This is a genomic window from Micromonospora sp. NPDC023869 (assembly GCF_055559695.1).
The window spans coordinates 1-55,278 of record NZ_JBVHKD010000016.1 but is presented as its reverse complement, the minus strand read 5'-3'; the positions used below and the strand labels follow the sequence as shown (position 1 = coordinate 55,278).

Genomic DNA, 55,278 nt, shown 5'->3' with positions numbered 1-55,278 from the left:
ACCGAGGTGCCCATCCGCACGTCGACCCCGCGTCGGCGCAGCACCCGGTCGGCGGTACGCGACATCCGCCGGTCCAGCTCGGGCAGCACCCGGGGCGCGACGTCCAGCAGCATCCACTTCGGGCGGATCGGCAACCGGGGACGCTGGGCGGTCAACTCGTCGGTGAAGAGCTGCCCGTGCGCGGCCACCTCGGTCCCGGTGTAGCCGGCGCCCACCACCACGAACGTGGCCCGCGCCTGCTGCTCGGCCGGATCCTCGGCCTGCTCGGCCAACTCGATCTGGCGGACCACGTGGTCGTGCAGGTAGAGCGCCTCCGGCAGACCCCGGAAACCGTGCGCGTACTCGGTCACCCCGGGGATGGGCAGCAGCTTGTTGACGCTGCCGACGGCGAGGATCAGCCGGTCGTATGCCAGCCGGTTGCGCTCCCCCTCGGGCTGGGTGAATCCGACCCAGCGGTTCTGCAGGTCGACGTGGTCGGCCTCGCCGATGACCACCCGGACCCCGTTCAGCGTGCCGGTCAGCGGCACCGCGATCCGACCCGGCTCCACCACACCGGCGGCCACCTCGGGCAGCAGCGGCAGATAGAGGAAGTAGTCGGTCGAGTTCAGCAGGACGATCTCGGCCCGGTCGCGGGCCAGCCGGCTCAACGTCTTCGCCGCGTGGTACCCGGCGAAACCGGCCCCCACGATCACCACACGAGGCTTCGTCATTCCGGGCCCGTTCCCACCCCGCGGGCCGACAAACGTCGCCCCGGCGACCTACCGACCCACGGGTCGGTCCGGCGGCATCGGGAACCGGAGGAAGGTGGCGCCCCGCAGGTCCAGCCAGGCCCGGTCCGGCGCGCGGACCAGCCGCAGCATCACGTCCGCGCAGGCCGGACAGCGGGCCACCAGCCCCGGCGCGTGCGAGTAGACCCGCAGTCCGGCCATCGGGCCGGCCGTGCCGCAGTGGGCGCAGCGGCCGGTGGCCGTGCTCAGGTCCACCGCGAACACCTCCCCCAGCGGGCCGTCGAGCATGTTCCCGTCCACGTACGGCAGCGCGGTCATCCGCGGCTCCTCTCAGCCGGTCGGGCCGAAACGTTCGGTGCGTACCCGTCGGGCCGGGTGACCCAGGCCGACGAGCAGGTCGGAGACGGTCTCCACGAAACCGGTCGGTCCGCAGACGTAGACCAGCGGCGTCAGCTCCGGCGGCCAACCGTGCGTGTTGACGTCGGCGAGGCCGAGCCGGTGCGGTTCGCCCGTCCAGCCGTCCGGCGCCTCGCGGGTGTAGACGTACGCGACGTCCAGGCCGGCGTCGTCGCGTACCCGCCGCCGCAGCTCGTCGGCGTAGAACACGTCGGTCGGGGTGCGGACGGAGTAGATCAGCCGGAACGGGGTGCGGCTGCCGGCGGCCCGACGGGCGCGGATCATCGCCATCAGGGGTACCAGCCCCGAGCCACCGGCGACCAGCAGCACCGGGTCGGTCTGCGTCGGCCGCCAGACGAACCAGCCGCCGATCGGGCCGCGCACCTCGATCGGGTCACCCTCGCGGTAGCCGTCGACCAGGAACGGCGACACCTCGCCGTCGGGCACCCGCTGGACGGTCACCTCGATCCGGTCGCCGTCGGCCGGCGCGGCCAGCGAGTACGACCGGGCGGCCTGGTATCCGTCGGATGCGGTGAGCCGCAGGTCCACGTGCTGCCCGGGTACGTGGGCGGGCCAGCCCGGCACCTGGAGCACCAGCGTGTGCGCGGTGGGCGTCTCGACCCGGCGGTGCACCAGCCGGGCCGGCTGCCACCGCATCCGCCCGCTCAATCGCCCTGGTACCGCTGCTCACGCCACGGATCCCCGTAGTCGTGATAGCCGGCGGTCTCCCAGAAACCGGGGGTGTCCTCCAGGCCCAGCCGGATGCCGCGCACCCACTTGGCGGACTTCCAGAAGTACAGGTGCGGCACCAGCAGCCGGGCCGGCCCGCCGTGCTCGGCGGGCAGCTCCGCGTCGTCGTAGGTGTGCACCAGCCAGGCCCGACCGTCCGTCAGGTCCTCCAGCGGCAGGTTGGTGCTATAGCCGCCGTAGGAGTGGGCGAGGGCGTAGTCCGCTGCGGTGTCCACCCCGTCCAGCAGGGTGTCCAGCGAGACGCCCTGCCAGGTGGTGCCGAGCTTCGACCAGCGGGTGACGCAGTGGATGTCGACCGTCGGGGTCTCCTGCGGCAGCGCCATCATCTCGGCCCAGGACCAGCGGTATTCCGTGCCGGTCTCGGTGGTGATGACGAACTCCCAGCTCTCGCGCGGCACCTTCGGTGTGGGGCCGGCGGAGAGCACGGGGAAGTCGGGTGTCAGGTACTGACCGGGTGGCAGGTCCGGTGCGTCGGCGCGTGGCCGACCCTGGAAGCCGGGCGTGACGATACCCACCGCACAGTCGTACCACGCCCGGCCCCGCCGCGGGGCCGGTCACTTCCGTTCGGTGACGACCTCCTTGGAGCCCGGCACCACGTTGCGGGTGGCGCGCAGGCTGGTGATCGTCACGACCGTCAGCACACCGATGATGACCAGCAGGGACGCCACGGTCGGGATCTCCGGCACGCCCTCCCAGATGCCGTGCGCCCAGTGCAGGCCGAGCTTGACGCCGATGAACGCCAGGATGATCGCCAGGCCGTAGGTGAGGTGGACCAGGCGGCTGAGTGCGGCGTGCAGCACGAAGTAGAGCGCCCGCAGGCCCAGCAGCGCGAAGGCGTTGGTGGCGAAGACCAGGTACGGGTCCTCGGTGATGCCGTAGACCGCCGGCACCGAGTCCACCGCGAAGACCACGTCGGTGGCGAAGACGGCCACCACCACCAGCGCCAGCGGAGTGAGAGCGCGGCGGCCGTCGACCCGCACGGTCATCTTGGTGCCGTGGTACTCCTGCACCACCGGCATGAACCGGCGCAGCAGCCGTACCGAGCGCATGTTGCCGATGTCGACCGACTGCTCGTGCCCGGTGAACGCGTCGCGCAGCAGCTTCGCGGCGGTGAACAACAGGATCAACGCGAAGATCAGGAACGCGAAGTCCAGCGTCTGCAACGCCGCCGCACCCAACGCGATGAAGATGCCTCGCAGCACCAACGCCCCGGTGATACCGAAGAGCAGCACCCGCTGCGCCAACTCGGTCGGCACCGCGAACGCCGCCAGCAGCAACATGAACACGAACAGGTTGTCCACCGACAGCGACTTCTCGACCAGGTAACCGGTCAGGTACTCGAAGCCCCGTTCCGAGCCGAACTCGGACCACACCCAGGCACCGAAGGCCAGCGGCAGCGCGATGTAGAAGGTCGACCAGCCCAGTGCCTCCCGCAGGGACACCTCGTGGGGTTTGCGCGTCACCACGAAGTCGAGCACCAGCAGGGCCAGCACGCCCGCGATCGTCACCGCCCAGAGGGTGGGTGTACCCACCGACTGCAAACCGGCAGCAGCGTAGGACAATTCGGACATGGGGCCTCCTCGAACACCGTGTCATGTTCGAGGTCTCCTTCACCCACGTTTCGGTGGGCAACCACCCGAGGCACACCCGGGGTGCGCCGTACTGACCGGTATGGTTCGTGGGAAGTACTCCCCTCGTACCGCCAAGATTAGGACAGCCCGATCCGACCCGCCAGACGGGGGCACCTATCGGCGTCGACCTCATCCGACCAGGTCGGAACGCGCAGTGACGATGCCGGTACCGGACTCGGACACGAGCGCCTATCGTGATGACGGTGACCGCAGAGCAGGCGGCCGGCCCGCTGACCGGAGTACGCGTGGTCGAGTTGGCCGGGATCGGGCCCGGCCCCTTCGCCGCGATGATGCTTGCCGACCTCGGCGCGGACGTGGTCCGGGTGGACCGGGCCACCGACGTGGACCCCTCGGCCTTCGGCACCGCCCATCCCGACCTGCTCAACCGGGGACGACGCTCCGTCGGCGTGGACCTCAAGTCCGCCGGTGGACGCGAGGTGGTGCTGGCCCTGGTCGACGGCGCGGACGCGCTGATCGAGGGATTCCGGCCCGGGGTGACCGAGCGTCTCGGTCTCGGTCCGGCCGACTGCCACGCGGTCAACCCGAAGCTGGTGTACGGCCGGATGACCGGCTGGGGACAGGACGGACCGAGCGCCCCGTACGCCGGGCACGACATCGACTACCTCGCGTTGACCGGCGCGCTGCACGGCATCGGACGGGCCGACGATCGGCCGGTGCCCCCGCTCAACCTGCTCGGCGACTTCGGCGGCGGCGGGATGATGCTGGCCGTGGGCCTGGTCTCCGCGCTCTACGCGGTACGCGGCGGCGCCACCGGCCAGGTGATCGACGCGGCCATCGTGGACGGGGTGGCGGTGCTCGGCACGCAGATCCACGCGTTGCGCGGGCTCGGCCTCTGGCAGGACCCGCGCGGAGTGAACCTGCTCGACGGTGGCGCGCCGTTCTACGACACCTACGAGTGCGCGGACGGGCGGCATGTCGCGGTCGGCGCGTTGGAGCCGCGCTTCTACGAGGAACTGGTCCGCCGCACCGGGTTCCCGCTGCCGGGCGACGAGGCACCGGACCGGACCGACCCGGCGAACTGGCCGGCGTTGCGCGACGCCTGGGCGCGGCTGTTCCGGACGCGTACCCGGGACGAGTGGGCGGCCCTGCTCACCGCCTCCGACGCCTGCGTGGCCCCGGTGCTGGACTGGGCCGAGGCGGCGGAGCATCCGCACCTGGTCGCGCGGGACACGTTCGTGGTCCGGGACGGGGTGGTGCAACCGGCCCCGGCACCCCGCTTCTCCGGCACCCCCACCTCGGTACGCCGCCCGCCGCCCTGGCCGGGCGAGCACACCGACGAGGTCCTCGCCGAGGTCGGCTACGCCCCGGAGCGGGTGGCCGCGCTGCGGGCCGACGGCGCGGTGGGCTGAGTCACCGGCGTCGCAGTGTCGCGCCGGGGGCCAGCGCGGGTTCGACCATGTCGCGGTAGTCGCGGGGCAGTTGGACCATCAGCGTGTCGAACTCGCCGGCCAGCGCCTCGCGCAGCGCGGTGAAGACCGCGCGGACCCCGCCTCGGGCCGCCGACGTCTGCACCCCGAGGCGGAACGCCACCCGGGCGGTGAACTCGTCGGCGTCGAACCGCTGCGCCGCCTCGCCGTCCGGTGTCGCCCGCATCGACTGCCGCAGCGGCACGGGCAGTTGCAGGGCCAGGTCCAGGGCCTCCCCGCCGGTCAACCGCTCGGCCAACGTCGTCAACGTCGCCCGGGTCAGGTCCACCGCCCGCTCGGGCGTGGTGCCGGCCCGCCGGGCGACCTGGTCGACGAACGTGTCGTAGTCCATCGCGTACCCCCTCGGGCGGCGGTTACCCGGCGCGGCGGGCCGGAAACGGCGGCCGATTTTCCCCCGAGGCGGGCGTGACGGCGGCCTCGGCGGGTAACCGCGGCCGGTCGTGGCCCGATCGAAGCCGGGAGGAGCCGAACCCATGGCGAGTTACGCCGACGTCCTGCAGTACCTGTCCGGCCTGGACTACCCCGCCGGCAAGGACGACGTGGTCCGCGAGGCCGAACGCGAGGGTGCGCCGCCGGACGTGGTGCAGGCCCTGCGCGCGCTGCCGCCGGTGGACTACGCGAACATCACCGAGGTGGCCCGTTCCGCGCACATCGACGCGAGCGAGGACGCCGACGACGCGCAGCGCGGCGCGGTCGGACGCGACAAGCGTCACCAACGGGTGTCGCAGCACCTGCGCAGCATCTGATCCGACGGCCGGTCGACGGGCGAACCGCCCGGACCGGCTGTCGGCGTGTCGAGGTCGGTGCCCCCGACAGGACTCCGACAGGCGGGCGCCCCGGCCGCGAACCGCGACCGGGAGCGCCGCTACGTAATCGCCTGCCCTGGTGGCACGGCGAACCCGAACCGGGTCGCCATGACCAGACGGCGACAACCACCCGAACCGGGCGGCTGCTACTGCGACCACCTTACCGCACGCCATCAGCCGAACGGACAGGGGGTGCCGACAAAGGTATTCATCCGGTCGGTTCGGCATACCGTCGCTCCAGATCGACCCGCGCCAGCGCCCCCACGAGCCAGGCGAAGCGCTCCGATTCGCGACTACCGGACAGCGCGGCGAGGTCCTCGGTGGACCGGCCCAGTCCGAGGCGACGGGCCGCGGTCAGGGCACGCCGATCAGCCACCGGCCCGACCTCCCGCCACAGCGCCTGCGCCTCGCGGAGAAACAGGTCCACCGCCTCGCCGTCCACGCCGGGCAGTGCGGCCAGCAGGGCACGCTGCCGAGCCGGGTCGTAACCGGCGGCGGAGCGCAGCCGGCGCAGGTCACCGGCGTACTCGTCGCGCACCGCCCGGGCCAGATCGCCGAGCAGCGCGGCCACCGCGTCCACGTCACCGCGCCGGCCGCGCTCGCGCAGCACCCGGACCAGGTCGGCGTGGGGCGCGCGAGCCAGCCGGGCCGCGCTGTCCCACCCGGCGTCGGGCAGCGCGTGCGCGCTGTCCAGCGCACGCCGGAAGTCGCCCCGGCGGGCCAGCAGGACCGCCAGGCAGAGCACCTGGAACAGGCTGGCGGGGTTGTTGGTGACCCGGAAGCCGTACTGCTCGGCGAAACCCCGGCCGCTGCCGGCGAGCCGCCGGGCCAGACGTCTACGGTCCTCGACGGTGGAGACGGTGCTGGTCATGCCGGCTGTTACCCGCGCCGACGGCGGCCACGCCTACGACGCGGTCAGTGGAAGCCGCCCGAACGGTCCCTGGCCTTGAGCCGGACCGTGGGCAGGGCTGGGGCGGGCAGCGGCGGGTCGGGGTCGTCGGCGACCACCCCGAACCGTCGACCGGCCATCCAGTCCTCCCGGGCGGTGGCGATCTCCTCGTGGCTGCGGCCGACGAAGTTCCACCACATCACCAGCGGCTCCTCGAACGGCGTCCCGCCGAGCAACATCAGCCGGGCACCCGGCCCACCGCACACGGTCAGGGTGTCCCGGCCGGTGCCGAGCCAGAGCAGCGCCCCGGGCTCCAACGCCACGTCGTCCACCTCGGCGGCGCCGTCGAGCACCAGCAGCGCGTACTCGAAGTCGCGGCGCAACGGCACCGCGACCGGACCCGCACCGCGCAGGTCGAGCTGCGCGCCGAGCAGCGGGGTGTGCACCCGGGCCGGCGAGACCTCGCCGCCGAGGTCACCGACCAGCAGGGTGACGTCCAGGTCGCCGTCGCGCCACCGGGGCAGCTCGGCGTGGTGGGCGAAGTCGGCCGCGCCGGCCCGGGCCGGGTCCGGCAGGGCCACCCAGAGCTGCACGCCGTGCATCAGCGGCGGATGGGCGGCCGGTGACCGCTCGGAGTGGGCTATCCCGTGACCGGAGGTCATCACGTTGAGCTGGCCGGGCCGGATCGGTTGCACGTTGCCGAGGCTGTCCCGGTGCAGGATCTCGCCGTCGAGCAGCCAGGTCACGGTCTGCAGGCCGGTGTGCGGGTGCGGGGGCACCTCCATGCCCGGCCGCTGTGCCACGTCGTCGGGACCGAAGTGGTCCACGAAGCACCAGGCGCCGACCATCCGGCGGGTGCGTTGCGGCAGCAGCCGACGCACCGTGGTGTAGCGCCCCAACGGCACGTCGTGGCCGGGCAACAGGACGCTGCCGGGGTCGACGGTGGCCACACCGGGTGGTCGGGTCTGCGCGGGCATCGACTCGGCACGTTCCACCATCCGACTGTACGCCCGTGCGCCGGGCCCGCTCAGCCTCCGCGCACGGTCACCCGGTTCGCGCCCGCCACCAGGTCCAGGAAGATCCGGTCGCCGGCCCGGTCCCACCCCGGCGACCCGAGTACCGTCTGCGGGGCGACGCCGTCGAGGCGCTCGTCGTAGACGGCGATCGCGCCGGCACCGGCGACCGACCGGACGCGGACCGGGACGCTGCCGACCACGGTGACGTCGAACCGGTTGACCCCGCCGGTCACCCGCACCACGACCAGCCCCTCCACGGCGGGCAGCCGCAGCGTGGTCCGGGTCGCCCCACCGGCCAGTTCCAGGCCGCTCAACCGGGCGGCGGCGAGGTCCAGCCGCCGTTCGGTGCTGCCACCGTTGAGCGACACCTGCCAGCGCACCCGGGCGTTGAGCAGCACCTCGACCTCGCCCGGCCCGGTACCGTCCTGGGTCAGCCGCAGCCGCACCCGGTCGCCGGCCAGTTCCGGGCGGAGCCGGGTCACCGACTCGGCCGGTGTGATGATCCGGTACAGCTCCTCCCCCAGGTCCGTCATCCGCAGGTCGAACCGGGACACCCCGTCGACCAGCTCGAAGCTGGCCCGCTGGCGACCCGCAAGCGGCGCGGTCTCGACCTGCTCGGGGCGCTGCGCCGCCGCCCGGGCCGCACCGCCCAGTCCGCTGGTGCCGTCGGGCGCGGCGGTGACCTCCGGCAGGTCGCCGGAGAAGACCCGACCGAGTCGGTGCGGGTCGGAGAGGATCACCACCACGGCGGTCGCGCCCAGCCCGAGCATCAGCACCGCCGCAGCGGCGAGCAGCCGTGCCCCGGCCGACCAGGTCGGCCGTCCGTCCCCGGGCTCGTCCTGGCTCCCGGGCGCCTCCCGGACCCCGGGCTCGTCCTCACCCACGGTCGCGTCGTCACCCACGGTCACGCCGTCGGTGACCCGCATGTCGTCACCGACGGTGGCCGGCGGTGCCGGCACCTCGTCTCCCGACCCCCGTCCCGAGGGTGTCGGACGGTACGCCTCGTGCTCCGACTCGGCCATGCCACGTCCCCTTCCACGGTCCCCTACCAGCAGGTACGCGCCAGGGGGCGGGTCGGATCAGTCAACTCGGCGACGAACCTCGCCCTCGGCCGGCGACTCCAGCCGCCCGGCGACCTTGCCGGCGCAGTCGCCGAGAACCTCCCGGGCGTCCAGGCCCAGGCTCTCGATGGCGACCAGCGCGGTGAACGCCACATCGGCCAGCTCCGCCGCCACGTCCGCCCGGGTGTGCGTGACCCCCTTGCGGGGGTTCTGGCCGAGGAACCCGATCCAGGCGCCCGCCACCTCACCGGCCTCCTCGGTGAGCTTGAGCATCCGGCAGGTCAGCTCCGCCTCACCGGTGCCGTTTGTCACGTCCAGCCAGTCACGCGCAGTGCGTACAGTCGTCCAGATCGTCTCGTCCACGCTGCCAGTGAACCGGACAGTGGTCACCATCCGTATCCGGGGGCACCGCGTAACGGGGCGACAAGGCACGGCACCACGCCGTGCCCGGACCGGAAGGACGTGTCGGTGATGCCGGAGACGGTCGAGTCGGTGTTCGCCAGTGTGGTCAACCGCAACCCGGGTGAGCCCGAGTTCCACCAGGCCGTACGGGAGGTGTTGGAGAGCATCGGCCCAGCGCTCGCGCGCCACCCCGAGTACGCCGACGCCCGGATCATCGAACGGATCTGCGAGCCGGAGCGGCAGGTCATCTTCCGGGTGCCGTGGGAGGACGACCGGGGTCAGGTCCGGGTGAACCGGGGATTCCGGGTGGAGTTCAACAGCGCCCTCGGCCCGTTCAAGGGCGGCCTGCGCTTCCACCCCTCGGTCTACCTGGGCATCGTCAAGTTCCTCGGCTTCGAGCAGATCTTCAAGAACGCGCTGACCGGGCTGCCGATCGGGGCCGGCAAGGGCGGTGCCGACTTCGACCCCAAGGGCTGCTCGGACCGCGAGGTGATGCGGTTCTGCCAGAGCTACATGACCGAGCTGTACCGCCACATCGGCGCGCAGACCGACGTGCCCGCCGGTGACATCGGGGTGGGCGGCCGGGAGATCGGCTACCTGTTCGGCCAGTACAAGCGGATCACCAACCGGTACGAGTCGGGCGTACTCACCGGCAAGGGCCTGTCGTACGGCGGCGCGCAGGCGCGTACCGAGGCCACCGGGTACGGCGCGGCGTTCTTCGCCGAGGAGATGCTCACCCAGAGCGGGGACAGCATGGACGGCAAGCGGGTGGTGGTCTCCGGCGCCGGCAACGTGGCGATCTACGCGATCCAGAAGGTGCACCAGCTCGGCGGCAGGGTGGTCGCCTGCTCCGACTCGTCCGGGTACGTCCTGGACGAGAAGGGCATCGACCTCGACGTGCTGCGGGACCTGAAGGAACGCCGCCGGGACCGGCTCGCCGACTACGTCCGCGAGGTGCCGCACGCGGTCGCCGTCGCGGGGCGTACGCCCTGGGAGGTGCCCTGCGACCTGGCCCTGCCGTGCGCGACGCAGAACGAGATCGGCGGCGCCGAGGCCGCGCAGCTCGTCGCCGGCGGCTGCGTCGCGGTGGTGGAGGGGGCGAACATGCCGACCACCCCGGAGGCGGTCCGCATCCTGGGCCGGGCCGGGGTCCGGTTCGCGCCCGGCAAGGCGGCCAACGCCGGTGGGGTGGCGGTCAGCGCCCTGGAGATGCAGCAGAACGCCGCCCGGGAGTCCTGGACGTTCGCCGAGTCGGAGCAGCGGCTGCGCGAGACCATGCGCGACATCCACACCCGCTGCTGGGCCACCGCCGAGGAGTACGGCCTGCCCGGCGACTACGTGGCCGGCGCCAACATCAACGGCTTCCGCCGAGTAGCCGAAGCCATGCTCGCCCAGGGCCTGATCTAACCCACCCCAGCCCACCCCAGCCCACCCCAGCCCACCCACCCCCACCCCTCCACCCCTCCGCCTCCGCCTCCGCCTCCGCCGCCGTCCCGCACGGTTGATCAAGGAGTTTTGGTGCTCGATGAGCCCTGAAAGCACCGAAACCTCTTGATCAACGGCGCGGGGTGGCGGCGCGGCGCAGGACGGCGGCGCGGGACGGCGGGACGGCGGCGCGGGACGGTCTACATCGGGTGGATGGCGGTGATGGTGGGGAGGACCGCGACGACGTCGAAGCTGTGCCGGGGTGAGGGCAGCTCGTGGTAGTGCTCCTCGTCGCGCTCGGGGTCGTACATCCCGGAGATCACCCGGGTCCGCGCGGGCCGACCGAGCAGCGGGGTGACCTCGGTCGGCTGCGGCGAGTGCAGGGCCACCACAGTGACGTCGTCGTCCTCGCCGGTCAGCAGCACCGCCTCCAGCGAGTCCGGGCTCGCCGGAGGAAGGTCGCGGCCGGGAATCCGGCCGTGGCCGAAGGTGAGATGGACGGCGGCGTACCCGTCTCCGAGCGCCGCCCGGAGATGGCCGCCGGTCATGACCTCGTGCGCCGCGACGCGCGCGCTGCCCTCCCAGAAGACGATGCGGTCACCGGTTCGCCGCTGGTGTGCGAGGAGCCGATCGGCAGCGGCCCGTTCCTCCCGCGCCAGGTCGTGTCCCACGCCGATGGCATTGGCATGGTGCGCCACGATCGCATCGAGCACCGACAGCGCTTCGTCACGTTCCGGGCCCGGGTCGAGCCCGGCGACCAGGTCCTGGGCGGTGCGGGCGAGGTCGACGAAGGGCGTGCCGGGATGGGTGCCGCGCGCACGGCGGACGTGCTCGCCGTCGTCGTGGGCGGTGCGGATGACGTCGAACACGTCCTTGACGCGGGTGGCCGTCGTCGCGTCCCGCCGCGCGAGCAGCCCCACGACACGGTCGTAGTCGGCGGGCAACACGCGCGAACCACCGATCGCGATGATCCGCACCGGATCCGCCGGGTGCCGCTCGTTGTCCCGGCGCAGCCGACCGAGTGCCTCGCGCATCTCGGTCGTCCGCCACGGCCCCCACGCCTGGCCGAACGTCGCATCGAGATCGATCTCCTTCCCCTGGACGAACTCGTCGTACCGCTCACCGATCCGCGGGTTGTCGAGCACCGCGATGACGCGGAATCCGGATTCGATCAGCGCGTGGGTGGTCTGCTCGACGAGGCCGAAGAGTTCGTGCGCCTCGCGGGTGGAGGTGCCCAGACCGACGATCGTGGCGTGGTCGACGAGGGATGAGATGCGGTGCCCGGTCTGCCGGAGGTCGTACGTTCGTCCGCTCATACGACGCACGATCACGGTTCAACATATGGTGAAGTCAAGGCCGTGCGGGTGCTCATCGGACCGGTTCGGCGCGCCCGATGTCGCAGAGCCTGGTGCCCGATTCCAGGGCGGCGAGGTGCGTGCGGAGGTCGGCCAGTCGTTCCTCGGCCTCGCTGACCAGCCGGTGGGCGACCTGACCCCACTCCTCGGGCGTCGGGTTCGCCGTCAGGCCGCCGAAGAGGGCGGCGATCTCGCGCACGGTCATGCCGACCCGCTGGGCGACCCGGGCGATCTCGATGCGGCACACGGCCGACTCCTCGAAGCGGCGTTGGTTGCCTGCGGTGCGGACTGCGGTGATCACGCCATGGCTCTCGTAGAACCGTACGGCGGACGGGGCGACGCGGCTGCGGACGGCGACGTCGCCGACGGTGAGCGTCATCGAGGAAGCCAGCTTCACGGTCATGTCCGCACCGTAGTCACGCCCCGACTTGACTTCAACCAATGTTCAACATGGAACCTCGCTGCCATGACCGCTTCGCATGAACAGCACGACGGCACCCCACCCGGCTTACGCGTGGCGGTGATCTCCGCGAGCGTGCGCAAGGACCGGATGGGGCCGACGATCGCCGACTGGGTCGTCGCCGCGCTGGGGAGTTCCGCCGACGTCGATCTGATCGACCTGGCCGACACGCCCCTGCCCGACGACAGTCTCCTGTATCCGGGCGGTGGGACGAAGAGCGCCGTGGCCGACCGGATCGACGCGGCCGACGCCTTCGTCTTCGTGATGCCGGAGTACAACCACAGCTACCCGGCCTCACTCAAGCGCCTGATCGACTGGCACTACGCGGAGTGGCGCCTGAAGCCCGCGACGATCGTGGCGTACGGCGTGCACGGCGGATACGCCGCTATCGAGCAGCTCCGCGGCGTGCTGGCCGAACTCAACGTCGTGACCACCCGCCGGGTCATCGGCCTGCCCTCGCCGTGGAACTGCCTGAACGACCAGCAGCGGTACGCGCCGGACGACCGCCTCTGCCGCGGCCTGGCCGGCTGTCTCGACGAGCTGCGGTGGTGGGCCGACGTGCTGGCCGACGCCCGCCGCACCCGCCCCTTCCCGGCGTAGCACCGGCGGGGGCGAGGCGCGGGGTGGTACGAGACGGTGCCGGTGCCCGCCGGAGGGATCGGCAGGCACCGGCACCGGTGCTCACTGCGGGACGGACCCGCGGTGTCGGATCAGTTCACGCTGCCGAAGCGGCGGCGGCGCCAGAGCACCGTGCCGAGCAGCATGACCGCGCCCGCGGCGACGAGACCGCCACCGACCTTCATCGGCGTGCTCGTGCTGCTGCCGGTGACCGGCAGGTGCGGCTTCTTCTTGTGCAGCACCCGGAGTTCGGTCGACGCGGTCCGGCCGGACTCCCGGCCGACGGCGGTGAAGGTGAGCAGACCGGTCACCGACGGGGTGTACCGGCGGCTGAACTCGCCACGCGCGTTGGTCCGGGCCGTGAAGGTCAGCGGCGCGCTGGCCTGGAAGGCGACCGGGGCCATCGCGACGGTGCTGCCGTCGCTGCGGCGGGCGGTGCCGGCGGCGGGTGCCGCCAGCGGCTGGGTGGTGACGGTGATGTCGACCGTCTCGTTCGGGCCGAAGTTGCGGCCGGTCAGGATGACCGTCTCACCGAGGAAGATGGTGGGTCGGTTCACCGTGAGCGAGGCCAGCACCGGCGGGTAGGGCGGTGGCTGGGGTGTTCCACTCACGGATGGCGTCGGCTGCGGCTGCGCCGCCCCCGCCGCGGTCGGCACGGCTACCACGGCCAAACCGACCGTGAGCGCCATGATGATGCGGGATAGCCGCATTGTTGGTTCCCTCCTACTGAGTACAGCTTGGTGCGGTAACAACATGGGTGGTCCATGGGGTGGCGGTGGGCGTGAGCCACAGCTCGGCCGTGCCGCTGCCCGTCTTGCCGGTCAGCAACGAGACCTGCAGCGTCCGGGTGTCACCGGGTCCTGTCTCGACGTTCACCGTGGCCACCTGGCGGCGGCGCTCGGTCCCGTTGCCCACCGACGTCTCGGCACCGTCGAGGTGGGTGTCGAGCACCGCCCCGCCGGCCGGGCTGTAGACCGAGACCAGGGTCCGAACCGTGTACGGGTCTCCTGCCTGGGCCAGTCCGAGCACCGACTCGGTGAGCCCCGAGGCGGGCGCGGTGGATCGCAACGTCACCCGGAGGTGCAGTTCGCGACGGCCGTCGGCGTGGCAGTCGCCGACGGTGAGGTCGGCGGTCTGCCGGAGGTAGTAGCCGAGCTTCGCGCCACTGCCGTCGTTGAGGAACACGCCGACAGTGGGCACGGTGTCCTGTTCCGGAAGCGTCCCGGCCATCCGGCTCTCGCCGAACACCCGCTGTTCCTCCGGATGGGCACTCCAGAACAGTATCCGACGTTCTTGTATAGAGCGGCTGAAAGCGGACAATAGCCCGTTCGGGTGTGTGTTACGGGCGAAAAGGGTGTCGAACACGGTTGCGGCGGCGGAGGCGAAGAAGGTGTCCTGCTCCTTGGGGGCCATCTTCTGATAGGTGTCGCTGAGCAGGGTCCGCACCGCGTTCTCCGCGCTGAGCGACACGCCGCCCGGCACCCGGACCGGCCCGGCGGCCTGCAACAGGTACGACAGCACCACCGGGTCGACGGCGAGCACCCCGTCCACGGTGTCGCCGCTGTGCCGCCGGTACATCTCCCGATAGAGCGCGGCGGCGGTCGGGAAGTGCGGGCTGAGGTTGACGTCGGCCGGGTACATGCCGGGCAGTTCGCCCCAGAGGGCGCGCTGCTCGGCCGGGATCTTCAACGGCTTGGCGAACATGCCCATGCCACTGCTGGCACCCTGGTCGCCCATCTCGATACGGCCCTTGTTGGCCCGGATCACCGCGTACGCGCCGAACATGCCGCCGGTGGAGCGCAGCTCGGCGGAGTTCTGCGAGACCAGCAGGTACCGCCGGGCGCCGTCCACTCCGAGCAGCGGCGGCAGCAGTCGGGTGGCCTTACCGGCCGCCGAGGTCATGGCGGCCAGCCGGTCGATCTCGCCGCGCAGTTCCTGGAGGGCCTCGCGTACCTGCCCGACCAGCTTGTCGGCGGGCACCACGGACAGTTCGGCGCGGATCCGCTGGACGGTGGCGTCGACCTCGACCAGCTCGTCACCGACGCCCCGAAGCCCGCTCAGGTCCAACCGCCCCTCGCGCGGCACCAGACCGCCGAGGTCGACCCGCAGCAGTGCCGGGAACGCCTGGCGGGCCAGGTCGTCGACGGCGACGGAGATCTGCCGGACGGCCGCGAGGTTGGCGCCCGCGTACGGCGTGTGCTGGGCCGTCCACCAGCCAGGATCGGCGGTGGCCTGACGGGCGGCGCCGGACTGCACCTGCAACGCGGCGAGGGTCCGCTGCGCCCGGTCGGTGTCGCCACCGACCAGGTGCGCGCTCAGCTCACCGGCCAGCCCGGCGGCGTTGACCAGGTGCGCGCGGGCCTGCCAGCCCCGGAACCCTACCCATCCGACGACGCCCGCCAGCAGCGAGCCGACCACCAGCGTGACGAGCAGGGCACGGCGCAGTCGGGCCCGCCGTCGCCGGCGGGACCGGCTGCGGGTACGGCGCGGGCTCTCGCGTTCCGTCACACCACTCTCCACTCCGAAATTCGGACAGAAGCCACCATTGTTCCTAACAGGTAACGATCCTGTTGGTGCTTTAATGACGCTCTTGGGCCATATGTGAGTTTCGGTCGCGACTCGTGTTCCGCCGCGCGTCGCCGGCCGCCGCCCGCAGCAGCGCCTCGATGCGGTCCACCCCGGCCGGCAACGCCATCTCCCGCAGGTACGCCTCACGGCCGCGTCGGCCCATCTCGGCACGCGCCGGTGCAGGGATGTGCGCGGCCAGCCAGAACCGGTCCGCCAGGGTGGCCCAGTCCTCCGGCGGGCAGGAGAGCCCGGCACGGGTGCGTTCGACCAGGGCCGCCGTGTCGCCGCCGGTCGAGGCCACGACCGGCGCACCGCAGGAGAGCGCCGCCTGGAGCTTGTCCGGCACGGCACTGCGCAGCGCCGGCAGATCCCGGGACATGACCAGTTGGTAGTCGGCGGCGGCGTACAGCTCCGGCATGTCCAACGGCGAGCGCCGGTCGACGAACCGGACGTTGTCGGCGCGCAGTTCGGCGGCGAGCCCCCGCACCCGCCGCTCGTCCGCCCCCGAGCCCACCAGGACCAGGTCCACGGTCTTGTCCAGCGCGGCCGCCGCCCGTACCGCGGTCTCCAGACCCTGCCGCGCCCCGATGGTGCCGGCGTGCATCACCACGCACCGGTCGTCACGGCGCACCAGGCGACGCGCGGCCGGACCGGCCGTGGCGGGTTGGAAGATCCGCTCGTCGGTCCAGTTCAGCACCGTCCGGACCTTGGCCGGATCCCCTCCGACCCCGACGACCGCGTCCTGCAACGAGGGCGCGGTCACCGCCACCACGGTGGCAGCCCGGTAGGTAAGGGTCATCGCCGCCCGCACCCGGGCCGCCCATCGCCCGTCGCCGCCGTCCGGCAGGTCCTCGGCCCACACGTCCGGCACGTGCAGCACCAGCGGGACCGGGCCGAGCAGGCGCAGCAGGGCCGCCGTGGCGAACGCGGTGGCCGGCGGCTGGTGCACGTAGAGCACGTCGACCCCGGCGAGGAACCGGCGTCCGACCAGCGCGGCGCTGCCGGCGAAGGAGAGCCAGGAGGCGATCCGGCCGCGCGGCGTGAGGTCACCGGTGCTGTACCGGGGCACCCGCCGCACGGTCAGACCCCGGCTGCGCGTCTCGTGACGCCAGCGCTGGTGCCACCCCGGGTAGACGTGCCCGCCCGGGTAGTCCGGGAAGCCGGTCAGCACCCGTACCTCGTGGCCACGCGCGGTCAGCTCCTCGGCCAGGCTGCCGGGGATGAAGGCCGGTTCCGGCGGGAAGTGGTACGTCAGCAGGCCGATCCGCATCCCGCCACCTCCCTGGCCGGGCGTCCGTCCGGCGCGGCGGCCGGGCACCACGGCGGCCCGGCTGCGTACGATCTCGGCAACCCCTCACCGGACGGTCGCCACCGGCGGTCGTCCCCCGTCGCGGCGCTGCCGCCGGCGGCCACGTCGTCGAAGGGGTCACCCATGCTCACCGGGGTGCTGTTCGTCTGCCACGCCAACCTGTGCCGGTCGCCGATGGCCGAGTACACCGCGCGTCGCCTGCTCGCCGGGCGCCCGCTGACCGTCGCGAGCGCCGGCACCGACGCCGTCGAGGGCCTGGAGATGCACCCACACGCCGCCGAGATCGCCGCCGAGGCCGGCGCGGATCCGGCGGCGTTCCGCAGTCGGCGGCTCACCTCGGCGCACCTGACCGAGGCGGTGCTGGTGCTGACCGCCACCCGGCGCCAGCGCAGCATCTGCACCTCGCTGGCGCCGGCGGCGCTGCACCGGACGTTCACGTTGCGCCAGTTCGGCCGGCTCGCCGCGGCGGCCGAGCCCGCGACGGACGAGCCGGACGACTCGCTGGAGGCCGCGGTGGCCGCCGCCGCCCTGGCCCGGGGACGGCTGCAACCCGCCCCGGCCGACGCCGACAACCTGCGCGACCCGGTCGCCGGTACGCCCGCCGACTTCCGCGCCTGCGCGGAGGAGATCGAGCGGTCGCTGCGCCCCCTGGCGGCGCTCATCGGGGCAGCCGGGTGAGTTCCTGGGTGTGATCGGGCAGGTCGGCCACCGGCTTACGCTCGGCGTGCCGACCGGCACCGGCCCGCTCGCCCGTCGCGGTCGTGGTCTCCGGTGTCTCGGCGACCACCCGGTACGCCTCGTACTGGTATGCCTCCGCCTTGGGCACCCGGGCCATGTTCAGCACGCAGCCGAGCAGCCGTACCGAGACCGAGTGCAGCGCCCGCGCCGCGGCGGCCACCTGCGCCCGTGAGGTACGCCCCTGCTGGGTGACCAGCAATGCGCCGTCGGCCTGCACCGCGACCACCACACCGTCGGTGACCGCCAGCAGCGGCGCGGTGTCGATGACGACGATGTCGGCGGACTCACGCAGGGCGATCAGCAGGTCGGACATGGCCTTGGAGCCGAGCAGCTCGCTCGGGTTCGGCGGGGCCGAGCCGCTGGGCAGCACCAGCAGGGACTTGTCGCCCCAGCGCTGGACCACGTCGCCGACCTGCACGTCGCCGACGAGCACGTCGGTCAGCCCGACGCCGGAGTCGATGCCGAGGTAGTCGCCGACCTTCGGCCGGCGCAGGTCGGCGTCGACCAGCAGGACCCGCCAGCCCGCCTCGGCCAGGGCGATGGCCAGGTTGCACGACATGGTGGTCTTGCCCTCGCCCTGCAACGCGCTGGTGACGGCGATGACCCGGGCGGGTTCGTGCACGTCGACGAAGCGCAGGTTGGTGCGGAGCTTGCGGACCGCCTCGGCCCGCGCGGAGGTGGCGGCGTCGCCGACGATCAGCGGGGCGGTGCGGGCGCTGGTGTCGATCGGGATCTCGCCGAGCAGCGGGCTGCCGGTGACCCGTTGCAGACCGGCGGCGTCCCGCAGGCGTACGTCGGCCATGCCGCGCAGGATCGCCAGGGCCACACCGGCCAGCAGGCCGATCAGGGTGCCGATGGCGGTGTTGCGCAGTGGCTGCGGCGAGACCGGGGTGGGGGTGACCCGGGGGCCGCTGACCACTTCGATCTTGATGGGTCCGGCACTGCCGTCCGGCCGGGCCTCGACCTTCTGCACGAGTTCGACGAACTTCGCCGAGAGCGCCTCGGTCACGCGCAGCGCGCGGGTCTGGTCGGTGTCGGTCACCGACGCCCGCAGCAGGACGGTGCCGGTCTCGGTCGAGGTGCTGACCCGCTGCTGGACCTCCTCGGCGGTCAGCCCGAGCTGGTTGTCCGCGACCGCCGCCTGCGCCAGCCGGTCGCTGGTCAGCAACTCGGCATAGGACTTGACGCGCTGTTGCAGGAAGAGACCACCCTGGTAGGCGTCGGTGACGCCCTGGCTCGGGGTGGTGACGAAGAAGGTGACCGAGGCGACGTAGCGAGGCTGCGCCCGAACGGTGACCAGAGCGGTCAGCCCGAGGGCCACCACGAGGGTGACCAGGACGATCCACCAGCGCTGGCGTACGAGACGCAGTTGGCGGTACAGGTCCATCAGGCGCGCCTCCGTACCGGGCCGGTAACGCCAAAGAAACTCACGAAAACCCCCAAGGTCTCTTCAATCTCGTGAACCATTAAAGCCGCTCATAAGCGTTATGTCCGGAGTTAGGGGTTTTCCTCGGTCGAGGACCGCGCCCGCAATGCCCAACCGGACCGACCGTCCGTCGGAATCGCCTCTCCACCGGGAAAAATGCGATTTCTCCGTCGGGCCGCATAAGAGCTGAGGGGTCCGCCCCGGTGGTCAGCCTTCGGACGGCCGGCCGACCCGTTCGGCCGGGCGCGCCGACCAGCGGAAGTTCTCCGTCAACGCGCTGCTGAGCATCCGCCGCAGCAGCACGATCACCACGACGGCGGCGAGTTCCCGCCAGGTCTGCTCCCCGGTCAACCGCAGCAGACCGGCGGCGACGAGCATGTCCAGCAGTACCCGCAGCGCGGTCGACCGGGACCCGGTGGTGACCAGCACGACCCCGGCACCGAGTACGCCGAGCGCCGCGACGACCGTCGCCAACGCCTGGATCACGAGGCCCGCCCCGGCCGACCGACCTGCTCCTGCTCGTGCTCGATCTCCCGGCCGAGCACGTGGTTCAGCACGGTCCGGATGGCGGCGATCGCGGCGAGCTGGCCGATCTGGGTGAAGGTCGGCGACAGCGCGGTCCGCAGGATGTCCGCCGCCAACTGGAACTCCAGCCCGAGCACCAGGAACCGGCCGAGGGTCAGCCGGATCCGAGTGAACACGGTGGCGTCGCGGTAGCGGATCCCGTCGACCACGAACCGCAGCGCGGCCCAGGCCGCCCCGATGACGATCACCGCCGCGCCGACCAGCTCCACCCCGATCACCAGCATGTGGTGACCGCGTTCCAGGAGCACGTCGACGTTCACGCGGGCGACTACCCGGCGAGACTCCGGGTAGTCGCCCGCCGGATCAGGTCAGCTCCGCGACCGCCTCCACGAGCAGCCAGATGCCGCTGATCGCGAACAGGGCGGCGGCACCGTACTTGATGGTCCGCTCCGGCAGCTTGCGGCCGAGCAGCCGGCCGACGACGATGGCGAGCGCGTCGGCGGCGACCATGCCGATGGTCGAGCCGATCCAGGTGCCGAACCAGCCGTACTGGGTGGCCAACGTGATCGTGGCGAGCATGGTCTTGTCGCCCAGCTCGGCGAGGAAGAACGCGACGCCGACGGCGAAGACGGCCGACTTGCCGCCCTTGGCCGCCTTACGCTTCTCCTCCTCGGTGAGCGTGTCCCCGCGCAGGGTCCAGAGACCGAAACCGATGAAGGCCAGACCCGCCAGGAGCGAGATCCAGCCGGTGGGCAGGGCGGCACCCAGCCCGACACCGATCGCCACCGAGGCCAGGTGCACCACGGCGGTGGCGACGGTGATGCCGATCAGGATCGGCACGGTGCGGTATCTGGTGGCGAATGCCAGGGCCATGAGCTGGGACTTGTCTCCCAGCTCGGCAACGAAAATCACGCCGAAGCTGACCGCCAGCGCGACGAGGAACCCCTCCATGACGTCCTTCCGGATCAGGCCGGGAGGAGGATACGGGGTGCCCTCGACCCGGCTGTTAAGCCTGGGTCGAAGGTCTCGCCCGCCCCGTCATGACGAGGCCGCGTGGCCGGATGCGGAACGCACCAGTATGTCGACCACGGCGTTGCGGGCTACTCCCCTTCGCTGCGGCTCAGCCTAGCCGATCGTCGGCCGGCCGGGCCGCCGGGTCACCCGGCACACCCCCATGAGTGCGCTTGCCGGCCTCTCAGTCGGCGCGGGCCAGGGTCACGCCGAACAGGTCGTCGGGGTCGGTCCAGAAGCGCTCGGCGTGGAACCCGGCCGAGGCAAGCTCCTCGGCGATCCCCTCCGGGCGGAACTTCGCCGACACCTCGGTCCGCAGTTCCTCCCCCTCGGCGAAGGCGACGTCCAGGTCGAGTACGCGTACCCGGACCGGCCGCTGCGCCCGCAGCCGCATCTCGATCCACTCCTGCTCCGGGTCCCAGAGCGCGACGTGGGCGAAGTCCGCCGGGTCGAAGTCGGCGTCCAGTTCGCGGTTGAGCACCCGCAGCACGTTGCGGTTGAACTCCGCGGTCACCCCCGCCGCGTCGTCGTACGCGGGCACGATCACCGCCGGGTCCTTCACCAGGTCGGTACCGACCAGCAGCCAGTCCCCCACCTCCAGCGCGGCCCGCATCCGGGCGAGGAAGTCGGCCCGCTCTGCCGGCAGCAGGTTGCCGACGGTGCCGCCGAGGAAGATCACCAGTCGCCGGCCCCCGGCGGGCAGCCGGTCCAGGTGCCGGGTGAAGTCCCCGACGATGCCGCGTACCCGCAGCCCGGGGTAGTCGGTGGCGAGTGCGGCGGTGGACGCGGCGAGCGCGCTGGCCGACACGTCCAGGGGCACGAACGTGCCCAGACCGCGTCGCCGGGTGAAGGCGTCCAGCAGCAGCCGGGTCTTCTCCGAGGACCCCGACCCGAGCTCGATGAGCGTCTTCGCGCCGGTCAGCTCCGCGATCTCGGTCGCGTGCGCGGCCAGCACGGCGCGTTCGGCCCGGGTCGGGTAGTACTCCGGCAGCCGGGTGATCTCCTCGAAGAGTTCACTGCCCCGCGCGTCGTAGAACCACTTCGGCGGCAGCCACTTCGGCTCGGCGGTCAGCCCGACCCGGACGTCGTGCCGGAGGCTGCGGCCGATGTCCCGGTCGTCGAGGTGGATCTCCAGCGGCTCGGTGCTCATCCGTCTTCCCTTCCGTGGAGCGGTCGGTGGTGGTTCTCGGGCCGGGTCAGGGGGCGCAGGTGCATCCCGGTGGCGGTGGCGGTGACCAGGTGGTCGTCCGGCACCTCCCGCCAGGCCGGGTCGTCGTCGTGCGGTTCCGAGGACAGCAGCACCGAGTCCGGCGTGGTGCGGACCGACAGGGCGTGCCCGGCCACGCTGGCGACCACCGTGCGGCCGTCGGTGAGCAGCAGGTTGAGCCGCGATCCCGGGGCCGCCGCGGCGACCGAGGTGACCGTCTCGGCGACCGCCTGCCCGGGCGGCAGGCCGGCGCGCAGCCGGTGCCGGACCAGCGCCCACAGCAGCGCCGAGTCGGTGGTGGCGTCGAGGGTGAGCAGGTCGCGGACGGGCAGGGTGGCGGCCAGCGGCACCACCGTGTCCGGCCAGCCACGCACCACGCCGTTGTGACTGAACAGCCACCGGCCCTCGGCGAAGGGCGCGGCGGCGGCATCCACCACCGCCATGCCGACCGTGGCCGAGCGCACTGCGGCCAGCACCGCGCCGGTCGAGGTGGCCGCCGCCAGGTCGGCGATGGTCGGGTCGCTCCAGATCGGCTGCGCCCGCCGGTACCGCACCGGGTCGCCGCCGGTCGGCGGGTACCAGCCGACGCCGAACCCGTCCGCGTTGATCGTCCCGCCGCCCCGCATGTCGCGAGGCGCCCAGGACTGGCGTACCAGCGAGTGCGGCGGGTCGAACAGCAGCTCCCGCAGGGTCAGCGGCGGCCCGAGGTAGGCCAGGTGGCGGCACATCAGGCCACCCCGGGCACGACCGTCACCGGTCGGCCTCCTCGGGTCGGGCGTCGCGGGCGCAGCGGAAGCCGCTGAAGATCTGCCGACGGATCGGGTAGTCCCAGTTACGGAAGGTGCCCCGACAGGCGGCCCGGTCGGTGCCGAACGACCCGCCGCGCAGCACCTGGTAGTCGTCGCCGAAGAAGACCTCGGAGTACTCCCGGTACGGGAAGGCGGCGAAGCCGGGATAGCCGCGCAACGGCGTCGACACCCACTCCCACACGTCGCCGACGAGCTGGTGCACGCCGAGCGGCGACGCCCCGGCCGGGTACGCGCCGACCGGCGCCGGCCAGAGGTGTCGCTGGCCCAGGTTGGCGTGTGCCGAGGTGGGGTCGTCGTCGCCCCACGGGTAACGGCGGGACCGACCGGTGGCCGGGTCCCACCGGGCCGCCTTCTCCCATTCCGCCTCGGTGGGCAGCCGCTTCCCGGCCCAGGCGGCGTACGCCCGCGCCTCGTGGAAGCAGACGTGCACCACCGGCTCGTCGTCGCGGACCCGGTCCCACCGGCCGAACCGCCGGTACGCCCAGCCGTCGCCGTCACGCCGCCAGTGCATCGGCGCGCCCAGTCCGGCCTCCTGCCGGTGCCGCCAGCCCGCCTCGCTCCACCAGCGCGGGTCGTCGTACCCGCCGTCGGCGATGAACTCGCGGTACGCCCCGTTGGTCACCGGGGCGGCGTCGATGACGTACGCGGGCAGCTCCACCCGGTGGGCCGGACGTTCGTTGTCCAGCGCCCACGGGTCGGTGTCGGTGCCCATGGTGAACGGGCCGGCCGGCACCAGCACCTCCCCGGCCACCCGGGCGGTCGGTTCCGGCGGCGGCGGCGCGTGCAGCACCACGGGACCGGAGCGCAGTTGGTGGGTGGCGAGCATCGTCTCGTCGTGCTGCTGCTCGTGCTGCACGATCATCCCGAACGCGAACCCGTCGGTGACCAGTCGACGCTCCTCGAAGGAGACGGTGTCGAGCAGGTCGTACACCTTCTCGCGGACGGTCGACACGTATGCCCGGGCCTCGGTCGGCGGCAGCAACGGCAGCGACGGGCGGTCCTTGCGGGGCTGCTTGAAGGCGTCGTAGAGCTCGTCGATGTCGCACCGGACCGGTTCGCGTCCGCCGACGTCCCGGACCAGCCAGAGTTCCTCCTGGTTGCCGATGTGGGCGAAATCCCAGACCAGCGGGGACATCAGCGGCGAGTGCTGGCGGGTCAGGTCGCCGTCGTCGACCGCCTCGGTCAGCCCGACGGTGCGGGCCCGGGTGCGGTCCAGCTCCGAGGCGATCCGGGCGCGCAGCTCCTCCGCGCCGAGGCCGGTGGTGGTGTCGGTCATCGCTGCCTCCTCCGGGCGGCGTCGCGCCGTCGTCGTATTCCCTGGTCGATCTCGTCGTGCAGGGCACCCGGCAGGTCGAGCCGGGGCAACGCCGTCAGGGCCAGGTCGAGCAGGCCCACGGCGACGGCGGCCAGGCACGGGTCGTGCAGTCCGTGCCGGGCGGCGATGAGCCAGCGGTCGGCCACCGGGGTGGCCAGCGCCATCGCAGTCTCGGTGGTGTCGGTGGCGCCGAGCAGGGCGGCGAGCACCGCCAGCGGCAGCGTCCAGTCGCGCCCGGGTTGGGCGTCGACGTAACGCAGTTCCAGATAGCCACGGGGCCGTACCGGCGGGAACAGCGTGCTGACGTGGTATTCCAGGTCGTCGGTGGTGGGCGGGCGGGGCAACGCCCCGTCGACCCAGTCGGCGAACGTCACGTCCGGTGGCGGGGTCCAGTCGCCGCTGTCGTCCCGTACGCAGAGCAGCGGGGCGGCCAGCGCGTACCGGACCCAGGCGGCGACCGGGTCGACACCGGCCACGTCGGGCGTCCAGACCGGCGCGGTGCGGGCCGGGTCGATGCGCGCCCAGGCGCCCATCCGGGCCGACGCCCACCCGGTGTTCCGGCCGGCGTGCCGGTCGGCGGTGGCGAAGGCGGCCAGCAGCGGTGGCCCGACCGCGTGCACCAGCGCCCAGCGGGCGGCGACCTGCTCGGGCCGACCCGCGTCAAGGCAGACCTGCAGGCCGGCGGTGCTGTACATCATCGTCCGGCCGTCCGGTCCGTGCCGGTCGAAGACCCGGCGCATGGCCCGGTAGCGGGGTGTGTCGATCACCGGTCGCGGTGGCCGGTACGCGTCGATGCCGGCGCGGCCCAGGCGCAGGCCGGCGGCGTCGAGCAGGCGGGTGACCTGGTCGATGTCGGACTGGGTGGCGTCGATCAGAGCGGTGACGGAGGCTTGCGGCGGGGTGGAGATCTCCACCTGCCCGCCGGGCTCGACGGTCACCGTGCCGCCCCGCAGCAGTCTGCGGGCGGGGCTGGTCCGATCCAACGTGATGGGGCTGTAGGGCCCCAGTGCCGCTCTCAGCCGGGCGGCGTCGACGGGACGTGTGGGGTCGACGGCCTCGTGGACCGTCCATTCGAGCTCGACGCCGGTGTAGGTCGGTGGGCCGGTCTTGAAGCAGATCCGGGCGAGATGTCGGGCGGCTGCGGCACGGTCCCGCAGCACGGGGATGTGATCGACGTCTGGTGAGGTGACCACGCAACGGCTCCCTTGTCCGATGCCGGCTCGGTAATCGTCACCGTAACGCGTCGCAGTGACATCTTCACGCTGTCGGCGCTTCCGTCGAACCGAATTCACGTTCCCGTCGCAATCGGTGCGCGGGTCGCCGGTCGCCCCCGCCGCTATCCGGTGGCGGGTGTGTCGTCCGGGTCGGTGCCGTGCTTGGCCAGCCAGTCCGGGTCGACCTCGGCGAGCAGCGCCCGGCAGTACGCCGCCACGTTCTCGGCACCGCCGGCCGCGTCCCGCAGATCGGCGAAACCGGGGCTGTCCATCGCCTTCTCCCGCTGCCGCTCGGACTTCGACAGGTACGACCGGCAGTGGCCGGTGTGGCCGGAGTCGAGCGGTCCGCCGTACGCCGACGCCTCGGGGGTGCCCGTCTCGGACGGGCTGGGCGAGCCGGTGGGCGACGCGGTGGGTGAGGGCGACACGGAGGTGGACGTACTCCCGGTCGGGTCGGCGGTGGTGTCCGGCCGGGTCTCGGACGGGGTCGGGGTGGCAGGCGCGGAGGTCTCGGCCGGGGCGGAGGTGGCCGGGGGCACCGGCGGCGGCTCCGGGCGGTCGAGGTTGACCGCGGCGAGGGCGGCCCCGGCGGTGGCGGTCGCCGCGACACCGGCGATCCAGGCCACCGCACCGGCGGTGAGGCGACGACGGCGCGGCCGGACCGACCGCGACGGGACCGGCGCAGCCCCCTGCCGGGCGGCCCGGAACGCGGCGAGAGCGGCCTGCTCCCCGGCGAGTTCGTGGTCGCGCGGCGGGGCGGCGGCGGCCCGCAGCAGCCCGGCGAGCGGATCGTCCGGCCCGGACGCCGAGGGTGGGGCGGCGGTGTCGAGCAGCCGGTCGGACTCGGCCCGGGAGACGGCCGTGCCCGACCGACGCCACCTCATCCACAGTCCTTCCACGTCAGCCGTCCACCGGCTCGGCGTGCGGCGCCTGCGCGGGGCCGGTACGCGGACGCGGCGGGACGTCGCCCTGGACGGCCTGCCGGTCCAGCATCAGCGCCAACCGCCGCAGTCCCCGGTGCGCGGCGGTACGGACCGCTCCGGCGCGGCGACCCAGCACGCGTCCGGCGGTCGCGGCGTCGAGGCCGACGACCGCACGCAGCAGGACCGCCTCGGCCTCGCGGGGTGGCAGGCTGGCGATCATGGCGAGGGCGGCCTCCGTGCCGATGGTCTCCCCGGCGCGTTCGGCGGTGTCGGCGTCACCGGCCAACTCGCTGAGTTCCTGCACCGGCACCGGGAGTGCCGGTCGACGGCGCTGCCGCCGCAGGTGGTCCATGGCCCGGTTGCGGGCGATGGTGACGACCCAGGCACGGAACTCTCCACCCGTGAAGTTGGGCAGGTCGCGGGCGACCTGCAACCACGTCTCCGAGGCGACGTCCTCGGCGTCCGCGCCGACCAGCGCGGTCAGGTACCGCAACAGCCCCGGCTGCAGGCTGCGATAGAGGAAGCGGAAGGCTTCCTCGTCCCCACTCTTGGCCGCCTCGACCGCCTGGCTCAGTTCACCGGTCATGGCACTGCCGCTTCCGTCCACCGGTTCTCTCGCGGGACGTGGGCCGGGCGGACGATCCGGTGCCGGCCCGGTCCACGACCCGGACCTCTTCCCGCACCCCGCCCCCGTGACCTGTTCGCCTACGGACCGCCCTGGCCCGGAAGCGGATTTTTCCCGACAGCGTCGCGATCCACAACCACACCGGCGGAACTTTCACGAGCTCTCCGGATCGGGCTGACGTTAGAGCGTCCGCCCAGGTCGGACAAGCTACTGGAGGCCGGTCGACACAGTGACAATTCTCAACCGGCCCGGACGGTGTTTCGCCGTAACGAACCGCGGTCCGCCGACGCTACCTTCGGCGGGCCCGGCCGCCTGACCTCGACGGGTCGGCGGGCCACTCACACGCCGTGACTCACGGTACACGTCACATCACGACACGCCCCGTGTCGGACACGGTCGGCGGTAAGATGCGTCGCCATGCCGGCGCGCCTCTCGGCCCCCCAGTGGGTACGGTGGTGCCGTGTTGTCTTCGGAGGTCGTACTCAGCGGTCGGTACCGCCTGGACGAACGCGTCGCCACCGGCGGCATGGGTGACGTCTGGCGCGCGTCCGACCTGATCCTCGGCCGGCAGGTCGCGGTGAAGGTGCTGCTGCCCTCGCTGGTCTCCGACCCCGACTTCATCGCCCGTTTCCGCGCCGAGGCCCGGATCATGGCGGCGCTGCGCCACCCCGGCATCGTCCAGGTCTACGACTGCGGCGAGGACGACCTGCCCGACGGCGGCCGGGCCGACTACCTGGTCATGGAGTACGTCACCGGCCAGCCGCTGTCCAAGCGGATCGAGGCCGAGGGTCGCCTGGACGTGGGTCTGGCGATGTCGGTGGTGGCGCAGGCCGCGCAGGCGCTGCACGCCGCACACCTCGGCGGCATCGTGCACCGCGACGTGAAGCCGAGCAACCTGCTGGTGCAGGAGGACGGCACGGTCGTCCTGGTCGACTTCGGGGTGGCCCGGTCCGCCAACGTGACCAGCATCACCAGCACCAACGCGGTGCCCGGCACCGCGCTCTACATGGCGCCCGAACAGGCCGCCGGACGCCCGGTCTCCGGCGCGACCGACCTGTACGCGCTCGGCGCCGTCGCCTACTGCTGCCTGACCGGCAGCCCGCCGTTCACCGGGGACAACCCGCTCCAGGTCGCCGTCCGGCACCTCGACGACCCGCCGCCGGACCTGCCGCCCGACATCCCAGAGGCGGTACGCGTCCTGGTCGCCCGCGCGCTCGCCAAGGACCCGGCCGACCGGTTCAGCAGCGGCGCGGCGATGGCCGAGGCGGCACGGGCCGCGGTCTCCGACGGGTCACTGCCGACCGCGCTGGTCCCGGCTGCCGCCGGGGCACTGCGCGAGGCCGGCCCGGACACCCGCACGGACGTCCCGGCGGGCGGTGCCGCCCCGGCCGGTCGGCGTCGACGCGGCGCACTGGTCGGCGCGCTCACCGCCGTACTGGTCGGCTTCGTGGCCCTCGGCGCCGCGCTCGGCGCGACCAGCGAGGCCGACACCCCGGCGGTGAAGTTGCCGACCAGTTCGCCGAGCCCCGACGCCACCGGGCCCGCCGAGACGTCGGCGAGCACCGAGGAGAGCAGCCCGGCCCGGGTTCCGCCGCTGCGCCCGGCCGGTTCCACGGCCAGCCCGACCGAGTCGCCGTCGGCGCAGCCGAGCAGCCCGCAGCCCAGCGAGCCGAGCGGGTCCGCGTCGCCGACGCCCAGCGCGACCAGCCCCGAGCCGACCACGCCCAGCCCCACGCCGTCGCAGACGCCCGGCAGCACGCCGACCACCACCACGGCACCGCCGCCGGTCGACCCGCCGGACAACGGCGAGGCGAGCTGAGTCCCACCAGCCCCTATATCACCGAAACGGACGTACGGGGTCACACTCCGCTCTAGGCTCCTGACCAGCAGGTATTTTCTACCGGTCAGGAGCTCGGGTGAGCCTGGAGAAGTTGGTCGTCATCGGGCAGGGGTACGTCGGCCTGCCGCTGGCCATGCGCGCCGTCGAAGCCGGCCTGGACGTGGTGGGTCTCGACGTCGACACCGACCGGGTCAAGCGGCTCGCCTCGGGTGAGTCGTTCGTGGCGGACATCCCCGCCGACCGGCTCGGCCGGGCCCTGTCCAGCGGCCGGTACCGGCCCAGCAGCGAGTACGCCGACGCGCGCGACTTCGACATCTGCGTCATCACGGTGCCCACTCCCCTGCGGGACGGCACCCCGGATCTGAGCTACGTGGAGCAGGCCGGCAGCGGCATCGCACCGTACCTGCGGCCCGGCTGCACGGTGATCCTCGAGTCCACCACCTACCCGGGCACCACCGAGGAGCTGCTGCGTCCGCTCCTGGAGTCGGTCAGCGGGCTGCGCAGCCCCGGCGACTACCACCTCGGGTACAGCCCGGAGCGGATCGACCCGGGTAACCCGAGCTGGCGGCTGGAGAACACGCCGAAGGTGGTCTCCGGGGTCGACGAGGTGTCCCTGGCCCGGGTCGACGAGTTCTACCGACGGCTGGTGGAGCGGACCGTCCCGGTCGACTCGACCCGGGTGGCCGAGTTGACCAAGCTGATCGAGAACACCTTCCGCCAGGTCAACATCGCCCTGGTCAACGAGCTGACGATGCTGTCGCACCAGCTCGACATCGACGTCTGGCAGGCCATCGACGCGGCCGAGACCAAGCCGTTCGGTTTCATGCCGTTCCGGCCCGGCCCCGGCGTGGGCGGGCACTGCCTGCCGATCGACCCGTGCTATCTGTCCTGGCAGGTCAAGCGACGCCTGGGCCGGCAGTTCCGGTTCATCGAGCTGGCCAACGACATCAACCACGAGATGCCCGAGCACGTGGCGCAGCGGGTGATGGCGGGGCTGAACCGCTCCGGCCGGGCGGTCAGCGGCGCGCGGCTGCTGCTGCTCGGGCTGGCGTACAAGCGCAACACCGGCGACATGCGCGACTCCCCGGCGGTGGACGTGGCCCGCCGGCTGCGGGACCTCGGTGCCGAGGTCCGCGCGGTCGAGCCGTACGCCGAGGCGCACCACCTGCCCGACGGGGTGCTGATCGTGGACCTGACCGAACGCGAGCTGCGCGAGGCCGACGGTGTGGTGGTGGTGACCGACCACGACGCGTTCGACTACGACCTGGTGGCCCGTCAGTCCCGCTACGTCTTCGACACCCGCAACCGCTGCACCGGCCCCACCGTCGAACGCCTCTGACCGCCCGCTTCATCACCGGGGCGATCCGCAGGCGGTGGAGCAGTTCGCCGGACACCATCGTGGCGGTCTAGCTGTTCCCGCGTCGGCGTGTCGAGCAGCCACACTGCCACGATCAGCGCTGTCAGGGTCCGGCGAACAGAGACGACCGAGGTGGTGTGGCCCTGCCGTGCCCCGGGCACGGATCAAACCAGACCCCCCCGCGCCGGGCCCGGCAGGGCCACACCACCCACACCCCACCACAGTCACTGGTCAGCGAGCGCCTCGACGACCGGCCGGGACAGTGCGCGCCGCGCCGGCAGCACCGACGCCAGCAGCGCGGCCAGCACCGCGACGGCCAGCACCCCGCCCAGCCGTGCCCAGGGCACGACCAGGGTGAACTCCCCGGCGAGCCGGGCCAGCAGCGCCATCGCCCCGGCGGTGACGCCGGTGCCGAGCGCAACTCCGAGCACCGCGCCGACCAGCGCGGTGAGGACCGCCTCGACGGCCAGCATGGCGCGCATCCGCCCACCGGTCAGCCCGACGGCACGCAGCACCGCGTTCTCCCGGGTCCGTTCCACCACCGACAGGCTCAACGTGTTCGCCACCCCGACCAGGGCGATCACCACCGCCAGCCCGAGCAGCGCGACCACGAACGCGAGCAGCATGTCCACCGTGGAGGTGAGCATCCGCTTGTACGCCGCCTGATCGAGCAGGTTGACCGTCGGGTAGTCGACCAGTACCGCCTCGATGGCGGCGCGTGCCGTGCCGACCGGGACGCCCTGGGCCGGGTCGACCTCGGCCTGGAAGCCGCGCTCGCCGGGGAAGAGCCGGGTGTGGTCGGCGTCGACCAGACCCACGGCGTGTCCGGGTGGCACCGTCGCCCCGGTGCCGCCGGAGGCCAGTCCGTCGACCACCGCCGCCACCTCGAACGGCTGGGACCGCAGGGTCACCCGGTCCCCCGCCGACCAGCCGCGTCGCTGGGCCAGCTCGCGGTCCACCAGGATCCGTCCCGGACCGAGCCGGTCGAGTTGCCCGGTCACCACCTGCTCGATCCGGTCGCCGACCAGTGCCGGGTGGACCGTCCGGTACTCGACGTCGTCGGCGGTCCGGGTCCGTGCCTCGTGCACCACGCCCAGCTCCGGCCGGGCGGCCAACGCGCCGGTCAGCCCGGCGGGCAGGTCCACACCGATGCCGGTGACCAGGAAGTCCACCCCGACCTCGGCGTCCACGGTCCGTTCGATGGCCACCTTGGTGCTCTGCGCACCGACCAGGAACGACGAGACCAGACCGATGCCGATCACCAGCGCGGTGGCGGTCGCGGCCACCCGTCGGGGGTTGCGCACCGCGTTGGCCACGGCCAACGCGCCGGTGACGCCGAGGACCCGCCGCACCGGTGCCCCGAACAGGCGGACCAGCGCCGGCACCAGCACCGGGCCGAACAGCACGATGCCGAGAAAGCTCAGCACCCCGCCCAGGGCGACCAGCACGATCTGTCCGGCGGAGGCCGCACCGGCCAGGGCGGCGATCCCGGCGGCGAGGACCACCGCGCCACCGGCCAGCCGTACCCGGCCGGCGGGACGGGTGACCTGCACGGCGGCGTCGGTGAGGGCCGCCACCGGGGCGACCCGGGTGCCCTGCCAGGCCGGTACGCACGCGGCGGCGACGGTGAGCGCGGTGCCGGCGACCAGGCAGCCCAGCACGGTGCCGGCGGTCACGGTCAGCTCACCGCTCAGCGGCATGTCCAGTCGGGACACCAGGGCGGTCAGCGCGGCGGCGAGTCCGGCCCCGACCAGCACGCCGAGCGCCGAGGCGGCCAGGCCCACCACCGCCGACTCCAGCACGGCGGCCCGGAACACCTGCCCCCGGGTGGCCCCGACCAGGCGCAGCAGCGCGGTCCGGCGGGTGCGCTGGGCCAGCACGATGGTGAAGGTGTTGCCGATGACGAAGGCCGCCACCACCACCGCCACCCCGGCGAAGGTGAGCAGCACCAGGTGGAACTGGTCCACGTCGCGGACCGCGTCGGCGACGGCGGCGTCCAGGATCTCCGCGCGGGTCCGCACGGTGGTGCCCGCCCCGGCGACGTCGGCGAGCCGGGCGGCCAGCTCGGTGTCGGTGATCCCGGGCTCGGCCGCGACCATAATCCGCCCGTACCCGGACCAGCCGGTGACGGCGAGCGCGTCGGCGCCGACCAGCCCGACGAACGGCCCGCCGATGTCGCGCGGGGTGTCGGCCACGTCGACCACGCCGACCAGCGTGTACGGCTGGGCCGCCCCGGCGGCGCCGCCGACGCGTACCGTGCCGCCGAGGCGGAACGACTGGTCGTCGACGGTCCGCCGGTCGAGCACCACCTCGCCGGCCCGAACGGGCAGCCGCCCGGACACCACGTCGTAGGACTGGAGCACCGGATCGGTCGGCACGGCGGCGAGGACGCCGAAGCCGAGGACCGGTCGCCCGTCCGCGCCGACCACCCCGGCGGTGTCGGTCAGTTCGCCCTCGGCGGCGCGGACCCCGTCAACCGCGCGGACCCGTTCGACAAGCGCCGGGTCGATCGGCTTCCGGTCGGCGTAGATCCCGGCGTCGGTGTGCCGGTCGAAGGTGCCGGCCCGGTCGTACGCGCCGGCCCGCATCCCGTCGACGAAGATCAGCGTGCCGGCGACGAAGGCCACGCCGAGCACCACGGCGAGGGTGGACATCACCATCCGTGCCGCCTCGGCGCGAAGCGAGCGGAGTGTCAGCCGGAGCACGGTCACCGCCCCCGGGTCGACGCGCCGGCCGCAGCGGCGGACGGGTCCAGCCCGGCGAGCACGTCGAGGACCAGCTCGGCGGTGGGCTCGGTCAGCTCCCGGACCGGACGCCCGTCGGCGAGGAAGACCACCCGGTCGGCGTACCCGGCGGCGACCGGGTCGTGGGTCACCATCACCACCGTCTGGCCGAGGCTGTCGACCGCCTCCCGCAGCAGCCGCAGCACCTCGGCCCCGGCCCGGGAGTCCAGGTTGCCGGTCGGCTCGTCGGCGAAGACCACCCAGGGTTTGGTGATCAGTGCCCGGGCCACCGCGACGCGCTGCTGCTGGCCGCCGGAGAGTTCGGCCGGGCGGTGCCGTACCCGGTCGGTCAGCCCGACGGCGGCGACCACCTGACGCAGCCAGGCCGGGTCGGCCCGCCGACCGGCGATGTCCAGCGGCAGCGTGATGTTCTCCGCCGCGCGCAGCGCCGGCAGCAGGTTGAACTTCTGGAACACGAAGCCGACCCGGTCCCGGCGCAGCAGGGTGAGCCGCCGGTCGTCCAGGCGGCCCAGCTCGGCGTCGCCGACGCACACCGTGCCCGCAGTGGGCCGGTCCAGACCGGCCAGGCAGTGCATCAGCGTCGACTTGCCGGAGCCGGACGGTCCCATGATGGCGGTGAACCGGCCGGCGGCGACGTCGAGGTCGACCCGGTCGAGCGCGACGACGGCGGCCGGGCCGGCGCCGTACCGCTTGGACAGGCCCCGGGCGGTGACGGCGACACCGGCGACGGCGTGGGCGGGCGGTGCGAGGGACACGTGCGACTCCCGTGCAAAGGACGGACCAGGACGCCTCCGACGCTAGGAAGGACACCGGCCGGTCGAGATCAACCCGTACGCTCGACCTCGGTACGCCGCAGGTCGTCCCGGACCGGGCAGACCCGTACGCCTCAGGTCGTACGCCGGTTCTCCGCACCCGGGGTGACCAGGCCGCTCTCGTACGCCAACACCACGGCCTGCACCCGGTCGCGCACTTCGAGCTTGGCCAGGATCCGCCCGACGTGGGTCTTCACCGTCGCCTCGGCGACGTGCACCCGGGCGGCGATCTCGGCGTTGGCCAGGCCCTGCGCGACCAGCAGCAGGATCTCCCGTTCCCGCTCGGTGAGCCGGGTCAGCCGGGGGTCCTCGCTGGGGCCGGCGCCGAGCTGCCCGGCGAACCGGTCCAGCAGGCGTCGGGTGATCGACGGGGCCACCACCGAGTCGCCCTCGGCTACCACCCGGATCGCGGCGAGCAACTCCTCGGGCGGCACGTTCTTGAGCAGGAATCCGCTGGCACCGGCGCGCAGCGCGGCGAAGGCGTCGGCCTCGGTGTCGAACGTGGTCAGCACCAGCACCCGGGGACCGTCGGACGGCTGGTCGGCGCAGAGCCGTCGGGTGGCCTCCACTCCGTCCATGGTCGGCATCCGGACGTCCATCACCACCACGTCGGCCTCGACGCGGGCGAGCAGCCGCAGGGCGTCGGCACCGTCGATCGCCTCGCCGACCACCTCCAGGTCGGGCTGGGAGTCGAGCACCATCCGGAAGCCGGCCCGGACCAGGGCCTGGTCGTCCACGATCACCACCCGGACCGTCATGCCGTGACCACCTCCGTCCCGGGGGACGAGGGTAGCGGCAGGCGCGCCCGCAGCAGCCATCCCCCGCCCGGGCGGGGGCCGGCGGTGAGGCTGCCGTCGTACACCGAGACCCGCTCGCGCATGCCGACCAGGCCGTGACCGCCGGGCGGTGCCGGGGTGGACGGGACACGGCCCCGCCCGTCGTCGAGGACCTCAAGGACGACGGCGTCGGCGCGGTGTTCGAGGCTCACCTCGGCGGTGGCGCCGACCCCGGCGTGCTTGAGCGTGTTGGTCAACGCCTCCTGCACCAGTCGGTAGACGGTCAGCTCCAGCGCGGGCGGCAGTGCCCCGGAGTCGCCGGTGACGGTGTGGCGCACGTGGAGCCCGGCTGCGCGGAACCGGTCCAGCAGGGCGGGCAGCTCGGCGACGGAGGGACGCCGATGCGTCGGCTCGGCGGGTTCCGGTGCCGGGTCGGGTCCGGCCGTCGGCTCCGGCGGGCTCGGTTCGCGCAGGACGCCCACCAGCCGCCGCATGTCGGCCAACGCCTGTCGGCCGGTGTCCGCGACGATCCGGACCGCCTCGCGGGCCGCCTGCGGGTCCTTGTCGATGACGTACCGGGCGCCGTCCGCCTGCACGATCATGACCGCCATGCCGTGCGCCACCACGTCGTGCAGTTCGCGCGCGATCCGGGTGCGCTCCTCGGCCACCGCCGCCCGCGACTGCGCCTCCCGCTCCCGTTCCAGGGTAGCCGCCCGTTCCTCCAGGCTGAGCACGTACAACCGGCGGGTCCGGACGTTCAGCGCGGCCAGCCAGACCGCCCCGACGACCAGACCGTAGAAGACGGCGGTGAAGGCCCAGGCGACCTGGGACGGCGTCCGGGCCGCGGCGAACACCACCCCGAGCGCGGCGACGACCCCGGCCAGCACGCCGTCGCGCAGCCGGTCGGCGTACTTGACCATGCTGTAGAGGGCGATCAGCACCGCCACGTCGTACGGCAGGGGTGCCCAGTCGAGGGCGACCTGGACGTACGCCAGCACCGCCACGACCACCGTGACGCCGACCGGTCGCACCCGCCGCCACAGCAGCGCCACCGCCATGCCCAGCCCGATCATGGTGCCCGGCCAACCGGCGTCGCTACCGGCGGTGGACGCCAACGCGAGCAGCGCCACCAGGCCGGAGACCGCCACGTCGAAGGCGACCCCGCGCAGCGGGCGGCCCAGGACCGTCGCTCTCATCGTCACCCAGCGTACGGGTGCCTCCGGGACCGGCGGTCGGTCAGGGAGCGAGGTCGCGCATCCGGACGATCTCCACGCCCTGCTCGGTGGCGACCGAGGTGGCGAACTCCGACATCCGTTGGTCGAGGCCGACCTTGAGCAGGTCGGTCGCCATCACCACGGCACCCTCGTGGTGTTCGGTCATCATCCGCAGGAAGAGGCGGTCGAAGTCGACGCCCCGGGCGGCGGCGAGCCGATCCATCGCCTCGGGCGACTGCATGCCCTTCATCGTGGCGTGGTCGTGCCCGGACACCTCGGTGGAGAGGTGGCGCTCGGCGAGCCAGGCTCGCAGCACGCCGATCTCGGGTCGCTGGCCGGCGCGGATCCGGTCGGCCAGGGCGCGTACCCGGGGGTCGGCGGCCCGGTCCGGCGCGAGCGCGGACATCTCCAGCGCCTGCTCGTGGTGCGGGATCATCATGCGCGCGAACCAGGCGTCCAGGGTGTTGAAGCGCGGCGGCGAGTCGTCGCGCACCTCGGCGCCGGGGCGTTCGACGGCCGGTTCGCCGGGACGTCCGGGCACGATCACCAGCGGCGCGTCTGGATCCGGCGACGGACCGACCGACGACGAGGCCTCGGCGGCGGGCGCCGGCCCGGGTGGCGCGGACTCGTCGCCGTCACGCAACGCGAACGCCGACACCGCGAATACCACCACGACCGATGTGACGACAGCCAGCATGCGTCCACGTCGGACGGTCATGCGACACCCCCTCAGGGTCGAGGTCGCAGCGATCGTATCCATTCACGATGTTTGCTAGATGTGAGCCAGGTCACATCGATGAGCGTCGTCGCGGAGTTATGGTACGGCCCATCGCCACTCGCCTCTCGAAGGGCATCGCCGATGGTCGGATTGACCCCGCCGCGGGGGCGGCAGCTACGCGTCGTCAGCGTGGCCGCCACCGGGCTCCTCCTCGCCAGCATCGCCGTCGCCTCACCCGGCAACGCGCAGACGGTCACGCGGACGGCCACCGAGTCCGCCGCCGTCGAGGCACCCCTGCGTGTCGACGAGATCTCCCACAGCCCCAACCTCACGCAGATCGCCAACCTGCCCAAGCAGGCCCCGTTCGACACCACGGCGGCGCTCGGCACCGACATCGCCTTCCAGGGCAGGTACGCCTTCGTCGGCAACTACGACGGCTTCGTCATCTATGACGTCGCCAAGCCGAGCAAGCCGAAGATCGTGTCGCAGGTGCTCTGCCCGGGCGCGCAGAACGACATCTCCATCTATGGTGACCTGCTCTTCCTGTCGACCGACGCGTCCCGCAGCGACGACTCGTGCAGCAGCGTCTCCCAGCCCGCCACGATCAAGGAGTCGTGGGAGGGCATCAAGATCTTCGACGTCAAGGACAAGAAGAAGCCGCGCTACCTCAAGGCGGTCGAGACCGCCTGCGGCTCGCACACCCACACGCTGGTGCCCGCGAAGGACAAGAAGTCGGTCTACCTGTACGTCTCCTCGTACAGCCCGCAGGCCACCTTCCCCGACTGCCAGCCGCCGCACGACTCGATCAGCATCGTCAAGGTCCCGCTGAAGAAGCCGACCGACGCGGCCGTGGTCGCCACGCCGAACCTCTTCCCGGACGGCGGCTACGAGGGCCGGACGGGCGGATCGGCGACCAGCGGCTGCCACGACATCACCGCCTACCCCGAGAAGGACCTCGCCGCCGGGGCGTGCATGGGTGACGGCGTGCTGCTGGACATCAGCAAGCGGGAGGCCCCGCGCGTCCTGCACACGGTGCGCGACACGGTCAACTTCGCGTTCTGGCACTCGGCCACCTTCAACAACCGCGGCACCAAGGTCGTCTTCACCGACGAGCTCGGCGGCGGTGGCGGAGCCACCTGCAACGAGGAGATCGGCCCGAACCGGGGCGCCAACGCGATCTACGACCTCACCGGCCGGGGCGACAACCGCAAGCTGGAGTTCCGCAGCTACTTCAAGATCCCGCGCACCAACGGCGACACCGAGAACTGCGTGGCACACAACGGCTCGCTGATCCCGGTCCTCGGCAAGGACATCATGGTCCAGGCGTGGTATCAGGGTGGCATCTCGGTGTGGGACTTCACCGACTCCCGCAAGCCCAAGGAGATCGGCTTCTGGGAGCGGGGCCCGCTCTCGGACAGCCAGCTGGTCGTCGGCGGCTCCTGGTCGGCCTACTACTACAACGGGCACATCTACTCCTCGGACATCCAGAAGGGGCTGGACGTGCTCGAACTCAACGACTGGCGGACGTGGTCGGCCAAGCTGGTCCACTACCGCGAGTTCAACGTCCAGACCCAGCCCAGCTACCTGAGCTGGTAGCACCACCCGCGCCTGCGGGCCCGGTCCCCTCTCCGGGAGGCCGGGCCCGCATCACGTGTGCGCCAGGTCGTGTTTTGCCCCGCCGGTCCCGGGTACCTCGTCCGGCACGTTCCGTCACGCAGGAAAGGGGCGCGGCAATGGCGCGAAGCGAGTACCACGTGGTGCCGGACGGCAGCGGCTGGAAGGTCGAGCAGGGCGGAACCGTCGTCGGCACGTACGAGACGAAGCAGCACGCGGTCGACGCGGGGCGGAAGGTGGCGCACGGCAACGAGCCGAGCCAGCTCGTGGTGCACACCGCCGACGGTCAGATCGAGACCGAGTACACCTACCAGGACGACCCGTACCCGCCCGCCGGCTGACCGCGATCCCCCCGGCGGCCTGCCGACCGCACCGACCCCGGTGCCGCCGGCAGGCCGCCGTCGTGTCTGCGCCACGATCCCGGCGGGTCGCCGCCGCGCTCCGCAGGTCTCCGGCTCGCCGTCGTCGCGTCCGGGGCGGCACCCGCCCGCGCCACCGTCGCACGCCCCGGCGGTACCGGTCGTCACCTCGCCCGGCACCCGAGCGGATGAGGCCGCCCGGGCGTGCGAAGATGCGCCGTGACCTCCCCAGAGGCTGTCCCGGCCGGACCCGGTCGACGTCGGCCGCACCCGCTCGACGTGATCGCCGTCGGGCTGGCCGTCCTGGGTGCCGTGTGCGCGGCGACGGGCCTGCTGCCCCGCGCCGACGCCGCCGACACCCTCGCCCGGGTCCTGCCGCTGCTGGTCTTCCTCGGCACCGTGGTGGTCCTCGCCGAACTGACCGCCGCCGCCGGTGTCTTCGACGTGCTCGCCACCCGGCTGGCGGTCGCCGCCCGGGGCCGCTGGCCGCTCCTGTTCGCGCTCTGCGTCGGCTTCGCCGCGCTCACCACCGTCGTGCTCAACCTGGACACCACGGCGGTGCTGCTCACCCCGGTGATGCTCGCGCTGGCGGTCACCCTGCGCACGGCGGTGGCCCCGCTGGCGGTCACCACGGTCTGGCTGGCGAACACGGCGAGCCTGCTGCTGCCGGTCTCCAACCTGACCAACCTGCTGGCCGCCGACCGGATCGGACTCGACCCGCTGGCGTACGCGAGCGTCATGTGGCTGCCCCAACTGGCGGCGCTCGCGGTCACCACGATCCTGCTCTGGTACTTCTGGTGGCGACGCGACCGCCCCGTCGACGGCCGGTTCGCGCCGCCGTCGGTGCACCGGCCGACCGACCCGGTGCTCTACCGCACCGCACTCGTCGCCTGCCTGCTCTTCGTCGGCGCGATCGTGGCCGGCGCCCCCGTCGGCCTGGCCTCGGCGGTCGCCGCCGGCCTGCTGCTGCTCGTCTTCGCGTTCCGCTCCCCCGGTACGCTGCGCCCCGCCCTGCTGCCCTGGCGGCTGCTGCTCTTCGTCACCGGCCTGTTCCTGGTGATCCAGACCATCGGCGCGTTCGGCCTGAACGACCTCGTCGCCCGCCTCGCCGGTGACGACGGCGGGGTGCCCGGCCTGCTGCGCGCGGGCGGCACCGGCGCGCTGCTGTCCAACCTCGTCAACAACCTGCCCGCCTACCTGGCCGGCGAGGCGGTGCTGCCGGCCGGTGACCGGCAACGCCTGCTGGCCCTGCTGATCGGCACCAACATCGGCCCGCTGGCGCTGCCGTGGGCGTCCCTGGCCACCCTGCTCTGGCTGGAGCGCTGCCGGGCCGCCCGGGTCCGGGTGCCGGTGGCCCGCTTCCTCGCCACCAGCGCCGCCGTCGCGACCCTCGGCACCCTCGCCGCCGTCAGCGCCCTCCTGCTCACCACCTGACCCGCCCGCACCCCCACGACGAGGGGGGCTCAGCCGGGCAGGGGTGCCTCGTCGCCCCGGGTACGGCGTGGGGTGACCAGCCGGCGAACCATCGGGGTGGCGTTCCAGCGGGCCGCGCCCACCAGGTCACGGGCGTGCTCCAGCATCGTGTAGTCCGGTCGGGTCCGGCCGGCGGCGATCGCCGCGTCCAGGTCGTTACCGCAGCGCGTCAGCACGCTGTCGAAGTCGCGCCGGACCGGTTCCAGCAGGTCGTAACCGAACGAGCGGTGCAGGCGGGCGAAGAGCGGCTTGTACAGCCGGGCCCGCTCGTGCAGGCCCGAGGAGTACGACATCGGGTTCTTGGGGCGGCGACGGATGTAGTCCGGCAGCAGGTCGGCGAAGGCCCGGCGGACGATCCACTTCTCCTGGCCGTCGCGCATCTTGAGATCGAGCGGTAGTCGCATGGCCAACTCGACCAGGGCCAGGTCCAGGAACGGTACCCGGGCCTCCACGCCGAAGCCCATGCTGGTGCGGTCGACCCGCTGCAACTCGGTACGGCACAGGTTGCGGATCTTGTGAAGGAACAGCCGACGGGACGCCGCCGGGCCGACCTCGTGGTACATCGGGTAGCCGCCGAACAGTTCGTCGGAGCCGTCCCCGGTGAGCACCACCTTCACGCCCAACTCGCGTAGCCGACGGAAGATCGGCACCGAGACCACCGCGTTGATGATGTCGCCGTACTCGGTCAGCTCGGAGATCCGGATCGCCTCGCGGACGTCGGCGAGGCGGATGTCGCGCGGACGCAACTCGACCACCTCGTGCGGCACTCCGAGCTCCTTGGCCAGCCGCCGGGCGTACGCCAGGTCGGGGCTGCCCGGCGCGCCGACGGTGACCGCGACGCAGTCCGGGTGCGCCTGTGCCGTGTGCAGCAGCGCCAGCGAGCTGTCCAGCCCGCCGGAGAGCACCACGCCCACCGTGAGGTCGGTGTCCAGGCGTACCCGGATGCTGTCGGTGAGGGTGTCCCGGACGAGCAGGGCGGCCTCGTCCGGGTCCGTCACCGGCGGCAGGTCGGCGGCGAGGGAGAGCAGGTCCACGTACGGGCGGAGCCGGACCCGGTGGTCCCCGTCGACCCAGCCGTGGTGCCCCGGCGGCACCTCGGTCACCGGCGCCCGTGCCGGGACCAGCGCCTTGACCTCGCTGGCCACGTGCAGACACCCCGGTGTGCGGGACCAGTACAGCGGCTTCACACCGAGCGGGTCCCGCACCAGGTACACCCGTCCGGTGGCCCGTTCCACGACGGCGAAGGCGTACTCGCCGCGCAGCCGGGTCACCATCTCCTCGCCCCAGCGCTCGAAGGCGGCGAGCACCACCTCGGTGTCGCTGGCGCTGGTGAAGCGATGGCCCAGGGCGGTCAGCTCGGCGCGCAACTCGTGGTGGTTGAAGACCTCGCCGTTGTAGCAGAGCAGCCACCGCTCGTCGGCGGAGAGCCAGGGCTGGACCGCGCGGTCCCGGTCCACCACGCGCAGCCGCCGGGTGCCGGCGAGCAGCCCGCTCTCGGACCGCGTCTCGGTGACCTCGCCGCGCGGGACCAGCGCGGCGAGCATCCGTCGGAAGATCGCCGGGTCGGCCTCCGGACCGACGCTCAGCGCGATGCCGCACATCGTCAGATCCCCATCTCTGCCTCGTACGCGCGACGCAGCCGCCGCGTCGCCGCGGGTGCGAGGCAGATGTGCCAGGCCTGCCCCTCGTCGATCACGTTGAGTTCGCCGGAACGCTGCCGGTCCAGCAGGATCCCGGCCAGCGTGTCCCGCGCGCCGAAGCGCTCGTACCAGGCCATCTCCACGTCCACCGCCCAGCCCAGGCAGTGCCCGCTCGGCACCATCGCGGCGTACCCGAGACGGCGCAGCCGGTACTGGTGCTCGGCGCTGCGGACCAGGCTGGTCACCCAGAGCGGCGGCGTGCCGACCGTGGTGGCCGCGGTGAACTCCCGGCCGATGTCGTTGAGCAGCGCGACCACCTCCCGCCGGGCCCGGCGGAACAGCAACCCGGCGGTACGCGGAGTGGCGTCCGGCAGGACCCGGCGACGCACCGCGCGTACGCCCCGGCCGAGCACCGTGCGGGGCTGTTCGGTGTAGCGGAACCGCAGCAGTCCCCGGCGGCGCAGCCACTCCAGGTCGACGAGTTGGGTGCTGTGGTGCACCTCGGCGTCGGTGACGAAGGTGGAGGTGTCGCGCCACCACATCACGTCGATGCGCGACAGCAGATAGATCCGGACCAGCGCGGCCAGGTCGCTCGCGGAGCTGCGGGCGTTCGGCTGGTACCGGGCCATCTCCAGCAGCAGGGTCTCCCGCGCGCCGATCAACCCCTGCGGGGTGTCGTCGAGCACCGCGGCGATGGCCGGCTCCCGCAGCCGCTGGTCGATCAGCACCTGGCGGGCCTTGGTGCTGCTCGCCGACGCGAGCGCGCCCACCTCGACCAGCAGCTCCCCCACGGCCTCCCGGTAGGCGTCCAGGTCCGGCCCGTCCGTGCGCCGTGGGCGCGCCGGGACGCGGGGACGCCGACGGGTCGGCGAAGGAGGACCAGACTGGTGTCCCGGGCTTCGGCTCGGCACTCGCATGGTGGGTCCCCTCTCCCGTCGTGCGGTGATCGCCCGTAGCAGACGGTAATCACGCCGATCGGGATGGGTACGAACAATCCTCCGTTCTCCCCCGAAGGGGACCAGGCCGGGCGAGACCGCGTGGACCAGCGGCAGCGTCACCGCTCGCGGACGAAACGGTCACAGCCAGCCGTTGTCCCGCGCGATCCGTCGAGCCTCCGCCCGGCTGTCCGCACCGAGCTTCTGCACCGCGAGGGCCAGATAGTTTCGTACCGTGCCCGGGGAGAGCCGAGCCCGGCGGGCGATCACGGCCACCGGGGCGTCCTCCTCGGCCAGCCGCAGCGTCTCCAGCTCGCGCGGGGTCAGCGGACACGGCGGGATGGTCAGCGCGTCGGCCGCCAGCGCCGGGTCGACGTACCGGCCACCGGCGTGCACCCGGCGGATCACGTCGGCGAGCGCCCCGCCCGGCGCGCCCTTGGGCAGGAAACCGCGCGCTCCCGCGGACAGCGCGCGGGCCAGGTGCGGCGGGCGGCCCTGCCCGGTGAGGATGACCACCGCGCAGTCCGGCAGCACCCGGGACAACTCGGCGGCGACTCCGAAGCCGTCCTGCCGGGGCATGGTCAGGTCGACCACGGCCACGTCGGGTCGGTGGGCGAGAGCGGCGCTGACCGCCGCCGTCCCGTCGGCTGCCTGCGCGACGACCGTCAGGTCCGCCTCCAGCTCCAGCAGGGCGGCCAGGGCGGTACGGATCAGTTCCTCGTCGTCGGCGAGCAGGACCCGGATCATGCGGTGGCCGGCACGGTCGCCTCGACGGTGAACACGCCGTCGGCCCGGTCGACGCGCAGCCGCCCACCGGCACCGGCGAGCCGCTCGGACAGCCCACGCAGGCCGTGGCTGTGCCGGTCCGCCGTCCCCGTCCCCGTTTCGGTCGCTCCGTCGTTCGTCACGGTCATCCGCACCTCGTCCTCCCGCTGGCTGATCTCGATCCGGCACCAGCCGGCCCGGCTGTGTCGCAGCACGTTGGTACCGGCCTCGCGGAGCACCGCCGCGAGTTGGGTGGCCGCCTCCGGCGGCAGCTCACCGGCGGGCGGCACGACCGTGCACCGTACGCCGGATGACCGCAGCACCTGCGCCACCGCGCTCACCTGCTCGCCGAGGTCGACCCGGCGGTAGCCGTGCACCGTGCGGCGCAGTTCGGTCAGCGCGGTGGCGGCCAGCCGCTGCGCCTCGCCCGCTTCCCGGGCGGCCCGCGACGGGTCGGCGTCGGCCAGCCGGGAGGCCAGTTCGGCCTTCAGCGCGATCACGGTCAGGTGGTGCCCGAGCAGGTCGTGCACGTCCGCCGCGAAGCGCAACCTCTCCTGCGCGGCAGCCAGCCGGGCCTGGGCCGCCCGCCCCCGCTCCGCCTGCACCAGCAGCCCCCAGAACCACACCTGGAAGCCGTTCACCAGCGCGACGCCGGGGCCGGCGGTGCCGACGACCAGCAGCGCCTGGCCGATCGACGCACCGGTCACCCCGGCCACCGCCCCGGCGACCACCATCGCCAGCACAGTGGCCGGAGGTGCCGCCCGCAGCGGCGCCAGCAACGGCACCCCGCCGACCGTCGCCGCCCCGAGCCAGGCCCAGGTGGGCCAGTCGCCGACGGCGACCGGTGCGGCCAGCGGCACGCCGAGCACCGCGACGGCGGCGTACCCGATCCGCAGCCGTCGGCGCCGCGCGGCGGACCACCCGGTGGTCAGCGCCGCGCCCACCGCCCCCGCCAGGACCAGCGCGAACGCGCCGATGGCGAGTACGCCGGAGGCCACCCGCCACGGGTCCGGCTCCCGATCGAGGCCGACGGCCGGCAGAAGCAGGGTGGCGGCCATGCCGGAGGCGAGGGAGACCATCGTCGCCGTCCGGGCCCGGCGCAGCGTCCGCTCGCCGCCCGGCACCGTCCCGTCCGTCACCACGCCGGTCAGGGTAGAACCCGCCACCCCACGGGCGTACCCCCCGTTCCGCCCGGTCCGACCGGGCGTCGTGCCCGGCCGACCGGGGACAGAACGCGGATTGTCGCCGCCGCCGCGCGCCGCCACGATCGACGTCATGACCGACGCCCTCGCCACCCCCGGCGGACCGACCCCGTCCACCCCGACGATCCACGGGCCACCGGCGACGCCGGTCCGCCACTCGCGCCTGACGCCGCTGGCCCGGCACCTGTTGGAGATGGCGCTGGCCATGGTGGCCGGCATGCTGGTGCTCGGTCCGGCCCGCGCCGCCCTGGGCGGGCTGCTCGGGCTGGCCCCGGCCACCCCCGGCGTCGCGGCGCTGCTGATGGCCACCGACATGAGCATCGGCATGGCGGTCTGGATGTGGTTCCGGGGACATCCCGGCCCGGCCGTCGGCGAAATGGTCCTGGCCATGTACGTGCCCGTGCTGGTGCTGCTGGTGCCGTACCAGGCCGGGTGGATAAACGGCGACGCCCTGCTGATGGGCGCGCACGTGCTGATGGTGCCGGCGATGGTGGCGGTGGTGCTGCGGCGCCGGGCCGAGTACGCCGTGCACCGCCCGAACCGCGCCGCGCCGCAACACCCGTGGGCACGGGCGGTGGCGCAGCGCTGGCCGGCCGGGCTGGCGCTGCTGATGACCGCCGACACCTGGAGCTCACCCGCGCCGTTGGCCGCGTACACGCTGCTGGCCCTGCCGGCCGGTTACCTGATCATCGGTACGGTCCGGCGGCAGTGGGGCGTACCGGGCGCTCTCCGGCTTCAGCTCGTCGGCCTGGCCGGCTGGTCGGGCCTGGCGCTGCTCGCCGTGATCGTCGGCGGCACGGCCGGGCAGTGGCTGGTCGCGATCGGCTGGCTGGCCCACGCGGGCTGGGACGTGATCCATCACCGGAGCGGCCAGGTGGTGCCCCGCGCCTACGCACAGTGGTGCGGTGTGATCGACGCGGTCCTCGGGATCACCATCATCCTGGCGCTGGTCACCGCCTAGTCGGCGGCCTGCGGCGGGGCCCGTCGCCACCCGGCGGCGGGCCCCGACCGCGTGTTGCCGGTGGTCGCCGCAGCGGCCGGGTGGGCGTGATGAAAGGCTTGACCCATGAGTTCCACGCCCGTACCGCCCGACGCGACCATGGATCCGCCCGCCTTCACGGACCTCGGCCTGCGGCCCGAACTGCTCGCCGCGCTCTCCGCGCTCGGCTACGAGGAGCCGACGCCGATCCAGCGGGAGGCGATCCCGACCCTGCTGACCGGCCGTGACCTGCTCGGGCAGGCGGCCACGGGCACGGGCAAGACGGCCGCGTTCGCGCTGCCCCTGCTGCAACGGATGCCGGACGACCGGCCCGGCGGCGATCCCCTGGCGTTGGTGCTGGTACCCACCCGGGAACTCGCCGTGCAGGTGTCCGAGGCGTTCCACCGGTACGGCAAGGACCTCGGGGCCCGGGTGCTGCCGATCTACGGCGGGCAGCCGATCGGCCGCCAGCTGCGGGCGTTGGACCTCGGCGTGGACGTGGTGGTGGCCACCCCCGGCCGGGCGCTGGACCACATCGCCCGGGGCACGCTACGGCTCGGCAACCTGATCACGGTCGTCCTCGACGAGGCCGACGAGATGCTGGACATGGGGTTCGCCGAGGACATCGAGGCGATCCTGGAGCACGCCCCCGCACAGCGCCAGACGGTCCTCTTCTCGGCGACCATGCCGTCGCGCATCGAGGGCATGGCCCAGGCACACCTCACCGACCCGGTCCGCATCCTCATCGCCCGCGAGCAGCCGGTGGCCGGTGCGGCGCCCCGGGTACGCCAGAGCGCATACCTGGTGGCGCGGGCGCACAAGCCGGCGGCGCTGGGCCGGGTGCTGGACGTCGAGTCGCCGACTGCGGCGATCGTCTTCTGCCGCAGCCGCGAGGAGGTCGACCGGCTCACCGAGACGATGAACGGACGCGGCTACCGGGCCGAGGCCCTGCACGGCGGGATGAGCCAGGAACAGCGGGACCGGGTGATGGGCCGGCTGCGCTCCGGCACCGCCGACCTGTTGGTGGCCACCGACGTCGCCGCCCGGGGACTCGACGTCGAACAGCTCAGCCACGTGGTCAACTACGACGTGCCGTCGGCACCCGAGTCGTACGTGCACCGCATCGGCCGGGTCGGTCGCGCCGGTCGGGAGGGCGTGGCGATCACCCTGGCCGAGCCCCGGGAACACCGGATGCTCAAGACCATCGAGCGGGTCACCGGCCAGCGCATCACGATCGACAAGATCCCCACCGTCGCCGACCTCCGTACCCGTCGGCTGGAACTGACTCAGGCCGCGCTGCGGGAGAGCCTGCTGGAGGACGACCTGGAGCCGTTCCGGGTCATCGTGGAGACGCTCAGCGACGAGTTCGACCTGATGGAGGTGGCGCTCGCCGCGGTGAAGCTGTCCCACGAGGCGACCCTGCCCGGCTCCGACGAGGCCGAGGAGGAGATCCCGCAGGTGGCGGTCCGTCCGACCCGGGACGCTCGGCCCGGCCAGGACACTCGGGGTGACCGTCGGCCGGCACGGCCCCGCACCGGCGGCACCACCCAGGTCTTCATCGGGCTGGGCCGGCGCGCCGGAGTCCGCCCGCAGGACCTTGTCGGGGCGATCACCGGGGAGACCGGCATCCGGGGCCGGGACATCGGCTCGATCGAGATCGCCGACCGGTTCTCCCTGGTCGAGGTGCCCAACGGGGTGGCCGACGAGGTGATCGCCGGACTGCGCGGCAGCACCATCAAGGGCCGCAAGGCCACCGTACGCCGCGACCGCGACGAACGCCGCTGAGGTGTAAGGCTGAGGTGTAAGGAAGGGCCCCTTGTTAACGCCTGCGGTATAGCAGGGAGCCCTTCTCACCACGGCATGCCCTGACATGCGGCGACTGGCGCCACCCCGCACGGGATGACGCCAGTCGGCGGTGCCTGGTGTTAGCTCGTGTTAGTAGGGGACCCCTGCTCTACCGCAGGCGTTAACAAGGGCCCCCTCCTTACATGCGTCCTTACGTGCCGCCCTACGTGCCGCCGTGCATGCGCTCATCGTTCAGGCGGCGGCGAGCGCCTCACCGCCCAGCGACGCCGGGTCGATCTCGGCCGGGCGCAGCGCCAGGGCGAGTACGTCGGCGACGTCGGCGAGCGTGTGCACGGTCAGCGCCTCGCGGACCTCGGTGGGCAGGTCGTCGAGGTCCGGCTCGTTACGGGCCGGGATGATCACCTCGGTCAGACCGGCCCGGTGCGCGGCGAGCAGTTTCTGCTTCACCCCGCCGATGGGCAGCACCCGGCCGGAGAGCGTCACCTCGCCGGTCATCCCGAACTCGGGGCGTACCGGTCGGCCGCTGGCCAGTGACGCCAGCGCGGTGACCATGGTGATGCCGGCGCTGGGGCCGTCCTTGGGTACCGCGCCCGCCGGGACGTGCAGGTGGATCCGCCGCCCGGCGAGGGCGTTCGGGTCCAGACCGAGCCGACGGCCGTTGGCGCGCAGGTAGGAGAGCGCGATGTGCGCCGACTCCTTCATCACGTCGCCGAGTTGACCGGTCAGGGTCAGTCCCGGCTCACCGTCCATGCTGGTCGCCTCGATGAACAGCACGTCGCCGCCGGCACCGGTGACCGCCAGCCCGGTGGCCACGCCCGGCACCGCCGTCCGCTCCGCCGACTCCGGCGTGTGCTTGGGTCGGCCGAGGTAGCGGGTCAGGTCGTCGGCGCCGACACGGACCGGCGTCGGGTCGTCGGTGAGGGCCACCGCGACCTTCCGCATGACCTTCGCCAGGGCCCGCTCCAGTTGCCGTACGCCGGCCTCCCGGGTGTACTCCCCCGCGATCCGGGCCAGTGCCGGGGCGTCGACGTCGACCTCGTCGGCGGTCAGTCCGGCCCGCTCCCGCTGCCGGGGCAGCAGGTGGTCCCGGGCGATGGCCACCTTCTCGTCCTCGGTGTAGCCGTCCAGCGTGACCAGTTCCATCCGGTCCAGCAACGGGCCGGGGATGGCCTCCACCACGTTGGCCGTGGCGAGGAACAGCACGTCGGACAGGTCGAGGTCGACCTCCAGGTAGTGGTCACGGAAGGTGTGGTTCTGGGCCGGGTCGAGCACCTCCAGCAGGGCGGCGGCCGGGTCACCGGCGTACCCCACGGAGAGCTTGTCGACCTCGTCGAGCAGCACCACCGGGTTCATCGAGCCGGCCTCGCGCAGCGCCCGCACGATCCGGCCGGGCAGCGCGCCGACGTAGGTGCGCCGGTGGCCCCGGATCTCGGCCTCGTCGCGTACGCCGCCGAGGGAGACCCGGACGAACCTGCGGCCGAGCGCCCGGGCGACGGACTCGCCGAGGCTGGTCTTGCCGACGCCGGGCGGGCCCGCCAGGGCGAGCACCGCACCGGAGCCGCGCCCGCCGACCACACCGAGGTTGCGGTCGGCCCGCCGGTTGCGCACCGCCAGGTACTCCAGGATGCGGTCCTTCACGTCGGCCAGGCCGGCGTGGTCGGCGTCGAGCACGGCCCGCGCCGCCGCCAGGTCGGTGTTGTCCTCGGTACGCGTGCTCCACGGCATCTCCAACACCGTGTCGAGCCAGGTACGGATCCAGCCCGCCTCCGGGGAGGCGTCACTGGCCCGCTCCAGCTTGCCGACCTCGCGCAGTGCCGCCTCGCGGACCTTCTCGGGCAGGTCGGCGGACTCGACGCGGGCCCGGTAGTCGGCGGAGCCCTCCGGGGCGTCCTCGCCGAGTTCCTTGCGGATCGCGGCGAGCTGCTGGCGCAGCAGGAACTCCCGCTGCGACTTCTCCAACCCCTCGCGGACGTCGGAGTTGATCTGTTCGGTGACCTCCTGCTCGGCGAGGTGGTCCTTGACCCAGCCGACGAGCAGTTCCAGCCGGGCGGTGACGTCCGGCGCGGCGAGCAGTTCGGTCTTCTGCGCCAGGGTGAGCCAGGGCGCGTAACCGGCCGAGTCGGCCAGTTCGGAGAGGTCGGTCATCCGCTCCATCGCGTCGATGACCTGCCATGCGCCGCGCTGTTGCAGCACGGAGGTCACCAGGGCGCGGTATTCGCGGGCCAGTTCCCGTGCCTTGCCGGCCGGGGCGGGCTCGTCGATCTCGGTCGCCTCGACCCAGAGCGCCGCGCCGGGCCCGGGTACCCCGGAGCCGATACGGGCGCGGGCGAGGCCGCGGACGACTGCGGCGGGCTCGCCGCTGGGCAGCCGACCGACCTTCTCGATGGTGGCGATCGCGCCGACGGAGCCGTACTCGCCGTCGAGGCGGGGCACGGCGAGCAGCCTGCGGTCGCCGGTGGCGCGGGCCGCGTCGACGGCGGCCTGGGTGGTCGGGTCGAGGGTCACCGGGATGACCATGCCGGGCAGCAGTACCGCGTCGGTCAGTGGGAGTACCGGAAGAGTTGCCATCGAACACCTGCTATCGCATTGAGTTGAGCGTGTCTGACTCAAGTCGACGCGCGCCACCGTTGTTCCACGGTGTGACCCAGCACACGAACCACCCCGACCTTGAGGTGACGCCGACACATCCGTACCGACCGCGGGAACGCCGGGTAATCGGGATTTACGCGCGGCGCAAAACGCGAGAGCCGGCAAGCAGGGGCTTTTGTTGCGCAATTGCCGGGCGATGAGTCAAACTTTGACCACACCCCGCCAGACACAGGGAGTAATCGACGATGGCGAGAAAAGTAATCACGGTGCTGACTGACGACCTCGACGGCGGAAAGGCCGATCGGACGGTCGAGTTCAGCCTGGATGGCGTGAGCTACACCATCGACGTCTCCGACGAGAACGCGGGAGTCCTGCGCAAGGCGCTGGATCCGTTTATCAATGCGGGCCGACGGCTTGGACGCGGCAGCACCGACACCGGTCGCGGTCCGCGTCGGGTCACCGCTGCGGCCCCCGGAATGAACCGCGAGCAGAACCGCGCGATCCGGGAATGGGCAGTCAGCAACGGCTACAAGATTTCCGAGCGGGGTCGTATCCCGGTCGAGGTCGTCGAGGCGTACAAGAACCGCTGAACAGCGGCGTCGCCACACAACGTCGCGGGCCGTCCGGAACCTCGTTCCGGACGGCCCGCGTGTCGTTTCGGGTCAGTTGACCTGGATCCGCACCGCGTCGAAGGCGGGGGTCTGGTTGGCCCGCTCCGACATCGGGATACGGTGCGAGCCGTCACCGGCCCAGACCGCGCACTGCGCGGTGCCGGAGTCCGGCAGACCCGGGATCTGGATGACCACGCTGTCCGGCTGGCGACCGCCGCCGCCGTCCTCGGTGGCCACGAAGAAGGCCGGTACCGGATCCGCCGCCGGCGCCTCGTCGGTGTTGTTCAGCATCCGGCAGGCGGTGTGGAAGTGGCCTCGGGTCAGGCCCTCACCGTTGAGCAGCGAGCTCTCCAGGTAGTAGCCACCCTGACCGGCCGGGAGGAACCGGTCCCGGACCAGGTTGCGGGTGCTGACCCGCAGCGAGAAGCCCTCGTTGCGGTTGATCTGCTGCGGGAACTCGGTGATCAGCAGCGACGGGTTGTTCGCCGCCGAGCCGACCTCGCCGAAGGCGGTGCTGATGCAGCGGTTGCCGTTCTGGAAGCCGTCGTGCGGCTGGAGCTGGCTGTTGTTGCAGTTGTTGGCCAGCACGTCGAGGCCGTTGTTGTTGCCCCCGCCGTTGTTGCCGCCGTTGTTGTTGCCCCCGCCGTTGTTCCCACCGTTGTCGGGGTTGTTGCCGCCGTTGTTCCCACCGTTGTTGTTGTTCACCGGCTGCACCTGGCAGGCGGCCAGACCGGCGAGGCCGCGCGGCCGGGGGCCGAAGCGGTCGATGGAGATGGTGATGCGGTCGAGCGTGGCCCGCCGCTTGCTGGCCAGCGGGTCGAGGATCGCGTTGCGGATGAACGCCTGGCCCTTGTTGCCCTCGGCGGCCAGGCGCTGGTCGGCCTCGGTGATCTGGGTCTGCAGCAGGGCCAGGTTGCGGTCCACCTCGGCGCGGGCCCGGTCGGGCACCTGCGGCAGGCGGCTGACCACGTCGGGACAGGCCACGGCGAAGGCACCGGTGGTCGCGCCACCGTTGCCGCTGCGGGTCTCCTGGCACTCCTCCACGGACTGCTGCCCGTCACCCCAGTGGTTGGTCACCCATCGACCGTTCTGGAACGTACGGGTGGTGGTGGCGCCACGGGCGGTCGGCGCGGTCGCACCCGGGCTGGGCTCCACACACTCGGCCGAGATCGGGCGGGTCTGCTGCTTGTTCGGCCGTCGGTCACCGGCCGACGAGATCTGGGTAACGGCGACGACGCCACCGAAGACGGCGAGCGTGGCACCAACCGCCAGAAGTCGTTTGGTCCGCGTGTTACCTGATGGTCTGCGTGACCGGGTGGACCTGCGCATCGAATTGCTCTCCTTCTCGATCCGGTACCTGACGCGTGACTCGACGGACCGAACGGAATCGTGGTGGCGCGCTCGACGGAGGCCGTTCGAACGCACCGGTGGCACGTCGACAGACGACGATGCCCTTTCCGCACCGTCTCCCGCGCCGCCCGGCGCGGGTTGGGGAGATCCTGTCCATTCCCGGTGAGGTACGGCCCCGCCGTGGCGGGAGTTCAAAAGAAGGTGGACTTTTTTTCGGCGGCCCGGAGCGCACTGCTCCGGGGCAGGTCAGACCTGGTGCAGATGGTCGTAGGCGAAACCGTCCACGAGTTCGTCGCGGCGCTGCCCGAGTCGCCGGATGTCGTCGAGCAGATCGGCACGACCTATCACGTCGGGAGTTTCCGTATCGAGGGTGCGCAGACGCTCACCGACAGCGAGTGCGGCGAGGTCCTCGGCCAGTCGTGCCGGATCGACACCGCAGGAGAACCGGTACGTCCGCAGGACGACCCGTTCCACCAGGAACTCGCCGGGACCCACCTCGACCCAGCTCCACCCCTCGACCGGACCGTCGGCCCAGCGCACGTGCAGCCCGCGCAGGATCGGATCCGCCAGTCGCCGTGCCACGTACGCCTCGACCGCCTCGGCCCGGGCGAGCGCGCCGAGGTCGTTGACCGCGCCGGTGCGCCCGTCCGGCAGCCGGCCGACGATGTCGCGGAACCCGATGGCGGGTACGTCCGACCCGGCGGCACCGTCGGCGTACCGGCGGGCGTCGAGCACGTACCCGACGATGCCCGGACCGTGGTCGACGGCGCGCAGGGTAGCCGAGCCGATCCGCAGCAGCGGCAGGCCGACGCTGGCGGTGACCGCCTCGACGATCCGGTCCACCCGCCGGGCGGCGGCGTCCGGCGCCGGCTCCCGGAACTCGACGGCGAACTGCGGCAGGCCGGTGTCGTCCGCGCAGACCACGTGGTCGAGCACCACCCGCGCGGCGGTGTTCCACTGGCTGGCGGTGAGCCCCGGTGGGCGGCGCCGGATCACGTCACCGAGACGCGGGGCGGCGTGCACCCGCTGTCCCGCGCGGGCCAGCACAGGCGTACGCCCACCGGCCGGAACCGTCGACAGCCACGCGTCGCCACCGGTCATCGTCGTATCCACCCAATCCTGCCGCCGACCGACCGAGTCTAGGATGACGATCATGCCGGGCGGCTCCCCCGGTGGGCCCGCGATGACCGCCACGACGGTGGCCGACCGCGCCCGAGGCGAGGAGGTGGACGGATGCGGGTGGTGTCCCTGGTGCCCTCGCTGACCGAGGCGGTGGCGGTGACCCTGCCGGGTCTGCTGGTCGGAGCCACCGACTGGTGCACCGCTCCGGCCGATCTGGACGTGCCCCGGGTGGGCGGCAGCAAGTACCCCGACCTGGACCGGGTGCGCGCGTTGCGGCCGGACCTGGTGCTGCTCAACGTCGAGGAGAACCGGCGCGAGGACGCCGAGGCGCTGGCCGCCGCCGGGGTGCCGGTCCGGGTCACCTATCCGCGTACGGTCGACACCGCCCTGACCGAGCTCGCCGACCTGCTGCGTGACCTGGGCGCGTCGGGGGAACCCGAGTGGTTGACGGCGGCGCGACGGGCCTGGTCCAACTTTCCGACTCCGTCGGTGCGGCACCGTGCGGTGGTGCCGGTCTGGCGGCGTCCTTGGGTGGTGCTCGGCGCCGACACCTTCGCCGGTGACGTGCTCCGCCGGCTGGGCGTGGCCAACCTCTACGCCGGGCAGCCGGAACGGTATCCGCGACCGTCCCTGGACGAGCTGCGCGCCACCGGACCCGACCTGGTGGTGCTGCCGGACGAGCCGTACCGGTTCACCGCCGACGACGGGCCGGAGGCATTTCCGGGCGTACCGTGTGCGCTGCTCTCCGGTCGGCACCTGACCTGGTACGGCCCGTCGCTGGCCGAGGCCCCCTCGGTGCTGGCCGGTCAACTGGCGACCCCGGTCAGACGGCCCGGGCCGGAAGGGGTCGAAGGTCCCGTCCGGTCCGGGCCCGGTCGGCCCTGACCGCACCCGGTCCCACCGGCGTCCAATGGAGGTGTCACCGGGACAGCGGTGCGAAGCAGAGAAGGGACGTGGACATCATGACCGCGATGACCGAGCGGAACACCGCCGCCAGGACCCCGGGCGCCGAGACCGTTCGGGAGCAGGCCGACCGGCGGCGGGTCACCCGCTACCTGCTCGCCGGGCTGCGGCTGGCACTCGGCTGGATCTTCCTCTGGGCGTTCGTGGACAAGCTGTTCGGCCTGGGGTTCGCCACCGAGGGCGAGAACGCCTGGATCAACGGCGGCAGCCCCACCAAGGGCTTCCTCAGCTTCGGCGTCACCGGCCCGTTCGAGGGCTTCTACCAGAGCATGGCCGGGGCGGTCTGGGCCGACTGGCTGTTCATGATCGGTCTGGCCGCGATCGGCACCGCCCTGATCCTCGGCATCGGGGTGCGCGTCGCCGCCGTCGCCGGTGGCCTGCTGCTGGTGCTGATGTGGACCGCGGCCCTGCTGCCCGCGAACAACCCCTTCATGGACGACCACCTGGTCTACGCCGGGGTGCTGGCGCTGCTCGCGGTGACCAACGCCGGCGACACCTGGGGCCTCGGCCGCACCTGGGCCCGGCTGCCGATCGTCCAGCGCTTCGCCTGGCTCCGCTGACCTGTCACCTCCCTCCCCACACGGCGGGCGTCACCCCTGCGGGTGCCGCCCGCCGTCACGACGGCCCGGGTGCTCCCGGGCCGTCGTGACGCGTGCGACGGGCACCGCTGGCGTAGCATCCGGCAGGATTGTGCTGACCAGAACCGACGTCACAGGAGAATCCGCATGAACCAGGCAGCGAGCAAGCCCGAGATCGGTCCGATCGAGGGTGCCCCGCCCGCCGACCTCGTGATCGAGGACATCACCGTGGGCGACGGCCCCGAGGCCCAGGCCGGCCAGCGCGTCCGCGTCCACTACGTCGGGGTCTCGCACTCCACCGGCGCCGAGTTCGACGCCTCCTGGAACCGGGGGGACGCCTTCGAGTTCCCGCTCGGCGGTGGCCGGGTCATCGCCGGCTGGGACCAGGGCGTGGCCGGGATGCGGGTCGGTGGGCGGCGCAAGCTGACCATCCCGCCGCACCTGGGCTACGGCAGCCAGGGCGCCGGTGGCGTGATCAAGCCCAACGAGACCCTGGTCTTCGTGGTCGACCTGCTCGGCGTCCGCTGAGCGCCGCGTCCGGCGCCGGCCCCCGTACCCGGCGCCGGACGCGCGGTCGGCGTCGCACGCCGACCACCGCACGCTCCGGCAGGCGAACCCGCCGTCGCGGCGTCACACGCCGGCCAGCACCCGCTCGGAGCACGAGCCGACGACCGGGATGACCCGGCGCAGGCCGGTGGCACGCAGCACCCGCTCCACCACCGGCGGCGGGTCCGTCAGCACCAGTTGGCCGCCCTGGGCCCGCACCCAGAGCCGGGCCGCGATCAGCGTGCGCACCCCGGCGGCGGAGAGCACCCGCACCTCGGAGAGATCCACCCGCAGCTCCGGCCGGGCCGGTGCAGCCCAGAGGGCCGCGCGGAACGCCGCGACGGTGGCGATGTCGACGGCACCGACCACGCGGACGCACACCGCGTGGTCGAAGACCGTGGTCTCCACGTGGAACCGCTCCTCGCGCTCTGGCATGAGTCGAACCTATCCCGCACCACCGACACTCACACCCTGCACAAAGGGGGTTCCGGGTAAGCCCAGGGCATGACCCGCAGGCCCGGAGTATCCACCCTAGTACTCCAACGTCACTTCGCCTGTCTGCGCTGGTAGTGGGATCGTCGGGCTTGGGCTTGGGATGTTCGCCGCCAGTATGACCAGTGCAGGGTGTGC

The 55,278-nt window shown here is 72.8% G+C and carries 54 protein-coding genes (1 of these 54 only partly in view); 16 read left to right on the top strand and 38 right to left on the bottom strand.

What is annotated here, in order from left to right; genetic code table 11:
• The 5 genes in view from ACZ31C_RS29605 to ACZ31C_RS29585 are tightly spaced (at most 48 nt apart) and all read right to left on the bottom strand, a layout consistent with a single transcriptional unit that may run on beyond the window.
• On the bottom strand, positions 1-710 hold the 5' portion of the coding sequence (locus ACZ31C_RS29605) for an NAD(P)/FAD-dependent oxidoreductase (protein ID WP_396747611.1). It extends 592 nt beyond the left edge of the window; 710 of the gene's 1,302 nt are visible here — the first part of the coding sequence; the start codon lies at positions 708-710; its stop codon lies beyond the left edge, outside the window.
• 48 nt (positions 711-758) lie between these two features.
• Complete coding sequence (locus ACZ31C_RS29600; protein ID WP_449951442.1) at positions 759-1,046, bottom strand: DUF6510 family protein; 288 nt, start codon at positions 1,044-1,046, stop codon at positions 759-761.
• A gap of 12 nt (positions 1,047-1,058) precedes the next feature.
• Complete coding sequence (locus ACZ31C_RS29595) at positions 1,059-1,781, bottom strand: ferredoxin reductase (RefSeq protein WP_465798079.1); 723 nt, start codon at positions 1,779-1,781, stop codon at positions 1,059-1,061.
• Between the two features lie 8 nt (positions 1,782-1,789).
• Positions 1,790-2,389 (bottom strand): sulfite oxidase-like oxidoreductase, encoded by a 600-nt coding sequence (locus ACZ31C_RS29590; protein WP_396747603.1) that lies wholly within the window; start codon positions 2,387-2,389, stop codon positions 1,790-1,792.
• Between the two features lie 39 nt (positions 2,390-2,428).
• Positions 2,429-3,445, bottom strand: a complete 1,017-nt coding sequence (locus tag ACZ31C_RS29585; protein WP_131055065.1) for a TerC/Alx family metal homeostasis membrane protein — start codon at positions 3,443-3,445, stop codon at positions 2,429-2,431.
• Between the two features lie 257 nt (positions 3,446-3,702).
• On the opposite strand from ACZ31C_RS29585, the gene ACZ31C_RS29580 reads away from it, so the two are divergent.
• Positions 3,703-4,875, top strand: coding sequence for a CaiB/BaiF CoA transferase family protein (locus tag ACZ31C_RS29580; RefSeq protein WP_465798078.1), 1,173 nt, complete (start codon positions 3,703-3,705; stop codon positions 4,873-4,875).
• A gap of 1 nt (position 4,876) precedes the next feature.
• Here ACZ31C_RS29580 and ACZ31C_RS29575 read toward each other — a convergent pair whose 3' ends face one another.
• Positions 4,877-5,284: a DUF2267 domain-containing protein gene (locus ACZ31C_RS29575; protein ID WP_465798077.1), complete on the bottom strand. Its 408-nt coding sequence runs from the start codon at positions 5,282-5,284 to the stop codon at positions 4,877-4,879.
• 142 nt (positions 5,285-5,426) lie between these two features.
• Between ACZ31C_RS29575 and ACZ31C_RS29570 the strand changes: the two genes are divergently transcribed.
• Positions 5,427-5,699 carry a DUF2795 domain-containing protein gene (locus ACZ31C_RS29570; protein ID WP_465798076.1) on the top strand — a complete coding sequence of 91 codons (273 nt, stop codon included), beginning with the start codon at positions 5,427-5,429 and terminating at the stop codon, positions 5,697-5,699.
• A 268-nt stretch (positions 5,700-5,967) separates the two neighbouring features.
• Here the strand turns inward: ACZ31C_RS29570 and ACZ31C_RS29565 are convergent, their stop codons facing one another.
• The 4 genes from ACZ31C_RS29565 to ACZ31C_RS29550 are packed head-to-tail and all read right to left on the bottom strand — an operon-like array spanning position 5,968 to position 9,088.
• A complete protein-coding gene (locus ACZ31C_RS29565; RefSeq protein ID WP_465798075.1) occupies positions 5,968-6,630 on the bottom strand; it encodes a hypothetical protein in 663 nt (220 codons plus the stop codon).
• A 44-nt stretch (positions 6,631-6,674) separates the two neighbouring features.
• Positions 6,675-7,643: a pirin family protein gene (locus tag ACZ31C_RS29560; RefSeq protein WP_465798074.1), complete on the bottom strand. Its 969-nt coding sequence runs from the start codon at positions 7,641-7,643 to the stop codon at positions 6,675-6,677.
• 32 nt (positions 7,644-7,675) lie between these two features.
• Complete coding sequence (locus ACZ31C_RS29555; protein ID WP_465798073.1) at positions 7,676-8,686, bottom strand: hypothetical protein; 1,011 nt, start codon at positions 8,684-8,686, stop codon at positions 7,676-7,678.
• Positions 8,687-8,743: 57 nt separating this feature from the next.
• On the bottom strand, positions 8,744-9,088 hold the full coding sequence (locus ACZ31C_RS29550) for a MazG-like family protein (protein ID WP_396747586.1): 345 nt from the start codon (positions 9,086-9,088) through the stop codon (positions 8,744-8,746).
• Between the two features lie 108 nt (positions 9,089-9,196).
• Here ACZ31C_RS29550 and gdhA point away from each other — a divergent pair, with 108 nt between their 5' ends.
• Positions 9,197-10,534, top strand: a complete 1,338-nt coding sequence (gene gdhA, locus ACZ31C_RS29545; RefSeq protein ID WP_465798125.1) for an NADP-specific glutamate dehydrogenase — start codon at positions 9,197-9,199, stop codon at positions 10,532-10,534.
• Positions 10,535-10,752: 218 nt separating this feature from the next.
• On the opposite strand, the gene ACZ31C_RS29540 is transcribed toward gdhA, so the two are convergent.
• Positions 10,753-11,868: an erythromycin esterase family protein gene (locus ACZ31C_RS29540; protein WP_465798072.1), complete on the bottom strand. Its 1,116-nt coding sequence runs from the start codon at positions 11,866-11,868 to the stop codon at positions 10,753-10,755.
• Between the two features lie 52 nt (positions 11,869-11,920).
• Complete coding sequence (locus ACZ31C_RS29535; RefSeq protein ID WP_465798071.1) at positions 11,921-12,310, bottom strand: MerR family transcriptional regulator; 390 nt, start codon at positions 12,308-12,310, stop codon at positions 11,921-11,923.
• A gap of 63 nt (positions 12,311-12,373) precedes the next feature.
• Between ACZ31C_RS29535 and ACZ31C_RS29530 the strand changes: the two genes are divergently transcribed.
• Positions 12,374-12,967: an NADPH-dependent FMN reductase gene (locus tag ACZ31C_RS29530; RefSeq protein WP_465798070.1), complete on the top strand. Its 594-nt coding sequence runs from the start codon at positions 12,374-12,376 to the stop codon at positions 12,965-12,967.
• 110 nt (positions 12,968-13,077) lie between these two features.
• Here the strand turns inward: ACZ31C_RS29530 and ACZ31C_RS29525 are convergent, their stop codons facing one another.
• The 3 genes from ACZ31C_RS29525 to ACZ31C_RS29515 form a co-directional block, all read right to left on the bottom strand.
• Positions 13,078-13,596, bottom strand: a complete 519-nt coding sequence (locus ACZ31C_RS29525; protein WP_465798069.1) for a hypothetical protein — start codon at positions 13,594-13,596, stop codon at positions 13,078-13,080.
• A gap of 112 nt (positions 13,597-13,708) precedes the next feature.
• A complete protein-coding gene (locus ACZ31C_RS29520) occupies positions 13,709-15,493 on the bottom strand; it encodes a DUF4012 domain-containing protein (RefSeq protein ID WP_465798068.1) in 1,785 nt (594 codons plus the stop codon).
• Between the two features lie 70 nt (positions 15,494-15,563).
• Positions 15,564-16,823, bottom strand: coding sequence for a glycosyltransferase family 4 protein (locus ACZ31C_RS29515; RefSeq protein ID WP_465798067.1), 1,260 nt, complete (start codon positions 16,821-16,823; stop codon positions 15,564-15,566).
• A gap of 162 nt (positions 16,824-16,985) precedes the next feature.
• On the opposite strand from ACZ31C_RS29515, the gene ACZ31C_RS29510 reads away from it, so the two are divergent.
• Positions 16,986-17,540: an arsenate reductase/protein-tyrosine-phosphatase family protein gene (locus ACZ31C_RS29510; protein ID WP_465798066.1), complete on the top strand. Its 555-nt coding sequence runs from the start codon at positions 16,986-16,988 to the stop codon at positions 17,538-17,540.
• Here the strand turns inward: ACZ31C_RS29510 and ACZ31C_RS29505 are convergent.
• The 10 genes from ACZ31C_RS29505 to ACZ31C_RS29460 form a co-directional block, all read right to left on the bottom strand.
• Entirely contained in the window at positions 17,521-18,987 is a 1,467-nt protein-coding gene (locus ACZ31C_RS29505; protein WP_449952672.1) for a tyrosine-protein kinase domain-containing protein, read from the bottom strand. The two genes, ACZ31C_RS29510 and ACZ31C_RS29505, sit on opposite strands and share 20 nt — an antisense overlap.
• 246 nt (positions 18,988-19,233) lie before the next feature.
• Positions 19,234-19,512 carry a hypothetical protein gene (locus ACZ31C_RS29500; protein WP_465798065.1) on the bottom strand — a complete coding sequence of 93 codons (279 nt, stop codon included), beginning with the start codon at positions 19,510-19,512 and terminating at the stop codon, positions 19,234-19,236.
• On the bottom strand, positions 19,509-19,835 hold the full coding sequence (locus ACZ31C_RS29495) for a DUF1622 domain-containing protein (protein WP_465798124.1): 327 nt from the start codon (positions 19,833-19,835) through the stop codon (positions 19,509-19,511). The genes ACZ31C_RS29500 and ACZ31C_RS29495 overlap by 4 nt, the downstream gene beginning before the upstream one ends.
• A gap of 79 nt (positions 19,836-19,914) precedes the next feature.
• Entirely contained in the window at positions 19,915-20,502 is a 588-nt protein-coding gene (locus tag ACZ31C_RS29490; protein WP_350697298.1) for a TMEM165/GDT1 family protein, read from the bottom strand.
• 244 nt (positions 20,503-20,746) lie between these two features.
• Entirely contained in the window at positions 20,747-21,712 is a 966-nt protein-coding gene (egtD, locus tag ACZ31C_RS29485) for an L-histidine N(alpha)-methyltransferase (protein WP_465798064.1), read from the bottom strand.
• Positions 21,709-22,497: an ergothioneine biosynthesis protein EgtC gene (gene egtC / locus ACZ31C_RS29480; protein ID WP_465798063.1), complete on the bottom strand. Its 789-nt coding sequence runs from the start codon at positions 22,495-22,497 to the stop codon at positions 21,709-21,711. The genes egtD and egtC overlap by 4 nt, the downstream gene beginning before the upstream one ends.
• A 22-nt stretch (positions 22,498-22,519) precedes the next feature.
• On the bottom strand, positions 22,520-23,854 hold the full coding sequence (egtB, locus tag ACZ31C_RS29475) for an ergothioneine biosynthesis protein EgtB (RefSeq protein WP_465798062.1): 1,335 nt from the start codon (positions 23,852-23,854) through the stop codon (positions 22,520-22,522).
• Positions 23,851-25,086: an ergothioneine biosynthesis glutamate--cysteine ligase EgtA gene (egtA, locus tag ACZ31C_RS29470; RefSeq protein WP_465798061.1), complete on the bottom strand. Its 1,236-nt coding sequence runs from the start codon at positions 25,084-25,086 to the stop codon at positions 23,851-23,853. The genes egtB and egtA overlap by 4 nt, the downstream gene beginning before the upstream one ends.
• Positions 25,087-25,229: 143 nt before the next feature.
• A complete protein-coding gene (locus tag ACZ31C_RS29465; protein WP_465798060.1) occupies positions 25,230-25,991 on the bottom strand; it encodes a hypothetical protein in 762 nt (253 codons plus the stop codon).
• 16 nt (positions 25,992-26,007) lie between these two features.
• The gene (locus ACZ31C_RS29460) at positions 26,008-26,616 is read right to left on the bottom strand and encodes an RNA polymerase sigma factor (RefSeq protein WP_465798059.1); all 609 of its coding nucleotides are present in this window, start codon (positions 26,614-26,616) and stop codon (positions 26,008-26,010) included.
• 499 nt (positions 26,617-27,115) lie between these two features.
• Here ACZ31C_RS29460 and ACZ31C_RS29455 point away from each other — a divergent pair, with 499 nt between their 5' ends.
• Positions 27,116-28,474 (top strand): serine/threonine-protein kinase, encoded by a 1,359-nt coding sequence (locus ACZ31C_RS29455; RefSeq protein WP_465798058.1) that lies wholly within the window; start codon positions 27,116-27,118, stop codon positions 28,472-28,474.
• Between the two features lie 97 nt (positions 28,475-28,571).
• Positions 28,572-29,834, top strand: coding sequence for a nucleotide sugar dehydrogenase (locus ACZ31C_RS29450; RefSeq protein ID WP_465798057.1), 1,263 nt, complete (start codon positions 28,572-28,574; stop codon positions 29,832-29,834).
• Between the two features lie 242 nt (positions 29,835-30,076).
• Here ACZ31C_RS29450 and ACZ31C_RS29445 read toward each other — a convergent pair whose 3' ends face one another.
• The 5 genes from ACZ31C_RS29445 to ACZ31C_RS29425 all read right to left on the bottom strand — a co-directional run bounded on the left by ACZ31C_RS29445 (position 30,077) and on the right by ACZ31C_RS29425 (position 36,116).
• Positions 30,077-32,557: an ABC transporter permease gene (locus ACZ31C_RS29445; protein ID WP_465798123.1), complete on the bottom strand. Its 2,481-nt coding sequence runs from the start codon at positions 32,555-32,557 to the stop codon at positions 30,077-30,079.
• Positions 32,558-32,559: 2 nt separating this feature from the next.
• The gene (locus tag ACZ31C_RS29440) at positions 32,560-33,351 is read right to left on the bottom strand and encodes an ABC transporter ATP-binding protein (protein WP_465798056.1); all 792 of its coding nucleotides are present in this window, start codon (positions 33,349-33,351) and stop codon (positions 32,560-32,562) included.
• A 131-nt stretch (positions 33,352-33,482) separates the two neighbouring features.
• The gene (locus ACZ31C_RS29435; protein WP_465798055.1) at positions 33,483-34,166 is read right to left on the bottom strand and encodes a response regulator; all 684 of its coding nucleotides are present in this window, start codon (positions 34,164-34,166) and stop codon (positions 33,483-33,485) included.
• On the bottom strand, positions 34,163-35,386 hold the full coding sequence (locus ACZ31C_RS29430; protein ID WP_465798054.1) for a sensor histidine kinase: 1,224 nt from the start codon (positions 35,384-35,386) through the stop codon (positions 34,163-34,165). Before ACZ31C_RS29430 ends, ACZ31C_RS29435 begins: the two co-directional genes overlap by 4 nt.
• A gap of 34 nt (positions 35,387-35,420) precedes the next feature.
• Complete coding sequence (locus tag ACZ31C_RS29425) at positions 35,421-36,116, bottom strand: DUF305 domain-containing protein (protein ID WP_465798053.1); 696 nt, start codon at positions 36,114-36,116, stop codon at positions 35,421-35,423.
• 141 nt (positions 36,117-36,257) lie between these two features.
• Between ACZ31C_RS29425 and ACZ31C_RS29420 the strand changes: the two genes are divergently transcribed.
• The 3 genes from ACZ31C_RS29420 to ACZ31C_RS29410 all read left to right on the top strand — a co-directional run bounded on the left by ACZ31C_RS29420 (position 36,258) and on the right by ACZ31C_RS29410 (position 39,523).
• On the top strand, positions 36,258-37,712 hold the full coding sequence (locus ACZ31C_RS29420; RefSeq protein ID WP_465798052.1) for an LVIVD repeat-containing protein: 1,455 nt from the start codon (positions 36,258-36,260) through the stop codon (positions 37,710-37,712).
• A 137-nt stretch (positions 37,713-37,849) separates the two neighbouring features.
• Positions 37,850-38,071 (top strand): DUF2188 domain-containing protein, encoded by a 222-nt coding sequence (locus ACZ31C_RS29415; RefSeq protein ID WP_465798051.1) that lies wholly within the window; start codon positions 37,850-37,852, stop codon positions 38,069-38,071.
• A 237-nt stretch (positions 38,072-38,308) separates the two neighbouring features.
• The gene (locus tag ACZ31C_RS29410) at positions 38,309-39,523 is read left to right on the top strand and encodes an ArsB/NhaD family transporter (RefSeq protein WP_465798050.1); all 1,215 of its coding nucleotides are present in this window, start codon (positions 38,309-38,311) and stop codon (positions 39,521-39,523) included.
• Between the two features lie 29 nt (positions 39,524-39,552).
• On the opposite strand, the gene ACZ31C_RS29405 is transcribed toward ACZ31C_RS29410, so the two are convergent.
• From ACZ31C_RS29405 to ACZ31C_RS29390, 4 genes are all read right to left on the bottom strand, one after another.
• Complete coding sequence (locus ACZ31C_RS29405) at positions 39,553-41,163, bottom strand: asparagine synthetase B family protein (RefSeq protein WP_465798049.1); 1,611 nt, start codon at positions 41,161-41,163, stop codon at positions 39,553-39,555.
• A 2-nt stretch (positions 41,164-41,165) separates the two neighbouring features.
• Positions 41,166-42,119: a DUF5715 family protein gene (locus ACZ31C_RS29400; RefSeq protein ID WP_465798048.1), complete on the bottom strand. Its 954-nt coding sequence runs from the start codon at positions 42,117-42,119 to the stop codon at positions 41,166-41,168.
• Between the two features lie 159 nt (positions 42,120-42,278).
• Complete coding sequence (locus ACZ31C_RS29395) at positions 42,279-42,884, bottom strand: DNA-binding response regulator (protein ID WP_396747496.1); 606 nt, start codon at positions 42,882-42,884, stop codon at positions 42,279-42,281.
• Positions 42,881-44,044: a sensor histidine kinase gene (locus ACZ31C_RS29390; protein WP_465798047.1), complete on the bottom strand. Its 1,164-nt coding sequence runs from the start codon at positions 44,042-44,044 to the stop codon at positions 42,881-42,883. Before ACZ31C_RS29390 ends, ACZ31C_RS29395 begins: the two co-directional genes overlap by 4 nt.
• A gap of 133 nt (positions 44,045-44,177) precedes the next feature.
• Here ACZ31C_RS29390 and ACZ31C_RS29385 point away from each other — a divergent pair, with 133 nt between their 5' ends.
• A complete protein-coding gene (locus ACZ31C_RS29385) occupies positions 44,178-45,065 on the top strand; it encodes a hypothetical protein (RefSeq protein WP_465798046.1) in 888 nt (295 codons plus the stop codon).
• A gap of 105 nt (positions 45,066-45,170) precedes the next feature.
• Positions 45,171-46,868, top strand: coding sequence for a DEAD/DEAH box helicase (locus ACZ31C_RS29380; RefSeq protein WP_396747488.1), 1,698 nt, complete (start codon positions 45,171-45,173; stop codon positions 46,866-46,868).
• Between the two features lie 252 nt (positions 46,869-47,120).
• Here ACZ31C_RS29380 and lon read toward each other — a convergent pair whose 3' ends face one another.
• Positions 47,121-49,457, bottom strand: coding sequence for an endopeptidase La (gene lon / locus ACZ31C_RS29375; protein WP_465798045.1), 2,337 nt, complete (start codon positions 49,455-49,457; stop codon positions 47,121-47,123).
• A 266-nt stretch (positions 49,458-49,723) separates the two neighbouring features.
• On the opposite strand from lon, the gene ACZ31C_RS29370 reads away from it, so the two are divergent.
• Entirely contained in the window at positions 49,724-50,068 is a 345-nt protein-coding gene (locus ACZ31C_RS29370; RefSeq protein WP_350697268.1) for a histone-like nucleoid-structuring protein Lsr2, read from the top strand.
• A 72-nt stretch (positions 50,069-50,140) separates the two neighbouring features.
• On the opposite strand, the gene ACZ31C_RS29365 is transcribed toward ACZ31C_RS29370, so the two are convergent.
• Complete coding sequence (locus ACZ31C_RS29365; RefSeq protein WP_350697267.1) at positions 50,141-51,418, bottom strand: hypothetical protein; 1,278 nt, start codon at positions 51,416-51,418, stop codon at positions 50,141-50,143.
• 267 nt (positions 51,419-51,685) lie between these two features.
• A complete protein-coding gene (locus ACZ31C_RS29360; RefSeq protein ID WP_465798044.1) occupies positions 51,686-52,594 on the bottom strand; it encodes a PDDEXK family nuclease in 909 nt (302 codons plus the stop codon).
• A 78-nt stretch (positions 52,595-52,672) separates the two neighbouring features.
• On the opposite strand from ACZ31C_RS29360, the gene ACZ31C_RS29355 reads away from it, so the two are divergent.
• From ACZ31C_RS29355 to ACZ31C_RS29345, 3 genes are all read left to right on the top strand, one after another.
• Positions 52,673-53,446, top strand: coding sequence for a helical backbone metal receptor (locus ACZ31C_RS29355; protein ID WP_465798043.1), 774 nt, complete (start codon positions 52,673-52,675; stop codon positions 53,444-53,446).
• 77 nt (positions 53,447-53,523) lie between these two features.
• Entirely contained in the window at positions 53,524-54,084 is a 561-nt protein-coding gene (locus tag ACZ31C_RS29350) for a hypothetical protein (protein WP_465798042.1), read from the top strand.
• A 165-nt stretch (positions 54,085-54,249) separates the two neighbouring features.
• Positions 54,250-54,630 carry an FKBP-type peptidyl-prolyl cis-trans isomerase gene (locus ACZ31C_RS29345; protein WP_465798041.1) on the top strand — a complete coding sequence of 127 codons (381 nt, stop codon included), beginning with the start codon at positions 54,250-54,252 and terminating at the stop codon, positions 54,628-54,630.
• Positions 54,631-54,732: 102 nt separating this feature from the next.
• Here the strand turns inward: ACZ31C_RS29345 and ACZ31C_RS29340 are convergent, their stop codons facing one another.
• Positions 54,733-55,083, bottom strand: a complete 351-nt coding sequence (locus ACZ31C_RS29340) for an STAS domain-containing protein (RefSeq protein WP_465798040.1) — start codon at positions 55,081-55,083, stop codon at positions 54,733-54,735.
• Between the last annotated feature and the right edge of the window lie 195 nt (positions 55,084-55,278).

Excerpts from the sequence above, each read along its gene's own strand:
- ACZ31C_RS29600 (WP_449951442.1), bottom strand. The coding sequence starts at position 1,046 with ATGACCGCGCTGCCGTACGTGGACGGGAACATGCTCGACGGCCCGCTG.
- ACZ31C_RS29595 (WP_465798079.1), bottom strand. The coding sequence starts at position 1,781 with ATGCGGTGGCAGCCGGCCCGGCTGGTGCACCGCCGGGTCGAGACGCCC.
- ACZ31C_RS29585 (WP_131055065.1), bottom strand. The coding sequence starts at position 3,445 with ATGTCCGAATTGTCCTACGCTGCTGCCGGTTTGCAGTCGGTGGGTACA.
- ACZ31C_RS29580 (WP_465798078.1), top strand. The coding sequence starts at position 3,703 with ATGACGGTGACCGCAGAGCAGGCGGCCGGCCCGCTGACCGGAGTACGC.
- ACZ31C_RS29575 (WP_465798077.1), bottom strand. The coding sequence starts at position 5,284 with ATGGACTACGACACGTTCGTCGACCAGGTCGCCCGGCGGGCCGGCACC.
- ACZ31C_RS29570 (WP_465798076.1), top strand. The coding sequence starts at position 5,427 with ATGGCGAGTTACGCCGACGTCCTGCAGTACCTGTCCGGCCTGGACTAC.
- ACZ31C_RS29565 (WP_465798075.1), bottom strand. The coding sequence starts at position 6,630 with ATGACCAGCACCGTCTCCACCGTCGAGGACCGTAGACGTCTGGCCCGG.
- ACZ31C_RS29555 (WP_465798073.1), bottom strand. The coding sequence starts at position 8,686 with ATGGCCGAGTCGGAGCACGAGGCGTACCGTCCGACACCCTCGGGACGG.
- gdhA (WP_465798125.1), top strand. The coding sequence starts at position 9,197 with ATGCCGGAGACGGTCGAGTCGGTGTTCGCCAGTGTGGTCAACCGCAAC.
- ACZ31C_RS29540 (WP_465798072.1), bottom strand. The coding sequence starts at position 11,868 with ATGAGCGGACGAACGTACGACCTCCGGCAGACCGGGCACCGCATCTCA.
- ACZ31C_RS29535 (WP_465798071.1), bottom strand. The coding sequence starts at position 12,310 with ATGACCGTGAAGCTGGCTTCCTCGATGACGCTCACCGTCGGCGACGTC.
- ACZ31C_RS29530 (WP_465798070.1), top strand. The coding sequence starts at position 12,374 with ATGACCGCTTCGCATGAACAGCACGACGGCACCCCACCCGGCTTACGC.
- ACZ31C_RS29515 (WP_465798067.1), bottom strand. The coding sequence starts at position 16,823 with ATGCGGATCGGCCTGCTGACGTACCACTTCCCGCCGGAACCGGCCTTC.
- ACZ31C_RS29510 (WP_465798066.1), top strand. The coding sequence starts at position 16,986 with ATGCTCACCGGGGTGCTGTTCGTCTGCCACGCCAACCTGTGCCGGTCG.
- ACZ31C_RS29505 (WP_449952672.1), bottom strand. The coding sequence starts at position 18,987 with ATGGACCTGTACCGCCAACTGCGTCTCGTACGCCAGCGCTGGTGGATC.
- ACZ31C_RS29495 (WP_465798124.1), bottom strand. The coding sequence starts at position 19,835 with ATGCTGGTGATCGGGGTGGAGCTGGTCGGCGCGGCGGTGATCGTCATC.
- ACZ31C_RS29490 (WP_350697298.1), bottom strand. The coding sequence starts at position 20,502 with ATGGAGGGGTTCCTCGTCGCGCTGGCGGTCAGCTTCGGCGTGATTTTC.
- egtD (WP_465798064.1), bottom strand. The coding sequence starts at position 21,712 with ATGAGCACCGAGCCGCTGGAGATCCACCTCGACGACCGGGACATCGGC.
- egtC (WP_465798063.1), bottom strand. The coding sequence starts at position 22,497 with ATGTGCCGCCACCTGGCCTACCTCGGGCCGCCGCTGACCCTGCGGGAG.
- egtB (WP_465798062.1), bottom strand. The coding sequence starts at position 23,854 with ATGACCGACACCACCACCGGCCTCGGCGCGGAGGAGCTGCGCGCCCGG.
- ACZ31C_RS29465 (WP_465798060.1), bottom strand. The coding sequence starts at position 25,991 with ATGAGGTGGCGTCGGTCGGGCACGGCCGTCTCCCGGGCCGAGTCCGAC.
- ACZ31C_RS29460 (WP_465798059.1), bottom strand. The coding sequence starts at position 26,616 with ATGACCGGTGAACTGAGCCAGGCGGTCGAGGCGGCCAAGAGTGGGGAC.
- ACZ31C_RS29435 (WP_465798055.1), bottom strand. The coding sequence starts at position 34,166 with ATGACGGTCCGGGTGGTGATCGTGGACGACCAGGCCCTGGTCCGGGCC.
- ACZ31C_RS29425 (WP_465798053.1), bottom strand. The coding sequence starts at position 36,116 with ATGACCGTCCGACGTGGACGCATGCTGGCTGTCGTCACATCGGTCGTG.
- ACZ31C_RS29420 (WP_465798052.1), top strand. The coding sequence starts at position 36,258 with ATGGTCGGATTGACCCCGCCGCGGGGGCGGCAGCTACGCGTCGTCAGC.
- ACZ31C_RS29415 (WP_465798051.1), top strand. The coding sequence starts at position 37,850 with ATGGCGCGAAGCGAGTACCACGTGGTGCCGGACGGCAGCGGCTGGAAG.
- ACZ31C_RS29405 (WP_465798049.1), bottom strand. The coding sequence starts at position 41,163 with ATGTGCGGCATCGCGCTGAGCGTCGGTCCGGAGGCCGACCCGGCGATC.
- ACZ31C_RS29400 (WP_465798048.1), bottom strand. The coding sequence starts at position 42,119 with ATGCGAGTGCCGAGCCGAAGCCCGGGACACCAGTCTGGTCCTCCTTCG.
- ACZ31C_RS29395 (WP_396747496.1), bottom strand. The coding sequence starts at position 42,884 with ATGATCCGGGTCCTGCTCGCCGACGACGAGGAACTGATCCGTACCGCC.
- ACZ31C_RS29385 (WP_465798046.1), top strand. The coding sequence starts at position 44,178 with ATGACCGACGCCCTCGCCACCCCCGGCGGACCGACCCCGTCCACCCCG.
- ACZ31C_RS29380 (WP_396747488.1), top strand. The coding sequence starts at position 45,171 with ATGAGTTCCACGCCCGTACCGCCCGACGCGACCATGGATCCGCCCGCC.
- lon (WP_465798045.1), bottom strand. The coding sequence starts at position 49,457 with ATGGCAACTCTTCCGGTACTCCCACTGACCGACGCGGTACTGCTGCCC.
- ACZ31C_RS29370 (WP_350697268.1), top strand. The coding sequence starts at position 49,724 with ATGGCGAGAAAAGTAATCACGGTGCTGACTGACGACCTCGACGGCGGA.
- ACZ31C_RS29365 (WP_350697267.1), bottom strand. The coding sequence starts at position 51,418 with ATGCGCAGGTCCACCCGGTCACGCAGACCATCAGGTAACACGCGGACC.
- ACZ31C_RS29360 (WP_465798044.1), bottom strand. The coding sequence starts at position 52,594 with ATGATCGTCATCCTAGACTCGGTCGGTCGGCGGCAGGATTGGGTGGAT.
- ACZ31C_RS29355 (WP_465798043.1), top strand. The coding sequence starts at position 52,673 with ATGCGGGTGGTGTCCCTGGTGCCCTCGCTGACCGAGGCGGTGGCGGTG.
- ACZ31C_RS29350 (WP_465798042.1), top strand. The coding sequence starts at position 53,524 with ATGACCGCGATGACCGAGCGGAACACCGCCGCCAGGACCCCGGGCGCC.
- ACZ31C_RS29345 (WP_465798041.1), top strand. The coding sequence starts at position 54,250 with ATGAACCAGGCAGCGAGCAAGCCCGAGATCGGTCCGATCGAGGGTGCC.
- ACZ31C_RS29340 (WP_465798040.1), bottom strand. The coding sequence starts at position 55,083 with ATGCCAGAGCGCGAGGAGCGGTTCCACGTGGAGACCACGGTCTTCGAC.